Origin of the sequence: Coprococcus sp. OM04-5BH (assembly GCF_003482105.1) — a bacterium.
Lineage (GTDB): Bacteria > Bacillota > Clostridia > Lachnospirales > Lachnospiraceae > Coprococcus.
The window spans coordinates 1,153,430-1,211,100 of the sequence record NZ_QULM01000001.1 but is presented as its reverse complement, the minus strand read 5'-3'; the positions used below and the strand labels follow the sequence as shown (position 1 = coordinate 1,211,100).

The window sequence follows — 57,671 nt, the reverse complement described above, 5'->3', positions numbered from 1 at the left end:
TCTCATCTGGTTATTGAGTACAAATGAGCCCATGATGAAGGGTGCTCCAAGAAATATTATGCTCATGTAGCTCCTTGTAAATGGAAGCATTGTATCCGTTGATCCAAGAAACTTAGCCAGAGGATTCACAAAAACGAAACCAAGCGCGGCAATAAGTATTCCCACCGCCAGGGATGAGAAGAAGCCTGTGGCTGCCATCTTCCTGGCATTATCCGTCTCTCCCGCCCCTAATTTCCTTGAAATATAGTTTCCGGAGCCATGTCCTAAGAGAAAGCCGAAGGCCTGCATTATCGCCATTACAGAAAAGGTTATTCCTACTGCTCCTGTGGACTGATTGTCAAGCTTTCCCACAAAAAGCGTATCAATCAGATTATAAAAAGTAGTTACCAGCATACTTATTATAGTAGGCACTGCCATCCTCGTGACAAGTCCCGGTATAGCTGCTGTGGTAAGATAATTAACCTTGTCCTCAGGGTTCACCTTTCCCTTTGATGTTTTTTTCATTTTTATCTGTCACCTCTTAGTCTGTCTGTTCATTAGTATATCCATTATAAATATATTTACTTATCTTACGATCTTCTTTATGTACTTATTGTACCTGTTTGTACTCGTTTAAGGTTTTTATGGCAATATCGATCCTCTTGATCTCTCCGGCACAGGTCTCTGCCCTCTGTCTGCTCTCAGAATAAACATCAGAGGCATTACGGCGTTTTCTGTCCATTTCCTGATATTCATTTCTAAGCTTTCTAAGCTCATCCACTTTCTTATTCCACATGTCAAGGAGCACTCTGGCATTCTCTATCTCCTGATTAAGCGGAGACTTTCCTGTCTGCTTCTTACGTCTCACATCCCGGTATCTGGATATTCCATAGCCTATGGCAAAGCAAAGTGCCGATATCATAAAGCCCACAAAAGGAATCACACCGGCGGCACCGGACACGGCTCCCTTTGTCATCCTCATATATGCAACCGGCATGTAGATAATACAGACAACACACACTATTATAAGTGGGATAAGAGCTGTTCTCACCCCTACCCTGATCCACTTTCTCTTATGATCCTTCTCTATCTGTTCCACGGCATGAGCCGCAGTCTTATATGCCAGCACCGCCTTACGCTCCTCAGTCCAGGCATTGTTCAGCTTATCAAGCACATCAGGATTTACCCTGTAATCCTCCTCAGCAGCCTTGTAATCCTTCATTACATGGCTGTTCTCAAGGTTGTCCTTCCTTGCCATAAGTCTGGCTCTCACCATATTATTTGAATCATCATACTGACGGTCCGACATCCTGGCATTGTGGTTGTAATTTATACCGCTTTCCTCTATCACCATATCAACAGCCAGCTTCACCCCATCGCTCTCAAGGGGATTTGCTGAGTTCATGGCCTCAAGCAACCTGCCGAAACCATTATATGTGTTGGCCTTCATATACCGGTCGTAATCGGTTCTTACAAATGCCTCCCCCTCAATACGGAGTATATTGAAATCCCTAAGTGCCTCCGAAAGCTCATAATTCTCCTCACAGCCGTCAAGACGCACGAGCCTTATGGTGTATATATTGCCGCTGCCTTCCTTTGAAAGCATACGTTTCAGGTCATCCTTTACCTCATCATTAGTACTGAAACGATGAACAGGATATTCTATGGTCTTATACTCCCTGTCTGAAAATGACACAAACTCTGTCCCTGTCCTGCCATTCTCTATATATCCAAGAACAAAACCATGTCTTCCGGTAGCGGACTCATCAAGAGGCTCCGGAGATCCGGGGTAAATGATCTTGTCACGGCATATAACATCATATCTGTGCCGCATGCCAAGGGCGATATAATCAAAGTCTGACTTCTTAAGGGCAGCAAAATCCAAAGGACGGTTTTTGCCGGAGCCTCCGTATGCCAGCAGCACATTTGTCCTGTTCCTGTTCCAGACCTTTATGTCTTCAAGCGGATCAACATTTGCAGTTTTCTTAAAACAGCTTACGCCGTACACATCAAGATCGTATTCGGGAAAATAAAGACAGTCTGTGTTGATATCTGCATAGTCCTGTCTTACACAGGAAAAAGTCCCCCTCTTATCAACAGGGCTTCCCAGTACATGAACATCAGCCTTAAACTCATAGCTGTTTAACGCCGAAGACTGATCCATGTAGTCAGAGCTTCCCGCTATATAGAGAACGCAGGTGTGATGAAGCTTCATAAACAGTTCATCCACCGATTCAAGCCTGTCCATATCAGGCCTGCCGTCAAAGAGATCCCCGGAAATGAATATAAAATCTATCTTATGGGTATTCGCATATTCGATTATTCTTAACAGGCAATGTTCTATTTCTTCTTTTCTGGCACCGCTCCAGGACATGCCATAGTCCGGCTCCATGCCCAGATGAACATCCGAAATGTGTATAAATCTCACGTCTTATCCTCATTTACCAGCTTAATTTTTTTAACATTTTAACACATTTTTCTTTCATAATCATCCTTTAATTATTGTCCTCTACAATTCATTGACTTTTAAAAATCACTATTCTATAATGGACAATGTTTTTTAATGGGTAAATATATAGTAATACAGGAGGAATTAGTCATGCCAGTTAAGTATGTATTTGTTACTGGTGGAGTTGTGTCAGGCTTGGGAAAAGGCATAACAGCAGCTTCATTGGGACGTCTTTTAAAGATGAGAGGCTACAAGGTTACAAGCCAGAAGTTTGATCCTTATATAAATATCGATCCGGGAACCATGAATCCTATCCAGCATGGTGAGGTATTCGTCACCGATGACGGAGCTGAAACAGACCTTGATCTGGGTCACTACGAGCGTTTCATAGATGAAAGTCTTAATAAAAATTCTAATGTCACCACCGGTAAGGTTTACTGGAGCATCCTCCAGAAGGAAAGACATGGTGACTTTGGCGGACACACCGTTCAGGTTGTTCCTCATATAACTAACGAAATAAAGTCAAGATTCTACAGAAACCCAAATGCTACAGAAACTGAAATTGCAATAATCGAGATCGGCGGTACCGTAGGCGATATCGAAAGCCAGCCGTTCCTTGAGGCTATAAGACAGTTCCAGCATGAGGTTGGCTCTGAGAACTGCATTATGATCCATGTTACTCTCATCCCTTACCTTAAGGCATCAGGCGAGCTTAAGACAAAGCCTACACAGGCCAGTGTTAAGAGTCTCCAGGGAATGGGTATCCAGCCTGATATACTGGTATGCCGTTCAGACCTTCCTCTTGATCAGGATATAAAGGACAAGATTGCACTATTCTGTAATGTGCCAAGTGAGAATGTAATCCAGAACCTTGACGTTGAGGTTCTCTACGAAGTACCTCTTGCCATGGAGAAGGAGAAGTTAGCTGATGTGGTATGCAAGTGCATGAACCTTCCATGTGTTCCACCTGAGGAGTCAGCTTGGCTTGAATGGACAAATATGATAAATAAATGGAAGAACGCCCACAAAAAGGTACGTGTTGCCTTAGTCGGCAAGTATGTATCTCTTCACGATGCATATATCTCAGTGGTTGAAGCATTAAAGCATGCCAGTGCTGCAAATGACGCCGTTGTTGATATTAAATGGGTGGATTCCGAAACCATAAATGATGAAAATGTAAAAGACGAGCTTGCCGACGTTGACGGTATCATAGTTCCGGGCGGCTTCGGTGACAGGGGTATTGAGGGCATGATCTCCGCAATACACTATGCAAGAACAAACAAAGTTCCATACCTTGGTCTCTGTCTTGGTATGCAGCTTACTATTGTGGAATTTGCAAGAAATGTACTTGGTTACAACGACGCCCACAGCTCAGAGTTCAATCCTGACTCATTCCATCAGGTGATCCATATCATGCCTGACCAGCATGCAGTTACTGATCTTGGAGGAACCTTAAGACTTGGTTCATACCCATGTAAGCTTGATCCTGAATCAAAGTCATATAAATTATATGGCAAGGAACTTATCCATGAGCGTCACAGACACAGATATGAGGTAAATAATGATTACAGATCAGCCCTCACGTCAAATGGTATGAAGCTTGCCGGTCTATCTCCTGACGGGCATATCGTTGAGATGATCGAGATACCTGATCATCCTTGGTTCATCGGAACCCAGGCACATCCTGAGTTCAAGTCAAGACCAAACAAGCCACATCCACTGTTTAGGGGATTTATCTCTGCCTCATTAAAGCATGCGGAAGAAAGATAAAGTAAAATTAGACGTGGTAATGACACGGAAGTAAAATAATTCAAAAGATTTTAAAATGATTTAGAATTAATCAAAATGATTAAAAAAAGAGCAGGCTGCAATACATTTTGTATCGCGGTCTGCTCTTTTTTTATTTAACTATGTCCAGAAGCTCCGTTATGGAATTAATGCTGGCATCCATTCTGTCTGCTGTACCAAAGCCGTATGCAGCATGGATAAATCTTATGCCTGCATAATAGGTACTGTCGCAGTCACCCTGGGTATCTCCCACATAAGCCGCTCTTGCGGCGTCTATATCATTCTTATACATAAGTATCCTTATGGTGTCACCCTTTGGCTTCTTGGTATCACCCCAACAGAGTATATCGGTGAAATATTTCCCAAAACCGTAATGCTTAAGGAAAGCCTCTATATAACCGCTCTGGCAGTTACTTACGATAAACAGCCTGTGCCCCTCCGACAGCTTCTTAAGAGTGTCCTCAAGTCCGTCAAAAAGCTTTCCGCCGTGAAGCTCCAGGTATTCATTTTCATAGTTGCCGCACTCGTCAAGAAGTGCCATTCTGCGCTCCTTCGAAAAATCTCCGAAGAACTTGTCTGCTATGGCGTCCATAGGCATCCCCATGACGCCGTATATGTCTGCCTCGGTAACTCTGAACTTTACATCATCATATTTATCCAGAATAACATTCCAGGAATCAGCAACATTCTTTGCACTGTCCCAGAGAGTTCCATCCATATCAAATATTAAAGATTCTATCTGCATATAAGTCTCCTAAAATTATTGTATTATTGTGCTTCCTCATAACAGGTATCGCCCCTCACATTACGGGTAACGCCCCCTCATTCAAGTATATGTTCCAGGCCCTGGTGCATGATGGTCAGCACATGGGCGTCCGAAAGGGAATAAAATATATTCTTCCCTGCTCTTCTGTTTTTTATCAGCTTTGCCTGTTTTAATATCCTTAGCTGGTGGGATATAGCAGATCCATTCATATCAAGCTTCTCTGCTATATCGCTTACACTGAGCTCCTCCTTCATGAGGACATGCATTATCTGTATCCTTGTGGAATCGGCAAATACCTTAAACAATTCTGCCAGTTCTATAAGGTCATCTACATTTGCATTTTCCATCTGCTCACTGTTTATATGTTCGTGGGCACAATTACAATGTTCTGCCATCTCTATCCTCCTTTATAAGGTTCCTGTCACAGGTGTCACATTTCGCCACATGATAATTTCATCACATAATAAATTCGTCAAAAATGCACTTGGCTATGCACAGTACTATAACGATAATAAGCATCGGGCTTATTATGCGGGGTGAAGCTTCAACACCACATACACTGCTGCCAAATGTATCGTCATCAACCGCACCACCTGTGAACGCACCGCCATCAACCGGATTTTTTTCTGATCTGCGGGATCTTCCCCTGAATATATTCTTAAGGTTATCCTTGCGGTTGTTTATGGCTGCAATGGCATATACCAACAGCCCTACAAATACCAGAGCCACCACTGCCACCTTGCCGTACACTCTTATAACCTGCCACAGGTACTCATCTGTTATGGCACTTTCACTTTCCTGAAGGTAGCCCTGACTTCCCGGCAGATTGTAAAATAGCTGGAGCAGGTAGGAAAGGCTTACGGATAAACCATTTATGAGAAAATGCATTTCCATTGTGGCAATTATACTGCCTGACGCCTCCACTACTATTCCAAATATTATACCAAGGATCACTGCATATGCCATCTGGTTAAAGTTCACATGCATAAGCCCAAACAGAAAGCCTGACATTAATATACCGCCAAGAGTATCCGTTCTTCTGTAATTACCAAGGATCACACCTCTGTATGCCAATTCCTCAACTATAGCCGGCGTAAGTGCCATAAGTCCCATTGCCGTAAGATAGCTGTATCCTGTCACAACCTGGGTGGCCGCGGCGGATATATAATTCTTAACAAACAGCATGGAGATGGCATTTACCACAGTCATTACGGGCTCTATGCACAACACAAGAAGCGGAATGATAAAGTAAGTTCCCACATGCATTTTATTAAGCCTTACGGTCTCCCTGAAATTCTGCTTTGTTATAACAAAGAACAGGATCGTAGGTATGAATATTATACCCTGGCTTATAAGGATGTTCTGAAGCATGGTTATATGCTCCAGCCATCCCGTATACACCGCTATCAGTTCCACTGCAATATATAGCACCATGAGACACGCAAAGAATATGGTGGCACTGTTTATCCTTTTATGCTTACCTGTTTCCTTACTCAACTGCTGCCACTGCCTCTATCTCTATAAGAACGTCCTTAGGGAGTCTTGCAACCTCAACACATGAACGTGCAGGGAAGTTTGTCTTAAAGAACTCCTTGTATATCTCATTTACCTTACCGAAATCATTCATATCCTTGATAAATACTGTAGTCTTAACTACCTTGTCACAGGATGAGCCTGACGCCTCAAGAAGATTTGCAAGGTTGCCGATGGCACGTCTTGCCTGAACCTCAATGTTGCCCTCTACAAGAGTATTTGTCTCAGGATCAATAGGAACCATTCCTGATGTAAATATAAATCCCCCTGCCTTAACTGCCTGTGAATATGGTCCGATTGCTGCCGGTGCCTTTTCTGTGCTGATTATTTCTGCCATTTTCTTATCCTCCTACTGATTTATTATTTTATTATGATAGACTTATCTGTTATCTCTATGAGTCCTTCCTTGAGAAGGTGTCCCACAGCCCTCTTAAAGGCATTTTTACTGAGACCGAATTCTCTCTCTATGGTCTCCTTCGGAGCCTTGTCATTGAAAGGAAGTACTCCGTTGTAGCTCTTGATTATATCATATACCATATCACTGTCTTCATTTATCTGAAGCTTGATATTCTTTGATATGGTAATGTCCAGCTTGCCGTCCTCTCTGACCTTTGCCACACGGCCGGACACAGTGTCTCCCACATTTATTCTGCTGTGTATCTCCTTTAACGGAATAAGTCCGTAGTACTTATTCTCCACAGCCACAAATGCTCCCATCTTAGGGTTAAACTCTATTACTGTTCCTGTTATCTCATCGCCTGCATTAAGATCCGCCGCAGTCTCAAGGCTGTCATACACCTTCATGCTGACGCAGAGCCTGTCTGATCTGTCCTTGTACATCTTGACCAGGTATGATCTTCCCTGGGTAACCTTGGTTGTCTGCTCCTTAAAAGGAAGCAGTATGTCCTTCTCCAGGCCCCAGTCCATAAATGCACCGATCTTGGTCTCACCTACACACTTTAATACTTTAAGCTCTCCAAGAGTGATATATGGTTCGTTGACAGTTGCTATGATCCTGTCCGACGAGTCCCTGTATACGAATACTCTCAGGGTATCTCCGGGCTTTGTACCCTCCGGAACCTGCTTCGCCGGAAGCAATACCTCTGTCTCCTTAAAGACCGACGATGTATCTCCCCTGCCATTCCACAGGGAAGCCCTCTCGGTCGCCTTCTCTCCAAGATATATTCCAAAATCCTTCTGCCTGAGCACTGTAAGCTCATTCCACATTCCTATATTTATCATTTTCGTCTCCTAATTTATATGTAAATAAACATTACCACACAGCTTATATCGTCATTTTCATCGGTAAATATTATCTGTAACCTGCCATCAGAGGATACCTGTCTGACCTTTACCACGTCATTCTTCATAAGCTGCTTCTTATACTCTGCCCGGATCTCCTTTATGTCCTTAAGGTTATCCGCATACTCCTCTGCCATGGCAATGTAAGCCTCATTATTCATGTGTCCGTTGGAGTCGATCTGGTATGCCATTACTCTTCTTTCATCAAGTAATACGCCCTCGCCTGTAAGAGCGATCTTCCTTGGTGCATATTCCATATCTATGGCAGGCTCCATCGGGTATGCCGCAGACACCTCCGGCTCTATACGCACAGGCTTCATCACCGCCGTATCCATATAGCTCCAGATTGATGCCCCATATACGATACGGTTTCCTGCTTCATCCAGGATATCTATGTTCCTGTATCCGAGAAAGCCCTTGAAGTCATATGCCCAGGTTCTCACCTTAAGCTTCTCCATGAGCACCGGATACCTGTCTACAACTATCTGCCAGGAAAGCAGGAACCACGCCCTCTGCTTCTCCTTCAAGTATTTAATTCCTATGCCCACCTCCTCAGACTGGAGTATGGCACAATCCTGAAAATAATTTGCAATGGTAGACGGACGCGCCGTCATGCTGCAGCCCAGTTCAGTGTACCTGGCAATAGCGTCGTAACTGTACACCTTAAACAACCTCTTTCTTTATGTATATGTATCATCTGCAAATATTTATATATACTATATCCATACTTGTTATTTGTATGTATAAACCCTGCTTTTTGAAGTATACATTTCATTCAGGTTGTTTGTCAAATTTATTCAGTTTGTTATTTTAATTTTTTTTCAAAAAAAAGCTTGCATTTTATTTTCTTTTTGGTATAATATCATTTGTTGACAGCACAGAGTACAAAAAGCTGTGACAAAAAAATAATATTGGGCTATCGCCAAATGGTAAGGCACTGGACTCTGACTCCAGCATTTTCAAGGTTCGAATCCTTGTAGCCCAGCTAAAACCTGAATCAATATGATTCAGGTTTTTTTGTTATTACAATATGCCTGTATGTTTGCGTTTGATGACTGTTGATCACCGGCCAAAACCTGCAAAACATGTTTTATCACTGTGTCACATATAATAAAGGGCAGAAGCCGTGCCACTACATCACGCACATCCTTCTGCCCTTTACCATTCATATTATTCGGTCTGCTATAGAACTATTTATCTTTTAACTTTTTTATAATTTCTATCATGTCCCTTACGCAATAGTCTATGAACTCCATTATAACCTCATAGGAGAATACCCTGGTATCCCTATCCATATCCGTGCAGTTAAAACAGTAGGCAGCCAGTGCCTCATCTATCATAGCTCCGGTAACCTTATCATAGCCCGGTATATGTATGTAATCACTGACATATATGTCACCCTTCGGTATCTCAGGCTGCACGTTCTTTATTATGGATGGATTTAACACATCATAGTCTCCGTAAAAATATTCTTCTGAGAAGAAGGTATTTAAAGGCACCCGGCCGCCACTTTTCATATCCACATAGGAAATGTCATCCCACACCTTTGTCTCACGTCCACTCGTGTCCCTGAATGTGAAATATTCCGGCCACAGCCGCTCCACATAGAGCTGATCCATCCGGAGGTGGGTGATTATCCCCATATCCTCCGGTGTAAGCTGCTTTCCTTCATACGCCTTTAAGACCAGATCTATATCCGGATACTTAGTTATAAGGTTCTTCTGCCACTCCGGTCTGAAGTGGGTCTTTTCCTTGTCATCGGTAATATCCGGCAGAATACAGCCAAGAGCAAAACGTTCATATAGCTCATATAATCCATCTTCTCCGTATTCAGTTTTCATAACATCAACTATACGTCTTGCCTCTGCAAGATGAATTATAAATCCAGGCATATTACTTCACTGTTACAGCCTTGGCTGCTGAATATGCACTGTATATCTTGGTTCCGTTGTAATTAACATATGCACGTACCTTTATGTAATATTTCCTTCCTGTTGTAAGGTTCTTGCAGGTATATGATCTTGATGATGAATTGCCTTTTGCAAGAGTTCTGTAGGTTCCGTTTGCAGTTGATGATACATAAACCTCATAGCCCGATGCTGATGTAACACCTGTCCACTTAACTGTGAACTGCTTTGAAGCACTGCTTACCGATACGGCAGGTGTAGCAGGATTGGTAATATCCTTAACCTGTGTTGCCCCTGAATATACATAGGTTCCGTAGTAGTTCCTGTAAGCATATACCTTGTAGTAACAGATTGTTCCTGCCGTAAGCTTCTTGCTTATGTAATATGTAGTGTTGGCATTCTTTATATCCGCTGTTCTCACATATGCCTTCTTTGCTCTGTCATATGTGTATACGACATAGCCTGTAGCTCCCGCTGACTTATTCCATGTAAGCTTAAGGCTTGATGCACCACGAAGTGAAACCTTGAGGCCTGTAACATTTGCAGGTCTTGTAGTTGTTGTATATGAAGTGTACTCACCAAGGACTCTCTTTCCTCCGATGGTTCTGTATGCTCTCACAGCGAATTTATATGTTGTACCCGGCTTCATATTGATATCTGTATGGGTTGTTGTGCTGCCTGATACAAGAGTCTTTCTCTGTACATACTTCTTTGTGGTTGTGTCATATCTGTAGAACAGATATCCTGTTGCATTCTCAACCTCATCCCATGAAAGTGTGATGGTGCTGTTGGTATTTGCTGTGCTTGTAAGTCCTGTAAGCTTGGCTGGTGCCGTTCCGTAATCCGCTGCCACAGGTTCTCCTGCGTAGGTTCTGCCATCCACATCTGCAAATGCCGCAACTCCAACCTTATAATCCTTGCCTGTCTCCAGTCCGGTAAATGTGTATGTTGTAGTTTCTCCGCCTACTGTTGCAGTCTGTGCAAGCTCTTCACCTGAAACGTCACTGATGTAGAGTCTGTAGCCGCCTGCACCATTCTGTGCTGTCCAGCTTACTGTAATGCTGTCAACTGTTGCTGTGTCAAATGAAGCTGTAATGTCAGCAGGAACGATCACGAAATAATATGTCTTGCTTCCACTGTAGCTGTTTATACCTGTTACCGTAACACTTGCCTTACCGATATTCGTGTTTCTTGAATATGTAAGGGTGTAGTCCTTATCCTTAACCAGTGTGCTGTCCATAACCGGTACAGGACATATCTGTGAGCCTGTATATACTGCTGTCTCGGCAGGCTCGCCCTCGATATAAGCTGATATGTCATTGCTTGACATATTCTTGATCTCGAAGTACTTAACCACTGATCCACTGTAATTGCCCATTGCTGTTATTGTCACTGAAGCCTTTGAGCTTGCAGTTGTGATATTTCTGTTACCTGCATAGGTGATGGTGTAATCTGTGTTCTCCTTAAGGACTATGCCGTTAAGGGTTACCTTTATACCGTCAAATACAATGTCCCTTCCTGTATAGGCTACATCATGAACACCTGTAACCACTGCAGAAGCAATGGACTTCTTATTGATAGTGAACTGTACACTCTTGTTTCCTGTGTAATTGCCTGAAGCATTAATATATACTGTTGCTGTCCCTGCATTTGTATTGTTGCTGTAGCTTACTGTATACTCAGTACCCTTTACCAGAGTATAGTCACCGAACTTCACAACAGGCTCCGGTACTATAGGTGATCCTGTGTATTCTACGTTGTTTATTCCTGTTATGGTAAGGTCTGATATATTTCTCTTTGCTATGGTGTATACTGCGTTCTTTGTTCCTGTGTAGTTACCCGCACCTGTTATGACCACATTATAGCTTCCTGCATTTGTAACGGCTGATGTGCCACTTACTGTATAATCCGTTCCTGCCTTAAGTGTCACACCACCAAGTGTTACTGACTTAACCGCAGGTGTATGCGCTGTCCTGTCATAGGTAACAGAGGTCTCCGCAAGTGTAACTGCTGCAGCGCTTATATTCTGCTTGTTGATGGTGAAGTTGAGGTTCTTGGTTCCTGTGAAGTTGCCCTTACACTTTATAACTGCTGAAGCAGTTCCTGCATTTATATTATTGCTGTATGCCACATCATAATCTGTTCCTGCCACGAGAGCAGCTCCGAGATATGTAGCTGATATGGCAGGCTTTATCTCTGAGCCTGTATATGTAACCGGCTGAAGATTGGCAATAGACACCTCTGAAATATTTCTTGGCTCAATTACAAAGCTTGCAGTTGCCTGATCCATGTAATTTCTTATTCCCGATACAGTAACTGTATATGTTCCTGCATCTGTTGCTGTTACACCTGTAACCTTATAATCTGTGCCTTCCTTAAGCGTCACTCCGCCGAGAGTAACTGACTTCACAACCGGTGTATGAGATTTTCTGTCATAGGTTACTTTGCTGCTGTCTAACGTCACAACTGCGTTCTTGATACTTGTTCCACATATAGTGAACAGGCGACTGTTTGATCCGGTATAGTTTCCTGTACCATATACATAAGCAGTAGCTCTGCCTGCGTCTGTGTTGCTGCCGTAGCCCATTGTGTAATCTGTTCCCTGAACCAGTGTGTATGTTCCGTGCTTAACCGTAACCGCAGGTGTAACAGGTAAACCTGTATATGGCTGATCCGGTATATCTGCAATCGAAAGCTCACTGATGTTCTTCTTGCTTATTGTGTATCCTGCCTTTGCTGTTCCTGTGTAATTTCCTGCTCCAGTTACAGTAACTGTATATGAGCCCGCGTTTGTTGCAGTCACTGTAGAAAACGTGTAATCTGTACCTGCTGTAAGTGTTTTTTTGCCTAACACCACCGATGTAACTTTAGGTGTATGAGCGGCTCTGTCATAGGTACAGGATGATGAATCAAGAGTTACTGTACTGCCGCTTATGGACGCCCTGTTGATGGTGAACTTCTTTGTTATGGTTCCATAGTAGGTGCCTTTTCCTGTAATGGTTACTGTACCTGCGTCTGTACCTGCATTTATATTCTGTCCGTATGAAACAGTGTAATCTGTGTTCTTGGTAAGTGTTGTTCCGTTATATGTAACGGTTACATCCGGTTTAAGCTGTGAGCCTGTATAGGTCATGGCACTTATGCCTGAAACAGCTGCACTGCTTAAATCTGTCTTTCCCGAAACTATTGTAAATGTAATGTAACATACTCCTGTGTAGTTACCTTCACCTGTAAAGTAAAGACTTCCTGTCTCGCCGATCTCCTTGGCTGATGTTCTTCTTACAGTATAATCTGTACCCTCTACAAGAGTGTAATCACCGAACTTTACCTGGACATCCGGCATTATTGTCTCACCGGTGTATTCGTAGGTCTGATTTCTTCTTTCAATCCCCACATATGTAAGGCTGTCCATCTGCTTTGAATATATGGTGAATTCGCATACCTTCTGACCTGTATATGTCTTATTTGTTCCTGTAACAGTTATCGTACCCTTACCGGATCTTACATTCTCTCCGTATGAAACAGTATAATCTGTTCCCTCCACAAGAGCTGTTCCATTGTACTCAAGGGATATGGCAGGTGTATATCTCTCACCTGAATATGTAAATGTCTTGGTATAGGTAGCTGTACAATCCTCAATGTCGATCATCGAAGAGGTAATCTTAAATCCACACTGGGCTGTTCCAGTAAAGTTTCCCTTAAATGTAACTATTACTGTGGCTGTTCCCGGATTGGTATTGTTCTTATACACCAATGAATAGGAGTCTGCAGAAATTGTCTTTCCTGACAGAGTAACTGTAACGGCAGGAGTCTTAGCCTGTCCGTCATATTCACAATCTGAAGCTGATACTGAAGCTGACTGTGCATTTATAGGATTAATCTTGAAGGTCTTTGTTGCTGTACCTGCATAATAGGTTCCGATACCCTCAATAACAAGGGACGCTGTTCCTGCTTGTGTATTATTTGCAATGGACTTGATCCGGAAGTCCTTGTTTATTGACAATGTCTTTGATGTTGAACCCAAGTTATTGGTCATGCTTACTGCCGGTGTTATAGGATTACCCCAGTTATAGGTGTAATCATCTATGCTGCAGTCAACATTTGCAATAGGACACTTATCAATGGTAAACTGATAATTCTCTATACTTCCCTCATAGCTGCTGCCGCAGGCATTTATGGTAAGTTTACCTGTACCCGGCTCAACATTGTTGCTGTAAGTTACAGTATAGTCTGTTCCCGGGACAAGGGTCTTTCCGCCTACAACCAATGTACACGCAGGCTTCTGAGGAAGACCTGTGTAATAGCAGGAAGTAACCTTGATACTGTCATACTTTGATATATCTGTCTTACTTGAACCACTTCCTGTAATAGTAAATGGTATCTTTTTCTCTCCGGTATAATTATTTATTCCTTTAATAACTGCATAAGCAGTTCCGGCATTAGTGTTACTTTCATAAGAAAGTGTATAATCTGTCCCACTAACCAGTGCCACATTTGTTGTGCTGTCCTTAACTGTTACAGTTGGGGTACAGGCACTTCCTGTATATGTATATGTGTACTTTGAAAGTGTGATATCCTGGCTTGCTATGTCTGCTGCAACAATATTAAAATACATAGTCTTGCTGCTGCTGAAATTTCCTCCGTCAAGGGCTGATACCTTAACATACGGGCAGTTCTCCCTATCTGATCCCACATAAGACTTAACTCCCATGTTGTTGTTGTACTCACCCATTGAGAAATCATAGCTCTTCTGAAGGTTGTACACATCATTATATACAGCAGTTACTGTAGGATGTACAACACTCTTGGTATATGGAATATTCGGCTTTGATGATGAAGAATATTCTACACCGTTTATATACCACTTAGCCTTTGAAAGAGATACCTTTCCGATGGAAAACTCTGCCTCACAGCTTCCTGTATATCCCTTCTCGGGAATACCTGTGGCTATAACCTTTCCTGTACCTACATAAATGTTATTCTCGTAGGAAAGTGTATAGCAGTCCGCTGATATGGCAGTGGCTGTTATATCTTCTGCTCCCCTTAGCTTAACTGTTGGATATATCTCACTACCGGTAAACGTGTATTTACTACCGATAATGTCCAACGCGCATTCCTTCTCAATGTCAACAATGGAAGCCGCTTCAACCTTGCCTGCCTTATAGAAGACAAAGTCACCTTGAAGCACCACTGTAAGTGCCATGAGCACTGACATGAGGAATGCCAAAATCCTCTTACCTGTCTTGCTGTTCATAAATCTTCCCCTTTCTGTTGAACATCAGCCAGCCTAAATCTCAGGCTGCTCGTTCGTTTTAGGCTGTGACCTTTCATCACATAATGCCCACTCATCTTAAATTTTAACAAATCAAGGGGGAATATTCAACAGCAACCTATACAATATTGACAATACTTTGCTAAATCTAAAAGAAAAAAATCACACAAAAAAAGCCATGAGAAAACCTCACAGCTCTTCTTTGTATAAATATTTTGTGAAAAAAACAAGTTGAAGCGTAAGGACTATTAGCAGCTTCAAATCCTGTAACAAAAATGTAACATATTTTTAAATGTATTGCAATCCCAAATCATCAAAAAACAAAAGTTTTTTTGCGTTTTCTCCCAAGATCATGTTTTTTTCGTCATTTGTAAGCCCTATATTTTGTATCATTCTAACTGAGTATTCCTGATCGGCCCACGGGCTGTCAGTTCCGAATAACACATGTTCCGCACCATGCCTTTTTACAAGCCTTACGAATTTTCCAGGATCAAGCAGTCTCCAGTCTCCGGTCCTGCCCTCTACCCAATCAATATCTCCCACTGAAAATGCCGTGTCAAAGAACACATCCCTGCCACACAGCTTCTCATAAACCTCGTCCCACATATTCCAGCCCCCCATGTGGGCAAGTATAAGCTTGTCAGGCTTAACATCATCCAGCACATTACATACCATATCAGGTGTACAATGCACCACCTGGGGCAGTCCTATATCTGTACCTGCATGTACCACGACCGCCAGACCCAGTTCAGTAGCGTAGCTTATGATCCGTTTACACTTTATGTCGTCAAAGAACACATTCTGATAATCCGGATGGAGCTTTATGCCCTTAAGCCCTTCTCTACTTACAAAATTAAGGATTTCCTTGTAATTATCATTTTCCGGGTGAATACCTCCAAAGGAGAATATTCCCCTTCCGTTAAATTGGGCACTTACAGCAGCTGCCACATCATTGATATGTTCCGTCTGCTTAGGTGACGTCACCACCGGAAGTACAACAGATATGTCAATACCTGCATTTGCCGTTGATAACTTAAGTCCCCCAAGGGTACCATCTGTATGAGCCTTTGCACCGGAGCGTCCCACCAGAAGTTCAACAGCCTTCCCCGCAATTTTCTCAGGATAGGTATGTGTGTGTATGTCAATAATCATTTTCAGTCTTCATCTCCGTTGTTATATACGCCGTAATATTTGCCATAGTATTTCCCGTAATACTTACCGTAATAACCCTTCTTGCCTGACTCAACCTTATTAATTATGACACCAAGAATCCTGCAATTGCTCTGCTCAAGCTGTTCCTTAACCTTCTGGGCGAACTTGTAGCTTATCTTATTGTTCTCCATAACAAGGGCAACGCCGTCAAGCTGCTTCGCCACTATGGCACTGTCGATAACTGAGCCAAGAGGTGGTGTATCTATTATAATGTAATCAAAGTCTCTTCTGCAGTTCACCATCAGCTCTGCAAATTGCTCTGAGCCAAGAAGCTCTGCCGGATTCGGAGGAACAGGTCCTGCGTCAATGAAATAAAGATTTTCTATATTTGTCTCGCACAGACATTCCTCGTAAAGGCACTGTCCCGAAAGGTAATGGCTGAGCCCGTTCTCAATGTTCTTTATGTGATACCTTCCTGCCATAACAGACTTTCTCATGTCTGCATTTATGAACACAACCTTTTTGCCTATATCTGCAAATGCTCTGGCAAGATTAATTGATACTGAGGTCTTGCCCTCACCGGGTATACATGAGGTAAGTCCTATGGCCTTTATCTTGCTTCCTGAAAACAATATGTTGGTTCGGAGAATTTTATAAGCTTCGTTGCTACGGAAATCCATTTTGTCCAGTTTATCGAAAGTTATCTTATTCATTGTCTTCTCCTCCTTCCGCATATTCTGTTTCCTTTTTATTATGCTCTTTCTTGTCGTGGTTCTTCTTGCCCGGCTTTTTCTTCTTGGACTTTTTATCCTTTACAGGTTTATCTTCTTTATCTTCCTTATCTTCTTTATTTTCTTTTTCAGACTTATCGGCCTTCTTTTCCTTATCCTTGTCCTTGGATTTCTTTTTTGAGTTGTCTGATTTTTTCTTCTTCGCAGGCTTAACATCCTCTTCTGAAACTACGGTTTCAGGCTTGGCTGCCTCTTCTGAAACTACGGTCTCTGGCTTGGCTGCCTCTTCTGAAACTACGGTTTCAGGCTTGGCTGCCTCTTCCTGAACTGTTGTCTCTGCCTCCGCATCTTCATAAGCTTCATCGCTCACATCCTCAAGCTCTGCATATGAAACAGTTTCTGTATCCCCTTCCATCATTTTATCGTGTTCCACCGAAAGTCCCGGTACAAATACAGGGATTTCATCCTGTTTCTCGTCGGCATCTGCCACGGCAGGAACAGCCGCTACAGGCTCCTGCTCATTTTCATCCTCGTCGTCATCTTCGTCATCAACATCATGCTTTTTATGTCTCTGCTTCCTCTTTGTATTTCCCGAGTTTTCAAGTACCGGAATCTGTCCCAGAGTGTTAAGTCCCAGGTAACGCTTCACATCTTCCGGAGTTCTGATACGATCATTTAAAAGATAGAACACAACTATAAGAAGCAATGATACGAATACACCGGCGGCTCCGCCCAAAAGTACATTCTTCTTAAGGTTAGGGCTGCTCTCTTCAAGTGGGAGATTTGCTTCCTCTGCCACATTCACCTTCTCAAGATCCATAACCTCTTTTACCACATCGGATGACACCTTGGCAACACATGAGGCTATCTGCTGGGCAACCACCGGATCCTTATCACTTACCGATATAACTATAAACCTTGAATTCTCAGGGTTGCTTACTGTAATCCTTGAAGCAAGCTCATCCTCTGTATCTGTAAGATTCAGCTCACTGATAACCTGGGATAGTACTTTGGTTCCCTTTACCTGAATAATATAGTCATTGGTCAAAAGATTACCGGTCTGGAGATCTGTGTAAGTAATATTATTATCGGAATTCTGCTTGTTTATAACATACAGCTTGGTTGTTGATGTGTACATCGGTGTAATAAACACCTTGGTGATTATACCCACCAGCAGTGCACATGCAATTCCCACAGATATTACTATCCATATCCTGTCGAGAATAGCTATGGCTATCTCCTTCAGATCTATTTCATATTCCTGTTCATTATCTGTTCCCATTTTATTTCTCCTTTGATCATATTAGCTTATCGTTCAGGATACGCTTTGGATTTCTGTTGAAAAGCTCCTCCACTTTGCCTTTCCCATATTTTTTCTCTATGTACCTTAATCCACCGGATACAATCGGCGGTCTTACATTTACCCCATGGGCATCTGTCCCGAATACATGTATCATGTCAGCCTTCAGCAGTTTTCTGCAAAAGCCTGTTACCTGATCCGTAATCCCCCCCTCAAGAGATGAGATATTCACCTGGATCAATGCTCCCATATCTATCAATTCCCCGATATATCCCATATGCTTTGTAAGCTTCATATACCGCTCCACGTGAGCAATTACGGGGATGTATCCGGCCGTAGTAAATTCTCTTACGGCAGCACATATATTTTCATATTCTGTTTCCACTAGAAACTCAATAAGCACGTATCTTGTGCCATTGATGGTCAGCGCATTCCCCTTCTTAACCTGTTCAAGAAGACCGCTGTCATAAAGCAGTTCGTTTCCCAGAAATATATTGAAATCCGGGGCTATAGCATTTGCCTCCTGTCTGACCTTGAGAAATATCTTCACCAGTTCCGGCACAGGGGTGTTATCCTCACCCATCATAAAATGGGGAGTTGCCACCATATTTCTTATTCCCTGTTCATATGCTCTGGCAAGCATTTTTCTTGTGGTGTCCATATCCCTTGAACCATCGTCTACTCCCGGAAGGATGTGGCAATGCATATCAAATAAATTAACCATAAGTGATCTCCTACCTCTTGTGAGATGCTCTCTGCTTAAGCGTATTGATAGCTCCAAGGCTCAATCCGAACAGCACAAAGGCTGCACAGGAAAGATACATTAACATGTTAAGGTTGCTCTCGATAACTGCAACCACAAGATTATACAACCTGAGAGGTGTTACATTGAGTCTCTCATATGCCCCTGATATTCTGATAACTGCCGGTGCCAGAAATCCCATGATACCGGAGGATAACAGAGCATAGCTTATATATCTTATACCTCTGTGTGCCCAGTGCTGCATGGATACAAGCACAAAACAGATGATGATACACAATATCACCAGCACTGCACACAGTGGAGCGAATACCTTATTATACATATTCATGTATTTAACATACTGTGCCGCAAAAGGGAACTTCAACGCCGACTCATAATCCTTAATGATCTCCCCGGTAATATCACTTATTCCCCTGTCTGTTTCTTTTGTGGTTTCTATATTGTTCTTCTTAATATAGGAAGAAATATTGTCTTTTATTTTATTCTCTATGACTGTGGTATTCACAGTGTAATCCTGCTGCTTTATCTGGGCTTCTATATAATTCTTGGACTCCATATATACCACATTCTTATCAAATACTCCATCAAGAACCTCCTCAGGAAGTCCCGACGGCCTGAGGGTATTGCACGCCTTCTCATATACAGAATCCCATACACTGTAGTAATAATTTGTCTTATTAAACTCACCTATGACAGATGACGCATTGAAGAAGGACATCTTAAATGCAGTTAAGACTATAATGGCAGTAATACATAACGCAAGAATAAACGATAACACAAGACTTACTACAGTCCTTATGTTTTTTACCTTTTTACTTTTTTTCCGTACTTTTCCGGACTCAGTTTTTTTCTCCAATTACTCTCACCCCTACTCTTCAGATATTACAGGTCCTGCGATCTTCTCCGCACATACATAGAAACGCTGATCCTTTATTCCGATAAGTGCACCGAATGGGTAACAGGTATATAATATAAGCTGCTCCTTATCACTGTTATCAAAGAACACCTCCGAATCCTTTGCATCTGCGATCTTGGTCTCAGTTACTCTATACTGAAATTCACCGTAATTAGTCCTAAGAACAAATACATCTCCGTTCTTTACATCCTGTAACGGTTCAAAATATAAGGAGTCATGGGCTCCCAGAAGCACCATATGTCCAAATCCCGGAAGAAAACTTCCTATGTATTGTCCTGCTCCCTCCTTGAATACCCGGTCCGTATCTCCCCAGAACACCTTTACATCCATGTTCAGCCGGTCGCAGAACAGTTCTCCGTACCGGACCTCATATCCGGGAAATACTATATCACTCTTTTTAATGATTCCGTCCTTTTGCACCTTTGCATTCTCATCATATACGCTTTCAAGCTCACTGCTAAAATTAGGCATGGTCTTCGAAAGCACCATGTTAAAAACATTTGATGCAAGATTTATGACCGGTCTTGCTGCCACGAATATAATTCCGTACCCCAGCACAGCCATTATAACCGGAATAAATATATATGATATTATCCTTTTTTTTCTTTTACTGATTTTCATATAAAGCCTCTATTCATCGTCTTTTTTGAACAATCCAAACTTGACCGCCACAGCAACCGAAACTGCAAAAACCGCAAGAATTGCAATTCCTGTATATACCAGTGAGTTTAATCTGAAGCCTGTGTTCTTCACTGCAGCTTTAGTTGATACAACAACATTTCCCGAATCATCAACAATAGAGAAATCATTGTCATCAGAGTCGAAGCTTATGTTCATACCAAGCTCCTTAGCAAGCTCTGCCGCTTCCTTTGCCATCTCTTCCTTGGTCTTGTCCGCCTTGGCATCCTTCCCCACATCTACAATCTTCTTATCTGCTCCTATGTCCTTATCCGGTGCTTTGTCCTGTGGTTTCTTATCATCCTCCGGTACTTTGTCATCATTTCCCTTCGGGTCATCAACAGCATCCTCCTTCTTTTCATCCTCTACCTTGTAGAGATATCCCGAGGCAATTCCCGACGCCACATTATTGTATATATAATCTATGCAGGCATCTGCCTGAGCCGCCGTAAGATCATAACTGGAATCCAACATGTTTATAAGCTGGTTTATATATGCCTGCTTCACCCGATAATATGCTCCCTGATAATAGAATGTGCTACTGGCAACACCTATAAGCCTGGACTCATTGCCATTTATATCCGCATAGCTGTCCAGATGTCCGTAGCCCAGGGTGAACAGTACACATACAAGTGCCACGGCACTGTAAACAATCCCTTTCTTTATACTATTCATATTTCTATTCTCCTTATAAAAAAAGCTTTTTTATGTGCATTCCCAAGTGCTGCCTTTATAAGCACACACTCCACTAGATGATAGCAAAGTTAAAGCAAAAAAGCAAACAAAAAAGAGAGAGACGTTAAAATCTCTCCCTTTTATGACAAAACATTCAGTGTTTCAAATGTTACTGCTTAACACCCTTAACTACCTTGTATGTCTTTCCGTTATACTTAACAGTACCTGTGTACTTGAAGTCTACCTTGCCCTTTGATACATAGTACCACTTTTTGTTGTACTTAACCAGAGTTGGTGTTCCGTTCACACACTTCTTACCACCTGATACATAGTACCAGTTGCTGCCGTACTTAACAATTGTTGTGTCCTTGCAGATCTTACCATTCTTTACATAGTACCAGCTGTTGCTGTACTTAACAAGTGTTACGTCCTTGCACATCTTACCGCCCTTAACGTAATACCAGTTGCCGTTATACTTAACAAGTGTTGTGTCCTTAGCAAGCTTACCACCATTTACGTGATACCATGTGCTGCCATACTTAACAAGAGTATTGTCGTTGCACTGCTTACCATTCTTTATGTAGTACCAAACACCATTGTCAGCCTTAGCAAGAGTTGTAACTGAAGTATCAAGAACTCCGTCTGTTACATAGTAAGCTGAACCTGTAACAACTACACCAGTCTTCTCATCGAGAACACCTTCTTTAAGTAAGTACCACTTACCTGCAGGTGTCTTCTTGAAACCTGTTGATGTAGCAACAAGACCATCCTCTGCATTGATGAAATACTTACCTTCTTCTAATGCATATACATCTGTAACCTCAGGTGTCTTTCCTTCAACGATACCATATCTGTTACCGCTTATTGAAACAACCTTTGACGCTGTGTAAAGGGTTCCGTCATAGAACTGGATCTGATTAACTGTACCAGCCTCTGTGAACTGTACAAATGCAGCACACTCTGCAGCCTTCTTACCCTCACCTGCAAATGAGATTACATCTCCACCTACAAGCCGAGCAGCTTCCTTAGCATAACCAACAAGCTCCATCTGGTTATCTGTTGTATTGTTAGCCTCATCTTCTGTCATTACAACATAAAGCTCATGAGCCGCATCTATCTTTGCATTGATATTCTCTGCATCCGTTGCTGATATATCTCCTACAGTGTATTCAAACTGAGACTCGGCGAGTCCATAAAATCCTCTCGCTTCTGCGTTAGCATACTCCTTAATGTGCTCAAGAACACTCTGCTCATTTGGACCGACTGTTGAATCTGCTGATACAACCATGCCTGTTCCAAGCATAGCCACGATAGCCGCTGTTGCAACTAATCCTTTTCTTAACTTAAACATTTTTATCCCTCCTAATCCTATTGAGTTTTCTTCTAAATTAACATATAGAGTTTACAGCAATATTCCCCCTGTGTCAATAAGGTTTTCTCCTTTCAGCCGTCGGATTCAGACCAAAAGCACTCCAATTATGCCATGTGAAAGTTTTTTAGGATTTATAGAGATTTTTATATATCTCCTCTTCCTCATACTCTGCCTGTTTTATAACCTCATCATGACCCGATAAAGCTGCAAATGGTGCAAACTGTGCAGCCCTGTCTCTCATTGACATTGGCCTGTGATTCTTAGATACAGGTCGCGAAAGATTTATTATGTCATCATAACCACTCATGCCTTGTGACCTCCTATCTGTCCGTTTCTCTCTATGGTGGTGGCTCCCTCTTCGAGGTTCATTCCCTTAAGGACCGCATTCTTTCCATACTTCTTCTTAAGACCAATAATTGCCTCTTGAAGTTTATGTTCCCTGTCAAGCTGTTCGTGCTGCTGTTTATATTCTTCCCGTACCTCATCCATATCCGAGAAGAGATCATACTGTACATACTCCTCCCCCTTATCTCTTTCTTCTATATAAATGCTATATGGTGTCACTTTGGCTGCCACCACATACACTCTCCTTATAAGAAGCTTTGGATCAACTATCTGTTCATAGAGCCTCGCCATGGCGTCGCATATGATTCTTGAGGAAGAAGTCTTCTCCTTAAGATTCCAGGTTCCGTGAGCATGCTTCGGTATCCGTCTTCCGTATCTGTCCTTTACTATCTCGCCCTTGTACTGGTTTCTAATGGAAGTGTTGGTGAGATTATCTATATCATAGCCTACCGTCAATACTAGCTGGTCGGTTACATATCCCTTTTCCACAAGGCTTAGGCTTAGCAGTTCTGTCATTTCCTTAACTATCAACAACCCATGTTCATAGTCATAGGGCTCCTTTAACACCTGTCCATTACTTATACTGTTTGTCTCCGGCACATAGGACTTGACCTCCTTTATAGTACACGGCTCATATCCCCAGGCATGATCTATAAGCAGTTCTGCGTTGACTCCAAACAGCCTGTATAGCAATTCTTCATTGTAGTAGTCCTCCGGTCTCCCCAGAGAACATCTCGCCACATCCCCCATGGTCATAAGCCCAACTTCTTTAAGCTTTCTGGCATAACCTGTACCCACTCTCCAGAAATCCGTTATAGGCGTATGTGACCACAGCTTCTCCCTGTAACCCATCTCATCAAGAACCGCAATACGACTTCCATCTTCGTCTGCCTCCACATGCTTCGCTACTATATCCATTGCCACCTTGCAGAGATACATATTTGTCCCTATGCCAGCTGTGGCAGTGATTCCCGTCTCTTTAAGAACTTCCTTTATCATCTTCTTCGCCAGCTCATAAGCTGTCAACCCATAAGTATTAAGATAAGATGTCACATCCATGAACACCTCGTCAACTGAATATACATGTATGTCCTCAGGTGCTACATATCTGAGATATATTCCATATATCCTGGAGCTGTATTCCATGTAAAGACTCATTCTCGGCGGTGCCGCTATAAATGATATCTTGCATTTCTCATCTCGTGCTATCTCAGCCGAGAGATACGACTCCCTTTCAAACTCTCCTCCTCCAAGCCTCCGTTTTCTTATGCTGTTAAGCTCGTCCACCTTCGCCACAGCCTGATACAGCCTGGCTCTTCCGGATATCCCATATGCCTTAAGGGATGGGGACACCGCAAGACATATAGTCTTATCTGTCCTGGTTCTGTCTGCCACCACCAGATTGGTGGTCAGGGGATCCAGATCCCTCTCCACACATTCCACCGAAGCATAGAAGGATTTCAGATCTATTGCTATATACTGCCTCTCTCCTGCAGAAACTTTATTCTGTTTATTAATATCTGAGTCATCTTTTCTTTCCATGTCTATTACCCTTTTCACAGTCATTGTCAACTCTTCATACATTTATTTTATACCAATATACATATTTTAGGCAAACGCCCACAAAAAAATCATTAATTAAATTGTAACGGTTCAGAGCCGGGCGAAATTATAAAATAAAACATGAAATGCCTGCAGTTCTAAGGCTGATTCATGAATTTTATCTGGTGGATACGCCACACCGATGAAATGCGAAGCATTTTTGAGGTTGACTCTGAATAGCCACATTAATTTTTTATTAGTTTTTCTCTTTCCGGTTGCGGCGTTGTTTCATTTTTGTTATCATAGCTCATGAATGATAAAACATACGAAAACATTAAGAAACAAGAGATGAAAAATATGAGTACAACAGGAAAAAAACGTCCTACCGTGAAGCAGCTTCAGGTGGTGGTAAGGAGACTATGGATTGCATGTATATGTTTGTTTGTAATATGTGCCTCCCTGCTTGCCGTCGTTATAAAAAACAGAAGCAATATAAAGTTGTTTGGTCCAGATAAGAAAAGCAGCAATACCGTCGAGGATGTACCGGCAGTCACCGCTGACAGCAGCGACTATGTAGTGTGCCTGGATCCCGGACACGGCGGCAGATTCACCGGAACCCAGGGACTTGACGGCACCTACGAAAAGGATGATACCTTAAAGATAGCTCTGGAAGTTAAAAAGGCATTGGAGAACAGAGGAGTAAAGGTCGTTATGACCCGTACAGACGACAGTGACATAGAGCTTGATGAACGTGCCGCCATTGCAAATGATGCCAATGCAGATCTGTTCCTTTCTCTCCACAGGAACTACACGGCAGGAGATAAATCCGCCAAGGGCTTTGAGGTATGGATACACAGTACAAATTCCGATACCAGCCGTGCAATCGCCTCAGCAATACTTGAAGGACTCGATAAAGTCGGAATATCTGAAGACCGCGGTGTTAAGGTTGGAACCCAGGGGGATTCGGAACATAATTATGCAGTTATCCGTGACACTAATATGACCAGTGTTATTGCAGAACTGGGATTCATGAGCAATCAGGAGGATCTGGATCTGTTCAATGAGCATCACGAGGAATATGCCATTGCCATTGCAGAGGCAGTTGTGGACTGGCTCAATACATATTGTAAAAAATAAAACGGTGACAAGCGATTATCTGTCGCTTATCACCGTTTTATTTCTTCCTGTTTCTTTTGCTTTATAGAGAGCTTCATCCGTTCTGTTGAACCAGTCTTCTCCCTTCTCATTGTTTCTGTACCGGGCAATTCCGCAACTTACCGTAAGCCCATCTTTACGCATAAACTGAAAGTAATAGCATCTGAACTCAGTTCTTATATCCTCTACGATACTAAGTACCTTTTCCTCATCTATACCCGTAAACAATACTGCAAATTCCTCGCCACCGTACCTGAATCCCAGTCCATAATCTGATATTTTTTTCTTTATTATACTACACAAAACCTTGATAACTGTATCTCCGTTACTGTGTCCATAGGTGTCATTTACATTTTTAAAATGATCAATATCAAACATGGCAAGAACCGCTACAGCACCCACATCATTACAATTTCTCACTTGCGCCTGAAGACTTTCATCAAAGGTCTTTCTGTTATAAAGACCTGTCAGAGGTTCCTTCTTCAATTCGGACAAAAGGTTCAACTGCTTAACGTGTATATCATTTATAGCCTGTATAAGTTCATTGGTATGCCTGTTACACATGCTGGTCATAACGTACACACCAACGGCAACAACCAGGGACAGCATTATATTCGCCCCGAACCGCTTTATCTTCCATTCAGCGAGATTGTAAAGCAACAACTGTGAAATACAGGAAAACACCAATGCCAGCAGTGAGCTCACGCCGGTCAACGTATTATCTGCAAATACCGTTGTACCAATAACCGCAACAAAGGGCAGCAACGCTATAAACGGCATTCCATAATGTACCAATGCTACACATCCAAACATGGCCACATACATGATACACATGCCCCACGTATTCCTGGATACTTCATCAGGCTTCTTCTTCAGCCTGTACCCCGTGATCACAAGTATAAGTACACTGACCACAGCAATTGCGATTATATCTCCAACAATGCATCCAAACAAGCCTTTCTCGACGGTGCCCTTCCAGAATATCCGGGAACCCATTTCAATTACTAATACACATAAATAGGTAATCAGCATACATTTCCACAATATATGCTGCCATTTCCTGTCTAATTCTACTCTGGTGGAATTCATACCCTTTCCTTTCCGGGGATTTGTTTCTATGACACAATATATAGTGCCACATGGTGTGTATTTTACTACAAATACTGCAAAATTACCATAGTTTTTATTAAAATTCGGTGACATTACAGGCAACTAAAAATGGTTGCTGCAGCGTAACGCCACCTTCGGTGACATTACAGATTAAATCCAACCTCGAAGGCCTTCGTGTTTATATCTACGGTCTTTGGCGGTACTGTGTCCTTTATTACCTGAAGCCATTTTTCATGATCAAAGTCCATGTGTCTGGCAGCAACACCGATTATTATTGAGTTGAACACTTTAGGATTGCCAAGCTTCTTAGCCTCGCCCATGGCATCAACAGAGATAACCTTGTACCTGCTCTTTAATGTCTCGATTATCCCATCAGGATATTCCGCCATACCTGTAACAACAGTTATAGGATCTATCCTCTGGTCGTTTATTATGATAACGCCGTCCTTCTTAAGGAAGTGTGCATATCTAAGAGCCTCAAGTCTCTCAAATGCAATAAGTACGTCTGCCTGACCTTCCTCTACGATCGGCTCATCTACCTTCTCACCATATCTTACATAAGTAACAACGCTTCCGCCTCTCTGGCTCATTCCGTGAACCTCTGAAAGCTTAACGTCATAACCTGCCATTGTTGTGATTCCACCAAGTATACGGCTTGTAAGCAGAGTTCCCTGTCCACCTACACCTACAATGATAATATTCTTAGTAGCCATGTTACAGTTCCTCCCTTGCTATAGCGTCAAAATGACAACGCTTCATACATAATCCGCAGCCATTACACTGATTTTCATCTATTGTTATTGTTCCGTCCTCATTTCGTATTACAGCAGGACATCCCGGCTTTAAGCACATTCCGCACTTCTTACACTTCTCAGGTATAGCCTTGCATACGTGGGTTCTCTTAGTTGTCTTAAGGAGCACACATGGTGCCTTTGTGATGATGACTGATATCTCATCCTTGGCGACCTCAGACGCAATAAGCTTTTCAAGCCCTTCAACATCGTATGCGTCAATCTCATTTACATTCTTAATTCCTATTGCTTTACAGAGATTATAGATATCTATTGCATATGTAGGATCTCCCATAAGGGTCTTACCTGTGGCTGCATGATCCTGATGACCTGTCATACCTGTTGTAGAGTTGTCAAGGATAATGACTGTTCCTGTTGCCTGGTTATATACCATGTTCATAAGGGAATTAATACCTGTGTGAAGGAATGTTGAATCTCCGATAACTGCAACCCAGTTCTTAATGTAATCCTTGCCCTTAGCCTTCTCCATACCATGTAAGGTTGAGATTGAAGATCCCATACATACAGTTGTATCTATTACTGAAAGCGGAGCAACTGCACCTAATGTGTAGCAGCCTATATCTCCGGCAGCATGTATCTTCATCTTATTTAATACTGAGAATACACTTCTGTGAGGACATCCTGGACAGAGAATAGGTGGTCTTGCAGGAACCTTTGCAGGCTCTGTTGTCTCGATCTTCTCACCAAGAATACGCTCTCTTATCATGTTGGCCGAGTACTCACCCTGAACTGTCATAAGCTCTTTACCAACTGCATTGATACCCCAGCTTCTTACCTGTGTCTCAATATGTGGCTCAAGCTCTTCTATTACATAGAGCTTATCTACCTTTGAAGCAAATTCTTCTATCATCTTTCTTGGAAGTGGATTGACCATACCAAGCTTAAGCACCGACGCATCCGGCATAGCCTCTCTTACATACTGATATGGGATACCGCTGGTTATGACACCTACAGATGTATCTCTCATCTCAACTCTGTTTATAGGCATGTCTGCACCGTCATCGCTCATCCGGTTGAGTCTCTGCTCAACAAATACATGACGTGGAATAGCATTTCCCGGCATCATAACATACTTCTTTATATTTCTCTCATAAACCTTGTCAGGCACCTCTTCTCTGTCGAAGAGCTCAACAACGCCCTGGGAGTGTGCAAGTCTTGTGGTTGTACGGATCATTACAGGAGTATCATACTTCTCACTTGCCTCAAATGCATACTTTGTGAACTCCTTTGCCTCCATACTGTCTGACGGCTCAAATACAGGTATCATTGCAGTTCTGCCTACAAGTCTTGAATCCTGCTCATTCTGTGATGAGTACATTCCCGGATCATCTGCAGCAACCAGCACCATACCACCGTTCACACCTGTGTAAGCAGCAGTAAAAAGAGGGTCTGACGCAACATTGACACCTACGTGCTTCATAGATACTATAGATCTTACACCGGCGAAGCTGGCACCAATGGCAACCTCAGTTGCAACCTTCTCGTTAGGTGACCACTCTGAATAGATCACATCCTTATACTGTACCATATTCTCACTGATCTCTGTACTTGGTGTACCAGGGTATGCAGCAGATACCTTTACTCCTGCTTCATATGCGCCTCTGGCAATAGCCGCATTACCGAGCATAATCTTCTTCTCGCTCATATTCACTATTCCTTCCAAATCATATTATTCTATCGTAAAATAATTACCTCATGACATTTTCACCGTTGACAGACCACCCTTTGCAGGTGTAGTATCACCTGTCACCACGAGCTCTCTCAATATAAAAACTGATACAAGCCATCTAAAATGTCACTACAATCTGCTATTATACAATAATTATCAACATAATTAAAGTTTTTTATCATTTATCTGCATATTATCTCTTTATTGTGCAGAATATACTATCTTTCCGCCGCAGATAGTATGATGTACCCTGCCCGGAAGCTCCCAGCCTGCAAATGGTGTGTTCACAGCCTTTGAGGCGAATTTATCTGCGACCCAGATATCATCCTCACCGAATATCACCAGATCTGCAGGTGAACCGGCAGCAACCGTTCCCGGTTCAAGTCTGTAGAATTTCGCCGGATTAGTGCTCATAAGCTCAATAAGCTTCATAAGAGTTATGTGCCCCGGCTTCACAAGTGACCTTATTCCCAGTGCCAGGGAGGTCTCAAGGCCTGTTATTCCCGATGGTGCCTTGGCAAGAGGCTTCGCCTTCTCCTCCACACTGTGAGGTGCATGGTCTGTAACTATCATATCTATGGTTCCGTCAATTATACCTTCTATTATCTTCTTTCTGTCAGCCTCAGTTCTTAAAGGTGGGTTCATCCTGGCATTTGTACCATATTCAAGAACAGCCTCCTCAGTCAGGGTAAAATGATGTGGTGTCGCCTCTGCATGGATGTCAGCTCCAAGGCTCTTAAACAGCCTTACAATATCCACGGAATTGCCTGAGCTTATATGCTGTATGCATACCGACGCTCCTGTGTGCAATGCAAGCACAGAATCCCTTGCAACCATTATGTCCTCCGCAGTCCTTGAGGCTCCGCCGTATGAAAGCTTTTCCGAAACCTCTCCCATATTAACTCCCGGCTGCTTTATAAACAGCGGATCTTCCTCGTGAAGACTTATCGGAAGGTCAAGCTCCTTAGCCCTGTTCATGGCTTCAAGGAGAACCTTCTCGTCCATTATAGGTATTCCGTCATCTGTGAAGCCTGCTGCCCCGGAAGCTGCAAGTTGTTCCATATCCACAAGCTCCGTACCCTTAAGTCCCTTTGTGACCGTTGCGGTCTGGAGTACGTTTATACCTGTCTTCTCTCCCTTTTTCTGGATGTAATCCAGAGTCTCGATGTTATCAACGGCTGGTTTTGTATTCGCCATACATACCACCATAGTGAATCCACCCTTTGCGGCAGCCCTGGCTCCTGTCTCAATATCTTCTTTATATGTGAAGCCCGGATCCCTGAAATGCACATGGGTATCCACCAGTCCCGGTGCCACCACCAGCCCTGCTGCGTCTATAACCTGTGCTCCTGAAGCTTCTATATGTTCTGAAACCTCTGCTATCTTATTGTCCTTTATAAGGACATCCATTATTTTGTCTGTATTTGTTACCGGATCAACAACCCGGCCGTTCTTTATAAGTATCATATGTTGCTGCCCCATTTTCCGATTGGTATTAACCAATTCTATATTGCTTCCAATGCCTGCTTAAGGTCTGCTATAAGATCGTTCTTGTCCTCAAGACCACAGGAGATCCTTATAAGTCCTGCAGGAACTCCGGCTGCCTTAAGCTGCTCATCGTTCATCTGTCTGTGGGTTGATGTTGCAGGATTTAAACAACATGTCCTTGCATCGGCTACATGGGTCTCTATTGCTGCAAGCTTAAGGTTCTTCATGAACTTCTCTGCTGCCTCACGTCCGCCCTTTATCTCAAAGGATACTACTCCGCAGCCGCCATTTGGCATATATTTCTTAGCTACATCATAGTACTTGTATGATGGAAGTCCCGGATAATTAACGTAGAGAACCTTGTCATTTGCCTCAAGGAACTCGGCAACAGCCTGTCCATTCTCCACATGTCTAGGCATACGCACATGTAATGACTCAAGGCCGAGATTAAGTATAAATGCATGCTGTGGAGACTGTATACATCCAAAATCTCTCATAAGCTGTGCTGTGCATTTTGTAATAAATGCCCCTTCCTTGCCGAACTTCTCTGCGTATGTGATACCATGATAGGAATCATCCGGTGTACACAGTCCAGGGAATTTGTCTGCATGTGCCATCCAGTCAAACTTACCGCTGTCTACAATAGCTCCGCCTACTGCTGCGCCGTGCCCATCCATATACTTTGTGGTGGAATGGGTAACTATATCTGCTCCCCACTCAATAGGACGGAGGTTCACAGGTGTAGGGAATGTATTGTCTACTATAAGCGGCACGCCGTGGGCATGGGCTGCCTTAGCGAACTTTTCTATATCAAGAACTGTAAGTGCAGGATTGGCAATGGACTCTCCAAACACCGCCCTTGTGTTCTCCTTAAATGCTGCGTTAAGTTCCTCCTCTGTACAGTCAGGCTCAACAAATGTCACGTCAATGCCCATCTTTTTCATTGTTACCTCAATAAGATTGAAGGTTCCGCCGTAGATAGAGGCCGATGATACTATATGGCTTCCGTTCTCACAGATGTTGAAAAGTGCGAAGAAGTTAGCCGCCTGTCCTGATGATGTGAGCATTGCTGCTGTACCGCCCTCAAGCTCAGCGATCTTAGCTGCCACATAATCATTTGTAGGATTTGCAAGTCTGGTATAGAAGTATCCGTCTGCCTCAAGATCAAAAAGCTTGCCCATATCCTCACTGGTGTCATATTTGAAGGTTGTTGACTGATATATAGGTATCTGCCTTGGCTCACCATTTCCCGGTGTATAACCTCCCTGTACGCATTTTGTGTTGATTGAATAGTTGTTTTCCATTTTGATGATGTTCCTTTCTCATATAGTATTTATATATCTTTTTATTTATCTAGTTATCCAGGTCGTCTACGATGCACACACGGTTCTTGCCATGAGTCTTGCCATAATACAGAAGCTTGTCGGCACGCCCCAGAAGTTCATCATAGGTCATCTCTGTATCAGCCTTGACTATACCGAAAGTCATTGTTACATTAAACTTTGTTCCATAATTTTCTCCGTTGTATATCCCATAAAATATGTCACGCTACACCTTTAAAGTATACCATACATATCCGAAAAATACCATTTATACGACGCTTTCACTGGTTTTTTCGTCAATTTTATTACAGGTTCACTTCATATCCGCCATTGTTTTTCCTCCACTCATTGTCACTGTGGGCTGTTAAATGATATCTCCTCATATTCGGTTATTCCTTTTCCGGTATTCGGGTGTTTAAACGAGTAACAGCAGTCTGAAAAAAATGCCGCCAGGAGCACCACACATATCACTGTTGCAAGTCTTCTGTCTATGCGCTTAAAAAACGCATCAAGCAGCGGTGCTATCAGATACACGACTGTACAGCCACCAACGGCAAATACCAGCAATCCTTCCGCGCATATCCTTCCATCAAGATTCAAAAAATAGCCGGAGTAGTCCCACCATTTCTCACCATTTACAGTTTCGAGAAGCCATGCCGTAAAGTACTCAATAAATCCACAGAGTACAAATGCCACAAGAAATTCAAGCACAGGTCTGTCCCTGAATCTCTTTAAAAGCGTAATTATTATGACCCCGCCCACTCCGTATATCGGAAGCCACGGTCCATGGGTAAAGCCCCTGTTTATTATCTGTCCATCGTAATAGATATGGAGCAGTACCTCCCACACCCATCCGGTAATACAGAAGGAGAAAAACAACAATATTATGGATGTAACACTGTAGAGTTTCATATAGTTTATCTGAGTAACCTTGAAGTTTTTCTGTTTCTCAGGAATAGGATGAAGTCTTGTGGGATAAGCCATCTGTTCCATCTCTGCCCTGTACCGGTCTACCCTTACTTTATTTATCCTGTAATCTGCGTAGGCATCATTCTCAGCCTGACTGGCAAGGGATATACCGAACCACTTAGCCATAAAGCCCTTAACGCCATGGGTGAACACCTCCGGCATATGACCGGTACGTTCCTTAAGCCTGCCGATAGCGGCATACTCTCTGTTTAACTCCTCCACAGTTGCCTTTTCAAACAGATATTTATCATTCAGATACTCTGAGCCCTCAAACTCCCGTTCCTTTGCATACTGTCTGAGATTCTTATAGCACTCCGCAAAATACGCGATTCTATATGCATTTGTAAATACTATCCTGGACATACCAAAAGTTACTACGTCAAGGACAAACCAGCCCCAGAAGGTAATATCATTCCAGAAGTACTGCAGCTTATGTCCATTCATCATTTTTCTGGACAGATTTATTGCAGTTTTAGACGGTATCTTGGGATTTTCTGCAACAATATACGGAACCATAAGATATGAGTAGTGCTTTATGGCTACGCCTATAATCGTAATTGACCATAAGAACTTATACATCGCCAGTACAAACATGGTTATAGCTATATCCAGCACACATTTTATACGGAATACATAAAGGAATCTCTGATGGGGAACCTTATCATAGCTTACGCCCTCAAGAAATATCCTTCGCATTGCAACTCTGTAGACATTCTTGATAAATGCCCAGAAGAAAAACAATAATATGGCAACCCCACAGATGAATATTCCTGCCGCTATGCTCTTTGACCCTGTAACATTCCTTATAGCCACCAGTATTGTCGCAAAAAACGATCCGGAAGAAACTCCATTTACCATAGTGGCAAGGACTCCGTTCCTCCTGTCAAGGATCTTATTCACCGGGCTGTCAGGATCTCTATTGGCAATGCTTTCATCATAGTTCTGCGCCCGTTCCTGATAATCATCTATCATAATATCATAAAAATTCTGATTGTTTATGATGGCACCATTATAGCTTATCTGAATAATACTGATATCCTCGCTGGACTGCCTGAACAACTGCAGGGAGCCTGCGAATTCTGTACCTATGATAGCTGCAAAGAAGCAGGCGATTATATATATCAGATGGTGCTTTTTTATGGCGCCTCTGGCATTCTTTTTCATCTGTTTTCTTGTTTCCATATTTTTCCTGACCCCAATAATATATTTACGGCAGACAGCCTTAAACTATATCCCTCATACCGGTGCAGTAGCCTTCCTAAGCCACTCCCTCTCATCATCCTCAAGGTATGGTGACAGCATAAGATAAACCCTGCGGTGATAGTCGTTAAGAAGGCAGCGTTCATCTTCGTTGAGCTTTTCTGTCAGTATTGCCGATACGTCGTAGGGAACCAGTGTGAGAGTCTCAAAGTCATAGAACTCTCCCATATCTGTCTCCATTGCTTTCCTACACAATATCATATTCTCTGTTCTTATTCCATACTCACCGGCAATATAAACTCCCGGCTCATTGGAGGTGATCATGCCCGGAACAAATGCTGTGCCTGAGCTGTTCTTCTCTCTCGGTCTTATGGCATTAGGTCCCTCATGGACATTCAAAAGATATCCCACTCCATGTCCCGTACCATGGTTATAATCAAGTCCCAGCCTGTGAAGCGGAGCCCTGGCAAGATGATCCAGATTCACCCCTGTGGTCCCTGCTTTGAACTTAGCTGCGCCTAAGGCAAGATGTCCCCTCAATACTGCCGTATAATTAAGCTTCTGTTCGTAAGTAAGCTCACCAAGCGCCACGGTTCTGGTCACATCCGTGGTTCCGTAGAGATACTGTCCTCCGGTATCCATAAGGACAAAATTATCCCTGCACAAAGGTATATCGGTTTCCTCCGTTGCCTCATAGTGGACAATGGCCCCATGGGCACCGGAAGCTATGATAGGTGCGAAGCTTTCTTCTATAAAGCCCTCACCCTTCTTCCTGTAATCAAGAAGCTTCTCCGCCACGGACATTTCGGTGATCTCACCTCTGTCAAACTCATCAGACCCATAATTCTTCTTGAGCCAGTATATAAGTTTAGTAAGAGCAATACCATCAAAAAGATGTGCTTTTCTCTCATTATCTGTCTCTGTAGGATTTTTAACTGCCTTAAGGAGCTTTGAAGGATTGTCATGATATACAATGTGGGTATTTTTATTTATAGCTGATATAAGAGCCACGTTGATTGTTGCCTTATCCACAAGAATCACACTGTCGTCATGAAGCTCCTTTAAGTCGCTGTAGACCTGATCGTAATCCCTTAATTCCACGTTATCATCTGCCAGCACCGCAGCCACTTCTGTATCAACTATGTTCCTGTTGATATAAAGAACTGCCTTATCCTCATAAATTACAGTATATGCCAGTGCCACAGGATTATAGCTTATATCTCCTCCGCGGATATTGTATATCCAGGCGATATCATCAAGGGAAGCTATCAGATGGACATCAGCCCCAGCCTCCTTCATGGCCAGCCTTACGGCTGCCAGCTTGTCTGCCGTCTTCATGCCTGAGTACTTCTCAGGAAGAAGCCATAGCTTCTCGGCACTCATGGCAGGTCGGTCATCCCATATCATCCCAACAAGATCTATGTCATCTATTATATTTACATGTCTGTCCTTAAAGGCTGCCATGATCATATCACGAAAACCTACACTTACAGTCCTTCCGTCATAAGCTATAAAACCGCCGTACCCTACATGCTCTGACAGATATGCAGGTATATCGGGAACCCCTGCAACTCCCTGTCTGTACAGTTCAATCCCGGTACCTTTAAGCTGTTCCTCAGCCTGTAAGAAATACCTTCCGTCAGTCCAGAGCACAGCTTCATCTGCCGTTATGACAACACTTCCTGCGGAGCCGTCAAAGCCGGTCACATACCGGCGGCACTTGAAATAATCTCCCACATACTCAGAGCCATGAAAATCATCCGACCTGATAATGTATGCGTCTATGCCACGCTCCTTCATGAGCTGTCTTATACTATCCACACGCTGTCTGTTTTTATTACCAGCTTTTTCCACCATAATAATTATACTCTCCTGTATCCTCTTCACGGCTTCTGTTATGTTCCTTTGTGCCGTCTCTTATTATATCCTCTATCTGCTTCTCAGAAGGATCCTGCTCAGTGGTGGCCTCACCTTCACCCGACCGGGTATCCTCCTCGGTCTCGTCACCGGTGTTGTCCTGATCTTCGTCACTGTCCGATCCACCCTGGCTCTGCTCCTGCTGCTCCTTAAGCTTCTCAAGAATCTGTTCCAGCTCATCCTTAAGCTCCTGGGCTGTACTGTCATGACCGTTCTCATCATTTTTGTGGGCACAGCCATCCTCGCAGAGAAGGTCTATGCAGTCACCTAGCAGATCTATGGTGTCGCTTAAATCCGCCTCCGGCACATTATCGAAATTCACCGGTGCTATCTTCGCCAACACAAGATTAACCTTTATGGCACACTCCTCACCATCAGGCACCGGATATGACAGAGCCTTGTTGTACTCAGCTGCGGCATCACTGTATTTATAGCTGTCATAGTACTCATTTCCCTTGTTATAGTGATATTTGTATAACTGAAGGAATATGCTCACCGCAGCTATGGCAAGCACCAGCACAACCGCCACGCCTATCAGTATCCATTTTCTTATTCGTTTTTTTCTCTTAAGCTGTCTGTCTTCTTTTATATTACTCATATCTTTTATAGTCACCTTAGTGTCTCCGCTTATTTATGATGGCAATTATCACCTCTGTAAGCAACATGGCTGCAAGGGCAAATGCGAAGAAATAGTATATGTCAACGGAGCCCTCTATGGTCTCCTCAACTGTCCTTACGGCGTTCTTGTCTGTGGCACTGTCCTTCTTCACTGCCTCAAGAACACTGTCAATACTCTTAGAGCTGTCCATGTGCACATAGTCTATGCCAAGATCGCCTGAGAGCTGCTTGAGATTTCCCTCGTCAAGCTTAGAAATAGCATTCTTGTAAGGATAATCACTCTTATCCTGCACATATTCATAGGTATCATCGTAGGTGTTCTTTATCTTCATGGCAGCACCTTCTGTGGTTCCGTATCCCAGAACCGCTCCGCCACCTACATAATCCTTAAGATCACTGTAGGAACTAAGGATACTGTCGTCTGTGATCTCACCGTCGCTTATAAAGAACACGATGGTCTTCCTGCCGTATTTGCTCTCTGCGGAGGAAAGTATCTCCTTCATCATCTCCTTAGGAGTATTAAGGGAGCTTCCCCTTGCATAGAAATCCTCTATAGGATACAACGCCTCGATACAGTTCTTTATATGTCCCGAATCACTGGTAAACGGGGAGCTGATTATAGGAGTGTTGTTAAAGGAAAGCACTGAATAATTTGCATCTCCCAGACTGTCTATTATATAGCTGCAGTCCTTCTTCACATCCTCAAGCCTTGCCTCACCGTCCCTGCCATCCAGCGCCAGCATACTTATGGTGTCATCCACCACAAACAGCACGTTCACGTCCCTCACCTGTCTTCCGGTCTTATAGGTCTTTCCCGGAAGCATAGGTCTTAAATTTATGGCAAATACCAGTATTACTATTATTATCTGTCTTACAAATGCCCATCTGCCCCTGCGTTTCATGATCAGCATGACAACACACAGGATAGCCATGAGCCATATAGGTATAATCGGATTAATTATCATTGTCTGTTATTCCCTGATGGAGCATCAGTCCATCCATAATTTATTTTCTTAATATCCTTGAAGTGCCAAAATACAGCATAAGCACCACCACAAGCAATACAAAGGCTGCAAATGGCTTGTCTGTGTCCACCACATAGGAATCTCCATCCAGCATGTTCACACTTCTATTGTGTATGTCCTGAACGATCTGCTCAAAGGTTCCCGATTCCTCTTCAAGATAAAATCTTCCTCCGGTGCTCTCCACCGCCGATTTCATCTCTGCCTTATCTGCACTCTCCATGAACTTTGTGCCTATTCCGAATACCACCACGTTTCTCTTCTTACAGAGCTGCGCTGCATCGGTAAGGGGTACTATCTCATCACCGTACACATCATTGTCTGTGGTGTATATAACTAATTTCTCTCTGTCTGAGTCAGCCTGGGAATCAGAGAAGCTGTAGACCGCGCCTGCCAGTCCGTCTCCAACCAATGAACTTCCTCTCTCTTCATTTCCGATAAGTGTACCATCAGAGATGAAGCTCAGCCAGTAGTAGGAATCTGATTCCCATGGTGTTATCCAGGTTTCGGCATATTTTTTCCTTACCTCCAGCCCCTGCTTAATACCCTCAAGCTGTTCTATGATAAATTCATAATCATCTGTAAGGGGAGACACCAGTACCGGTGAGGTATTGAATATCACTATGCCAAACCTCTCGCCCTTAAGATTTCTTACTGTGTTTATAAGCTCATCTATAAGGCTGTTATTAAGGTCGTCAACGGAGGTTGATATATCAAGGCACAGTATGATATCTCTGGCATACTGTTTCTCATTCACCTCGGTCTCCGTATGGGGTCTTGACGCCAGTACCATACAACTTAAGAAGGCCAGCACCAGAGTTACAAATACTCCCGTACTTATAGCCTTATATAATCTCTTTCTCTTTTTCAGATACTCATTGTCCTTTATAAATGCCATTCCATAGCTTCTGAGTCCGCCGTTATACTTTTCCTTCTTACGCCTGCTCAGCACGAACACAACTATGGCTGCCACGGAAATAACTATTCCGGCCATCAGGACAAATAAATATTTTATATCCATTTCTGTATCACCCATTTAGTTTCTTTTACTGTCCTGTCCACATCCCCGACACTCTGTATCGGGAATTCTACCTGATAGTAATTTTCTATAAGTTCTGCCAACGGCACCATATTCTTCATCCGTTTAAGATCAGACAGGGTACATCTGATGACAGGAACACCTGTATAGGCTGTCACAAAGCCTCTGACACATAAGCTCAGCTTCTGATAACACTTTCTTATGCTTAACCTGCCGTTCCTGTACTCACTGTATATGCTGTCGACCCTGCCCAGATACTCCCCTCTTAAGGACTCCTTCTCAGCGGGAGAAAGGAGCTTTCTCACAGTACCTGCCCCGGCCTTTTTCTTTTCTATCAACTTTCTTACTGTCAGGAAGATAATGGGGCAGATCACTATAAGCCCCACTGCTATGTAAGGCCATATCCAATATGCCATATTCTCCTGTAATGTAACTGTTACGTCCATATCTGTTCCTCGTTGTTCTGTTCAGCTTCCGCGTCACTGTCCATGATACCCCTTGCTCATGATGGCCACGGCTTTAGTTTTGTCATCCGCCAAGGCGGTGACGTTCCAGCAGCTCACCTACTGTCGCTCCAAGCCCTGATACACTGTGGACTATAGTGTTGGTTATTCCAAGTCTGTTAAGCTTTCTGCCATTTACAGCTTCAAGCTCAGCCCGCTTCTCCTTAAGGAGCTTATTAAGCTTCTTGTCCTTAAGGAAGAAATCATCCATATAGGAATCCTGTAGCATGTCATACAGCTTATCCCCCTCAAGGGACACATCGCTGACAGTGATAAACATTACGTCACAGGCTGCCTTAAGCCGTTTCAGATTCTGCTCCGAGATCTCATAAGCTCCCTCAAGGTCGGTTATTATCACCACGATCATCCTCTTCTTAAGATTTCTGACCATGTAATCTATGGTGTCGTTCATGCTTGAACGATTGTCCTCCTTAACGGCATGATCGTAGCCCTCAAGGATACGCTCCACATTTGCCATGCCTGTCTTTAAGGGCATGTAGGATACGCTTCCGCCTCCGGAATAAAGGGCACCTATATAATCATTATTATGATTTACAAAATATGCCATTGTTCCGGCACACATGAGAGCCACGTCCTTCTTCTCCTCAAGAGCAGAGCTTGCCGCAAGCATGCGCCTGTTGGTGTCTAATACGAACAATACATTGTGCTTCTTCTCAGCTATATACTGTCTCACAAGAAGCCTTCTGCTGCGGCTTGATGCCTTCCAATCAATATCATTCACCTCGTCGCCCATGACATATTCCCTAAGCTCATCAAACTCCATGCTCTTGCCCTTAAAAAGGGACTCGTATGTGCCCTCTAAGACATTTCCGCTTTTATAGTCTGTTTTTATTACTTCTCTTCTGGTAAGATTCGCCTGGACTCTTGCCATGTAACTCATTTTCATGGTGTCTGCACTGCTCCTACGATCGCGTCTACTATCTTCTCTTCCTCTATGCCGTCTGCTATGGCTGCATAGTTAAGGGTTATCCTGTGTCCGAGGACCTCATGCCTGAACAGTTTCACATCATCCGGTGTACAGTAATTCCTGCCGTTTATAAGGGCACTTGCCTTTGCCGCCTCCATAAATGCTATGGCTGCTCTGGTACTGGCACCCATTGATACATACTGGGCAAGATTAGCCGGGAGTACCTTGTTCACCTGTCTTGTGGCCTGAACTATGTTAATTATATATTTCTTGATGGAATCATCCATATACACGCGCTTCCTGAGCTGCTGCATGTACTGTATCTCCTCTATACTGGCAACCGCCTGCGGCTTGTCAAATACATCCGCCTCGATCCTGTTAAGTATCTCCAGCTCACTCATGGCGTCCGGATAATCTATCTTACACTTAAGTAAAAATCTATCCTGCTGGGCCTCGGAAAGCACATATGTACCCTCCTGCTCAATAGGGTTCTGGGTAGCCATGACCACGAATACCTCCGGCAGCTCATATCTTGTACCGCCTATGGTTATCTCTCTTTCCTGCATTGCCTCAAGCATGGCACTCTGGGTCTTGGCACTGGATCTGTTGATCTCATCCAGCAATACGAAGTTGGCGTATACAGGGCCAAGCTTATTCTCAAAGCTGTTGGTGGTCATGTTAAAGATCTGTGTTCCTATGATATCGCTTGGCAGCAGGTCAGGTGTACACTGCACTCTTGAAAAGCTTCCGTTCACAGCCTCGGTCATAACCCTGGCTGCTGTGGTCTTGGCAAGTCCCGGAACGGACTCCATAAGCACATGTCCGTTTGATATCATGGCAGCAAGTAAGCTTATACCTATCTTCGGCTGGTTGACCACCTTGCTGTTATAGTAGCTCATTATCTTCTTGATTATGGTTCTGGCATTTTCAAGATCCGCGTCTGTTATGCTCTGAAAACCATTTTCATTATTTTCCATTATGTTCTGTCTCCTTATATTTTCCTCTACATCTGATATAATTTACCCGGATCAGATAACATTTACCTGGCAGCTTCTCATGGTATCAAGTGCCGCCCTGTGTCTTTCAGGGGTAACACCTGCACAGCATGATGAATCCACGGTAACATTTATCTCCGGATAGATAGCCTTGATCAGCAATGCGTTTGAAACCACACATATATCAGTGCAGAGTCCCACAAGCTCCACATCTTCAAGATCAAAGTCACCCCAGCCGGTATACCCGAAGGAGTTCTTGTTGATGTATGTGGCGTTCTCCACCTCAAGTCCTTCCCTGATCTCCCAGCCCTTTGTTCCCTCTATACAATGGGGAACAGGAAGATACTTTCCTTCATTTGTCTCAAGGTAATCATCGTAATGGGTGTCTCTGGTGAATATTACCTCGCCACCGTTCTCACTGTACTCCTTGATCTTCTTCTTAACATTCTCCACAATGGATGCCGCCTCGGAAGTTCCCAGGGCACCATCTATGAAATCATTCTGCATATCCACAACTATCAAAGTTTTTCTCATAATTTTATATAGCCGGATGACTCCACCCGGCCTGCCTTTCCTTTTATTTACTATTCTATTATCACATAAATTCTTTTCCATTATATCATCAAATTGTAAAAAATTCTGCTGATATTTCCTTAAGTTTTCCGTAATTCTCTACAGCTATGATATCCGCGGCTTCCACGGAATTTCTGTCTGCAAGGGATAGATACCACACCGGAAGTATCCCCGCATTCTTCGCTCCAAGAACATCCTTCCTGTAGCTGTCCCCAATATACACAACCTCCTCAGGCGGCAGCCCGAGCTTGTTTAATGCCATGTTGAATATCCTTATGTCAGGCTTCTCAACTCCTGCCTCCTCGCTGGTAGTCATATAGTCTATATAACCGCTTATGCCAAGTCGCTCAAGCTTACGAAACTGTATGTGGGCTGTCATGTCTGTACATATCTCTGTCTTTATGCCCAGATCTTTAAGGTGCTTAAGAAAGTCCAAGGCTCCGGGGAACAGTTCTATCCTGTTAAGGAAGTCGTTCCAGAAATAGTTATATATGTCTATGGCATACTTAAATGGGGATACCCCAAGTATCTCGAGCATTTTCTGTATATACAGTACCCTGTTATGCTGGGCAGCCATATCCCAGGATGAAAGCTGCTCCTTTATGGTCTCCCTGCCCTTGTAAAATGCGTTCCTTACCACCTGCCTGTCCATGTGCAGAAGTTCATTTGCCACATACTCCGCCGTAGCATCTATGGATTTATGGTCATTGTGGAGACAATCATACAGTGTATCATCAAGATCAAATATTACTGCTTTTATCATTCCGGTTCTCTGCTCCTTAATTCTCTGTGATCCTATTCTCTGTCATAATCTTGTTCCCAGTCTCAAGCTTCATCCCTGCCCTGAGCTTCTTCAAATAATTCTTTCCGTCGGCAACACCCACGTTGTACAGTGCCTGAAGCTTGGCAGGATCAGTCTCCGTCTTCTTTATCTTAACCTTCCTTGAAGGTCTTAAAACTGTGGCAACTCCTGCCTTCTCAAGCCTGTTAAGCCTATCCATCTCATCGTTATACATTATGTGCCTGTCTGCAACCGCCCGGGCAAATGCAGGGAATCTTCTTCTGTACTTAAGTGCCGCCAGGAGCTTGTTGATAGGCTTCTTCACATAGCCCGGATCCTTGGTGAGCACCACAACCAATCTGTCGTATCCCAGCTTTAACATATGCTCATAAGGTATACTGTCTGCTATGGCACCATCAAGGTAAAGATTATCTCCGATCTTCACCGGCAGTGATACAAATGGCATTGAGCCTGAGGCACGAAGCACATCCATCTGCTTAAATACATCCTTTACCCGGATATATTCCGCCCTACCTGTCTCCACATTGGTAACAACCGCATAAAAAGGCACCTTTGACTTCTTATAGGTTACATTATCAAAGGGATCCAGCTTTCTCGGAACCCGCTCATAGGCATACTTTGTATCTATGATGTTTCCGGTCTTTAACAGCGGGAGAAGTCCCATATAGTTCCTGTCCCTGTTAAATCTTTTGTTGTATCTTATAACCCGTCCCGGCTGCTTTGAAAGGTAATTCACACCAAACAGCGCACCTGCCGAAACGCCTATTATTCCGTCAAACTCCAGTCCTGCCTTTTCAAATACATCAAGGATCCCGGCGGTATACATGCCTCTCATGGCACCGCCCTCAAGAACCAGAGCCGTCTTTAATTTCTCCAAATCAACACCCCTTTTTTTAACATCAACATGCTTTAAATTCCAATTTTTCTCTTATAAAACATAAGAGGAACAGACTGCCTCCTGCTCCTCCCGTGTATGAAATTCCATATTTATTTGTCATAATATGTACCCTGCTCAGGATACACCATATATTCTGCCGTAGTTGTGGTTCCGGCATATATCTCCACCACATTGTTCTCAGGATACACTACTATACTGAAGGTATCACCCTTAAGATCTCCGTAGCTTACACTGTAATTCTTGTAATCATAATCCTTAAGATTTGCCTTAACTGTACGGGCAAATTCCGTATCAGAGTCAAGCATCTCCTTCCATGTGGTCTCGTACTTGCTCTGTGCACCGGATACCTGCTTGAAGCCGGCATTTCCCGATTCACTCTGGAACACCTTGTAAAGTGCCTGTGCAATGTGGGTTGTGTTATCTATGTCCTCTGTTCTCCTGCCAGCACTTGTACTGCCACCGCCACTGAGCTTAAAAATGACCAATACCACCAATGCAAGAACAACAACAGTAGAGAAAGCCAGTATGATACGTTTTCTCCGAATGGCTTTACGTCTTGCAGCAAGTCCTGCCGCCCTGCCACGGGTTGATGTGCTTCCCGCTCTGTTATCCCTGCTCTGCTCATTCATAGGTCTTTTTACATCTTTTCTCCCCTCTGCCATGACCATTCCTCCTAGCTTCTTCTTCTGCCGTTACCCTGAACGATAAGCACAAGTCTTAAGAGCTGTAAGATCGATGTGAACAGTGCAGCCACATATGTCATTGCTGCCGCTGAGAGAACCTTCTTTGCTCCTGTAAGCTCCTCACCGCCTAATATTCCGTTGCCGTCAAGGATCTTTATGGCTCTCTTTGAAGCATCAAACTCCACAGGGAGCGTGATAAGCTGGAACAAAACAACACCTATGAACAGGATTATACCTAACTCTGCCAGGGGCATTCTTCCTAATATTATTCCAAGTAATATAAGAGGCCATGAAAGCCATGAACCAAAACGTGCCACAGGAACTGAAATGGACCTTAGGGTAAGCGGGCCGTAATCCACCTGGTGCTGGATGGCGTGTCCGCACTCATGAGCTGCAACTCCAAGAGCCGCAACGGATGTGGCATTATACACGCTGTCAGAGAGTCTAAGTACCTTCTCGTTGGGAGAATAGTGGTCTGTAAGATTACCGCTTATCCTCTCTATGGTCACGTCGTAAATACCTGCACTCTGGAGTATCATCTCTGCCGCCTGTCTACCGGTTATATTTCTGCTGTTCCTTACCTTGCTGTACTTTTTAAATGTACTGTTTACATTCCATGACGCAATAGCACTTATTATTGCACCGATTATAACAAGAATGTATGTGGAATCGTAAAACAAACTATGATAAAACATGTTCATTCCTCCTTTTCTCCGCAAATATCATCTATTGGTTACCGTCTCTCTTCCCTGATCTTTTTATCAAATGTCATTTCATTACAGATATGATCATCACTTCAAAAATCCGTTGATGATCTGCTCCTCAGCCTCAGCTTCTGTAAGTCCCAGGGTCATAAGCTTTGTAAGCTGCTCTCCTGCGATCTTGCCTATGGCTGCCTCATGTATAAGGGCTGCGTCGATATTATTTGCCTGGAGCTGTGGAACAGCCAGTATCTTTGCATTGTCCATAATGATAGCGTCACATTCCGAGTGACCTGAGCAGGCCGCATTTCCATCTATCTTGGCATCAAACTTCTGATATGAATTATCCCTTGCAACCGAACGTGAAACCACGTCTGCACTGGAGCCCTCGCCATTTAATTGTACCTTGTATATACTGACTGCCGACTGGTCACCGTGAGTCATAAGACGCTCTCTTACCACCAGTGACGCCCCGGCTGCAAGCTCTGCCTTGGTATCCCTTACCGTTGAGTCAACCCCTTTTATCTGAACCATCTCCATCTCCATGGATGATCCCTCTTCCATGTAAACCTCGGTTCCCGGATTAAGTATCCTCTTTCCCGTACCGTCACCCTCGCCGTAATGCTTCTCAACATACTTGACGTGGGCATTCTTTCCTACGTAGAAGCGGTGTACACCATCATGCTGTGAGTCCTGGTTGCCGCAGTTGTGTATGCCACAGCCTGCAACAATGACCACATCTGAATCTTCCCCGATGAAGAAATCATTGTATACCACTTCCTTTATTCCTGTCTTGCTTATAACAACAGGGATATGGACACTTTCATTCTTTGTTCCCGGCTTGATCTTTACATCTATACCTGAACCGTCTTCCTTTGAAACAATGTCAATATTTGCTGTTGTATTTCTTGCTGCCATCTTACTGTTGGCACGGATGTTGTAAGCTCCTATGGGAACCTCATGGAGGTCTGCTACTTCTTCAAGAATTCTCTTCTGAATTTCGTCTATCATTACCGATTACCTCCCTTGTCAAATACTGAGCAGCTGACCGTTGCTGCCGATGTTCCGAGGATCGTCGGAAGTATCTCATCCTTTGTGCCATGCTTCACGATCTTTCCATCTGCCAGGACCACGATCTCATCTGCAATATCAAGGATCCTCTCCTGATGGGAGATGATGATTATAGAGCCATTTATGGTCTCTCTCATATGTTCAAATACACTTATGAGATTTTTGAAGCTCCACAGATCTATTCCTGCCTCCGGCTCATCAAAAAGTGATAACTGTGTACCTCTTGCAAGGACTGTTGCAATCTCTATCCTCTTAAGCTCACCGCCCGAAAGGCTGGCATTGACCTCACGCTCAATATAATCCCTGGCACAAAGTCCCACCTCTGAAAGGTACTTGCAAGCCTCAGCCACCGAAAGTCTGGTCTTGGCTGCAATCCTTAAAAGGTCTATTACCCTTATTCCCTTAAAACGAACAGGCTGCTGGAATGCGTAGCTTATTCCCGCATTTGCTCTGTCAGTGATGGACATATGGGTTATGTCCTTGCCATTAAACAATATCTGTCCCGATGTAGGCGTCTCTATTCCTGCAATGATCTTGGCAAGTGTAGATTTGCCGCCTCCGTTTGGTCCTGTCACCACAACAAACTTACCATCGTCTATCTTAAGACTCAGGTCCCTGATTATCTCCTTCTGTCCCTTATCGTCATCCACATTGAATGACACGTTTCTTAGTTCAAGCATTTAAAAGTCTCTCCCTATCTGTTATTTATCGAATTATCTGACTAGTATATTATACCCAAATATAGCAGATTAACAAGTTTCCTGTATACATTTATATCTAAAATTATTATAAAAAAGAACCAACCTGACAGTTATAGGACAGTCAGTCCACTTTATTCTTAATATAACAACGCAAGAAAACCTGCGGCTGCCATAAGGCAGCCACAGGTTTTTCTAAAATTCCACCTTCATTGTGGTCCCCACTCCTACTGCACTGTCCAGGGAGATCTGGGCGTCGTGGAGCTCCACAATATGCTTTACAATGGCAAGTCCAAGGCCCGTGCCTCCTGTTGCCTTTGATCTGCTCTTGTCAACTCTGTAAAATCTTTCAAATACTCTGTCCTGCTCGGATACCGGTATTCCTATTCCGTCATCCTTCACAAGCAGAGTAGGCCGTTCTCTGTTTAAGACCATTATGGTCACATGACCACCGGGGTTGTTATATCTGATGGCGTTCTGGGCAAGGTTCTCTATAAGCTCCCTGATCATGTCACTGTTACCGTGGATGTTACAATGCTCACCGGTAAGCTTGATGTTCACCTTTCTCCGCTCTGCACTCACCGACAGGTTGTCCATGCACTCCTCCGCCACATCATAGAGATCTATGCTCTCGTACTTCGGCTGTTTCTCGCTTCTGTCAAGCTCCGACAGCCTTATGATATCACTTATAAGGGCCAGAAGCCTGTCGGAATTCTTTCTGATCTCCTGATAGAAATGCTTCTCCTGTTCCTTTCCTACCATGCCGTTTTCAAGCAGCTCTGCGTAGCCTGATATGGCAGTAAGGGGAGTCTTTAGCTCATGGGATACATTTGCTGTGAAATCCTGTCTCGCCTTAGCCGCCGACAGGATATCCGCGTGCTGCTTTCTTATGGTATCCACAAATGGCTTAAGCTCCTTATATGGCGTTCCTGTGCTTACATCCTCTATATTCTCCGCCATCTCCTCAATAGGACTGATAAGCTGTTTTGTAAGCATATGTGACAAAGCAATACAGATGGCAATTATGACCAGTATGATGATCAATATAAGTGGAACTGTTGTAGTGGACACAGCCCACATGCTCTCAGCGTCGGTTGCCACCCTGAGTACCGTTCCGTTATCAAGAAGCGTAGCATAGTAGAAGGTATTCTTCTTCATGGTATCAGACTGTCTCACTGTCTCCCCAATTCCTGTCTCAAAGGCTTCCTTTATCTCCGGTCTGTCACCGTGATTACCGAGATTCTCCGCTCCTGCGTCATTGTCATACAATACTGTTCCATCTGCCGCCACCCAGGTAACACGGAGTTCATTTATATCTGTTGACAGATCTATATCATCCGTGTCTATATTTACTGACTCAAAATACTTCGTATCCTTAAGCAGCTTGGCACTGACAGACAGATCATGCCTTATCTGCTTCTTGAACAGACCATAATATACAACTGTAATTCCTATCATGGTGGTAAGTATCGCAAGTATGGCGATGACCACCAGCCTTAGATTTATCTTTTTCTTCATCCTGTCCCTTACCCTGCCTAATCACATACTTAGTTCCATGGTATTCATGGAATAAAATCACCAGGTAACATATCACTCTATAACGTATCCAACATTTCTTATGGTCCTTATCCTGCTGCCGTAATCACCAAGCTTCTGCCTAAGGGTCTTAATATGCATATCCAGAGTTCTTGACTCACCCTCATATGCCATCCCCCAGATATGATCCATTATGGTATCACGGGCAAGAACGATTCCTTTATTTATAAGAAGATACTGGAGCAGCTCATATTCCTTAAAGGTAAGCTCCACAGTATTATCTGCAATGGTAACCTCGTGCTTATTATTGTTAAGTACCAGTTCATCTAAGGTAAGAACCTTAACCTCCTCCGGCTCGGTTCTTCTAAGCAGCGCTTTAACTCTTGATATAAGCTCCATAACCGAGAACGGCTTCTTGATGTAATCATCCGCTCCATCCTCTATACCCTTTACCAGATCAAGCTCCGTGGTCTTGGCTGTAACCATGATGACCGGTATCCTCTTGGTATCCCCGTTCTTTCTAAGCTTCCTTACTATCTCATTTCCGCTTTCATCAGGAAGCATTATATCTAAAAGGCAGAGATCCGGTACTATATCATCAAGCTTCTTAAAGAAGCTCCTGGCATCAGGGAATCCCAGAACCTTATGTCCTGCATTCTTAAGGGCAAATTCCTCTATTTCCCTGATACTTTCATCATCTTCTACAATATATATAAGTGCCATAGCTTCCTCCTTTTTTAAGTTTCAAATATGGCTTTCATTGCTTGAACCTGCTATGCCATAATATTACCATCATTCTTCTTAAATTGATACTTATTTATAAGTTCCTGATACTCCTCATCAAATGCCTTCCTCTCGCTGTCAGAGAAATTCTTAAAGTACTCATGGGTATTATAGGCATTATCATATATGGTTATCATCTCAACTGCTATGTTTGAGCAATGATCTGATACTCTCTCAAGTCCTGTCAGCACATCCTCTAAGATAAAGCCCATCTCAATGGTACATTTGCCCTTCTGGAGACGCTTGATATGACGTTTCTTAATACGCTTTAACAGGCTGTCAATGGTTTCCTCAAGAGGTTCAACATGGGTTGCCAGCTCCACATCCTCCTTACAGAAGCACTCAGTGGTAAGGGCACATATATCTCCCACAGCCCGGCTCAGTACATCTACCTCGTCCTTGGCATTCTTTGAAAATGACAGTCCCTTGGTATGTATCTCTTCTGCGGATTTCACGATATCCAGTGCATGATCCGATATCCTTTCCAGGTCGCTTATACTATGGAGTATGATGGACAGGCTCTGGCTGTCTCTGGTGGAAATATTCTTGCTGGACAGCTTAACAAGATACGAACCAAGCACGTCCTCGTAGTTGTCTACCAGGCTCTCTATATTAATTACCCGCTTCACCTTTTCCGTATCATATTCGTTCAACACTTCAAGGGCAACGGTGATACCTTCCTTTGTAACCTCTGCCATGTCGCGTACCTTCTGTCTGCATAATTCCATTGCAAATGCCGGGCGCTCAAGAAATCTTTCATCTATTGTAACTACAGGTATCTCAGTCTCCTTAACCTCATCCTTGTGCTTGCCATCAGGGATCGTAAGCTCTGCAAGTCTTACTAATTTGTCAGCAAAAGGGTAGAATACAATAGTTGCACCTATATTGAACAAACTATGTATTACTGCGATTCCTGCTGCATTTGCCGCTGCTCCGAGGAAAGCAAAATGTACAAATGCATTAATGCTATAGAACACTGTCATAAATATGATCGTTCCTATAAGGTTGAAATAAAGATGTATCATAGCTGCTCTCTTGGCATTCTTTGTGGCACCTATGGAGGATATTATTGAAGTAACACAGGTTCCTATATTCTGTCCCATAATTATAGGAAGTGCCACCGCATAAGGTACGGTTCCTGTAATACATAACGCCTGAAGTATACCAACCGATGCTGATGAACTCTGTATTATGGCTGTAAGGATGGCACCTGCTGCCATTCCAAGTACAGGATTTGAGAATGCTGTAAGAAAGCTTGTGAAGGCTGCGTTGTCAGACAATCCTGAAACAGAGCCGCTCATCATCTCCATTCCGAACATCAGTACAGCAAATCCGATAAGGATTGTTCCAACATCCTTCTTTCTGGAGCCCTCCTTTGTTACCATGATAAGTATGATGGCTACAATGGCTATAACCGGCGAAAAGGATGAAGGTTTAAGAAGCTTAAGCCATATGGCGTCTCCCTGTATTCCTGTCAGGGAAAGGATCCATGAGGTAATTGTTGTACCAATGTTAGCACCCATGATTATACCTACCGCCTGTCTCAGGTTCATGATACCTGAATTAACAAATCCTACAACCATAACCGTTGTGGCTGATGAGGACTGTATAACACCGGTAACACCTGCACCTAACAGCACCGCTGCCAGTCTCTTTGATGTAAGTCTCTGGAGTATACTCTCCATCTTACCGCCTGCCATCTTGGACAATCCGTCTCCCAGTGTACTCATTCCGTAAAGGAACAGTGCCAGGCCTCCTAATAAATTCAACACACTAAAAATATCCATACCTTTCTTCTCCTATAAAATAGAATTTTCTTTCTCATTTATCATGACCCATGATAATGATGTGAAGTAAAAAGTATGGATGTCTTTGTGTAAAATCTGTGTAAATAATTTTACATTGAATTTATTTATTTTTTAATTTGTGAGAAAAATCTTTAGATCAAATATTTTGTCAATATATATTTTTTACAAAACCTTATTACCATTAACAATCAGCTTGAACGCAGCCCCAAGTATCTCTGATGCCTTACGGCACATAACCATTCTCCCAAGGAAAATATCAAAGTATTCATACATGCTGCATATCTTCTCATCCACAGTAAGCCGCAGGGATATCTCTCTCTTCTCACTGTTTATCTTTAACTTGGAGTTTGTCACGGCAAAGTTCACTCTGTCGTGCACATCGAAGCTCGCCTTAGGCTTCTCCCTTACACGGTCTCGCCTTACGTCAGTCTTGTCCGCTATTATAAGTGCAGCAGAAATCACATCCGTTGCTCCACCTGTAGATTCGTCATGATGCCCTATAGCTGATACAATAAGGAGTCTGTCTGTTATAGACATATCTGTTTTCTTCAATATATCATTTGCCAGAATTGCCCCAAGCTCTGCGTGGTGATTACGGTTTATGGCATTTCCTATATCATGCATATATCCGGCGATCCTGACAAGCTCTGTCTGTTTCTTATCATACCCGAATGTCTCCAATATATATGCCGCCCTTTCAGCTACAAGCCCCGCATGGATCTGTGAATGATCTGTATAACCAATTGCTCCAAGGTTGTAATCTGCCCTTATTATAAGCTCGTCTATCTCTTTGTTTCTCTTTATCTCGCTATATTTCAATATCCATCACCCGAAATCCCGTTACTGCTATCACCGGCTGCTTTTGTATGTCTCATCAAAGCTGTTCATCTACTGTCTGCAATGAATATATAACCCACTCAGCTATATTGGTAGCGTGATCTCCAATTCTTTCAAAGTACTTGGCAACCATAAGAAGATCTGCCGCCTCTTCGCCTGCATTAGGATTACTGCGAATATGAGCGATAATATCATTCTTTACCTGATTAAATAGCTCATCAACCACATCATCATGCTCAATGACTTTTCTTGCTTTCTCTCTATCTCTTTCAACATAAGCCTCAATGCTGTGATTAAGCATCATAACTGTTTCAGTTGCCATCTTGCCTATGTGATCGAAGTTTACCTTTATATTGTTCTTGGCAAGAAATACTGTTATCTCTGATATGTCTGCCGCATGGTCTCCAATCCTTTCCATATCGGTAACCATCTTAAGTGCTGCAGTGATCGTCCTTAGATCTTTGGCTACCGGCTGCTGCTCAACTATAAGATTAAAGCATATGTTCTCTATCTTCTTCTGAGCACGGTCAACCTGCTCGTCTCCTTCCATGATCTTCCCGGCAAGTTCTATGTCACCATTATTCAAAGCTTCTACTGTCTTGGAAATAGACTTTTCTATCATTATGCCCATGCTTATCATCTCGTTGTTAAGTTCAACAAGCTGCTCATTAAATTTATTTCGCATGAATTTTCCTCCTCGTACTATTTATATATACCCTGTCAAATTCATATTCACTTTAACCGAATCTACCGGTGATATAATCTTCTGTTCTCTTGTCATGTGGGAACTTGAATATGGCATTTGTCTCGCCATACTCGACCATCTCACCGACAAGGAAAAATGCAGTGTAATCTGACACTCTTGCAGCCTGCTGCATGTTATGGGTAACCACCACAACAGTATATTTCTTCTTAAGCTCTTCCATAAGATCCTCAATCTTTGTGGTAGAAATAGGGTCAAGGGCAGATGTAGGCTCATCCATCAATAACACCTCCGGCTCTACTGCAAGCGCTCTTGCAATGCAAATCCTCTGTTGCTGGCCTCCTGACAAGCCCAACGCTGATTTCTTCAGTCTGTCCTTAACTTCATCCCAGATAGCAGCACCTCGTAAGCTATCCTCCACAATCCTATCAAGGCTCTTCTTATCCTTAATTCCGTGGACACGGGGACCATAAGCTATATTGTCATATATACTCATTGGGAATGGGTTCGGCTGCTGGAATACCATGCCTACCTTTTTCCTTAAAATAGTGGTATCAATATTTTTTCCATATATATCTTCGCCATCAAGCTTTACAGTTCCTGTGATTCTTACATTATCCACAAGATCGTTCATTCTGTTTAAGGTCTTTAAGAAGGTGGATTTACCACATCCTGAAGGTCCGATAAACGCTGTGATGGCATTTTCCTTTATATCCATATTTACGCCCTTTAACGCATGGTTTTCGCCGTAATACAGATGAAGATCCTCCACAAGTATCTTTGTCTTATTCATAAAATTAATCCTTTCTGCTGACATCAAAATGTCTTGTAAGTGCCTTAGTACCTATATTTATAAGTAATACTATCACCAGAAGCACCACAGCAATTCCGAATGCTGTATCAAAGTCTCCCTCACTGGTAGCCGAGAGATACATCTGTATTGTAAGTGTACCACCTGACTGTGTAGGTTTTTTTAAAAGCTGTTCAAAAGTCTGCGGAAGAAGCTTGGCACTTCCTGCTGTAAGCAGCAACGCTGCGGACTCTCCGACGATCCTTCCTATGGCAAGGATCACACCGGTAATAATGCCGGGCATTGCACTAGGTATCAGTATGGTACGTATCATGTGCCACTTGCCGGATCCAAGTCCTATGGCTCCGCTTCTGTAGCTTGCAGGCACAGTCTTTAATGCCTCCTGGGTATTTCTTGTAATAAGCGGCAGTATCATAAGTATAAGAGTAAATGAGCCTGCTAAAAGAGAATATCCGAGCTTTAACTTCTCTACAAAAAACATCATGCCAAAGAGACCGAATATGATTGATGGTATACCTGCCAGGGTCTCTGTGGCATACTCGATTATGCTTACTAACTTTCCTGGCTTTGCATACTCGTTAAGATATATGGCGGAACCGATTCCTATAGGAGTAGCTATCACCATGGTTATCAATATTATGATAAGGGTATTTACTATATTTCCCGCTATTCCCTTTGTTCCCTTAAGAACGCTGGTTACTGATGTAAGGAAGGACCAGTCAACGGTCTTTATTCCCTTGGCAAATACATACAATATGATACCCACCAGCAGGATAACCGAAAATCCCGCACAAATGTATATCAGGGCATACATGAAATAATCCTTTATCTTTCTGGATCTGTTATTGTTATTCATCCATGCACCCCTTTCTTCTGGCTTTAAGCAACAGATAATTTACTATCATTATAAATATGTAAAGTACAAGTCCTACTGTGAACAATACCTGTCTGTGAAGACCTGATGAATATCCCATCTCACTTACGATCTGAGTTGTAAGGGTTCTTACCGAGTTGAATGGCAACGGAAGATTTACTGCTCCACCGGCAACCATATTTATTGCCATTGCCTCACCAAGTGCTCTTCCTATTCCGAGAACCACACCGGTAAGTATTCCCGACTTGGCTGATGGGATGACTACCTTGAATATTGTCTGTATCTTAGTTGCTCCCAGAGCAAGAGACGCAGATCTTAAACTGCCATTTACCGCCTTAAGTGATGAAGTACTGATACTTATTACTGTAGGAAGTATCATTATGGCAAGTACTATTATCGCCGACATAAGATTGGAGCCACCGGTGAACTGATGGCTGCTGTCACCGGCAAATATGCTTTTCTCCAGCTTATACATGAATGGATTAAGCACCATCATACCGATGAGACCATATATAACTGATGGTATAGCTGCAAGAAGTTCAACTGTGCTTCCGACTATATTTCCCACCTTCTTACCTGCCATCTCAGATAAGAACACTGCTGTCAGTAGTCCTATAGGAACTCCGATCAGTACTGATACAGCAGTTGCCACTATAGATGATAAGATTATGTATAATATTCCATAGGATGGATCCTTTGCCGTAGGCTGCCATTTATTACTGAATAATAAATCAGAAACCCCAACCTTTTTCAGTGCTGGGGCTCCCTTTATAAACATGTATACTGTAATGGAGCACACTGCAAATATAGCTATTACCGCACATACCAGGAATATTATTCTGGCTGTTTTCTCTATAATTGCTTTCTTCTTCATAAGTTGCTCCTATTCCGGAATGATAAGTCCTACCGCCTTTATAACTTCCTTACCTTCATCTGACTTGATATAATCAAACCATGCCTTAACAAGGTCGTTCTGTTCACTGATCTCACCCTTTGTAGCCATTACAAATGGTCTTGATAACTTGTATTTTCCTGCAAGAATCTGCTCTTCTGTTGGCTCTACACCGTCAACCGATACTGCATTTACTGTGTCATCAACAACATCCAGTGAAACATAACCAATAGCACCTGTTGTTGAACCAACCTTGGCAAGTACTGCGCCTGTTGAATCAAGCTCCTGGGCATATGTACAGCTATCCTTTACATCAAGAAGCTCTTCGAATGCATCTCTGGTACCTGAGCCTGCTTCTCTTCCAAGTACAACGATCGCTTCGTCATTTCCGCCTAAATCCTTCCAGTTTGTTATCTCACCTGTATAGATCTTAGCAAGATCCTCTGATGAAAGATCAGCAACTGTGTTGCTCTTATCTGTGATAACCGCAATACCATCAAGTGCTACAACATTCTCTACTGAACCTGATGCTGTCTCATCATCTTTAAGATGACGTGAAGCATCTCCTATGTCAACGCTGCCTGCTGCCAGTGATTCAAGGCCGGCACCTGAACCTGTATACTCTACTGTAACTGTCACTCCGGGATACTTAGCCATGAAGCTCTCTGACATTGCCTCACAAAGCTTTTCCATTGATGTTGATCCTGCAAGGCTGATGGTTCCGCTTAAATCCGCTGACGCCTGGCTGCTTGCTGTTGTTCCTTTAGCAGCTGAATCTCCTGTAGTTCCATTGTCATTATTTGTTGTTTTCTTTGAGCCGCAGCCTGTAAGTGCCACTGCCATCATTCCTGCTGCAATAACTGCTGTTAAAAAACCTTTTTTCATTTTTGTTTTCCTCGATTCTTCTTTTCTTTTTCTTTTTTTATCACTAAGCGCTTTCGTTTACAAAACACATCTTATTGACCTCATGTAAAAACAACAATCAACCGAATGTAAATTAAGCGTAAAGCTTATGAAAACTTATTTTTGATAAATGTACAGTATACCGCCGAAAAAGCCTATGAATATGCCCGGATATCCTATGAAGCATATAAGCCATGGAAGCCCGGAAAAAATAAACCTGCCTACAGCAAGCCAGGTCAACGCTCCCACAACCGCGCAAAAAAGCATGTAGCAGACCAGAAAGATTTTTTCCTTGCGTGGCTTGTCACATGCATTTTTATCAAGTAAATTCCATATTTTATTTTTCATAGCACACACCTACCTTTGCCCCACTGCCAATATAATATATCGGCTATCTTTCCTATATATGATAAAGATAGGCGTCCAATGTAAAATACATTACCAGAGCCAGGTAAATTACATGTAAAAAAATCCTGGAGGCTTATCCTCCGGGATTTTTTGTCCGTTCATGTCCTTAGCTACAGTATCCTTGTGCTCCACAGTACCGATTATCCCCGTGATCTTATGATGGCAACCACTGCCAGCACCGCATTGATGATACACCATACCGACCAGATCACCAGATCTGAATAACTGCCGTAGTTCATAAGTCCCACAACTGCAGCCAGTCCAAATAAAACTATAAGGGCAACATTGCCACCCTTCTTCTCTGACTTTCTTGTGGCGATGGATACTATTCCACCTGCCAGCATAAGTATTGCCACCATAACTCCTGCGGTGCCTGACACCTCACCATTTTCAGAAAGGGTATTGGCAACTCCTGCCGCACATGACTGGAAGGTTACAAATACAAACAGAACAATAGATAAAATTCCTGATACCAGCTTCCATACCTTCATAAACTTAATTCCTCCTACCTTATGTTTATTAATGAAACCAGTAAGATTCTAGCATAATTCGAAGGTAATGTTTCTCCCCGCCACAGGGGGAATTTATCATTCTTATATTGTTTTTTATTGTATCTATCCTCAGTACAGTTATTCTTATCTTTTATAGCGCTTATTCCTGGTGACCACTGGCTCTCAAAGGCTCCATATTGTTTTTTATCAAGACTTCATTTACCGTTTCTATATCTCCGGGTCTCTCATTAAACGCGATCATAATCAGAGCATCTCTGGGTATCTTGGCATATAGCTCTGACATTCCATACTTCTTAAGTGCCCTCTGGGTCTCAGGGAGAGTAAATTCCGCACTGTAGCATATCCTTAATATTACATCCCTCTGCTTTGTCCGCCGCTCCCCAGACAGTAATTTGTACCCATACCGCTCCGGGATATCCGCCCGCATAAATACAAGATGCTGGGTAATTTCTTTCTCTGCCATCAGCTCCCTTACGTATGTATAAAATGCCCTTGAATCTGTATCAAGGCTGTCCATATTATCCCTGCAAAATTTATTAAATCCTGACAAATGTGTGTTTTTCAGAACATTTGACAGTTCCTTTGTACTTTTTTCTTCCATTTACGTCAATTCTCTCCTATAATGTAACATATATATGTTATTTTTTGTCGGTCAGATTACAGTCTGCCGTTTAATCCATGCAGTATATTACAATTGAATTTTTATACCTGCCTTGAAAGGAGGCACCCTTGTGGATATAGAAAAAAGACTCTCCATATCTTATTACCAAAACCTTGCCGGCATCGGTGATTCTGATCATGTATATCTGGTCAGGCACCGGGAAACCGGCAAAATATATGTCAAAAAGATATTATCAATTTATAACAGTGATGTCTACAAACAACTGAAAAATAATCCCATAAATGGCGTACCAAATGTCATAGATTATTATGAGGAAGATAACAAACTTACCCTGATAGA

Annotated in this window: 56 protein-coding genes and 1 tRNA gene (2 of these 57 running past the window's edge); 4 read left to right on the top strand and 53 right to left on the bottom strand. The window is 43.0% G+C overall.

What is annotated here, in order from left to right:
- Nucleotides 1–504: the beginning of an MATE family efflux transporter gene (locus DXB54_RS05405; RefSeq protein ID WP_118694456.1), read on the bottom strand. It extends 885 nt beyond the left edge of the window; 504 of the gene's 1,389 nt are visible here — the first part of the coding sequence; the start codon lies at nt 502–504; its stop codon lies beyond the left edge, outside the window.
- Nucleotides 505–589: 85 nt separating this feature from the next.
- Nucleotides 590–2,407, bottom strand: coding sequence for a metallophosphoesterase family protein (locus DXB54_RS05400; protein ID WP_118694455.1), 1,818 nt, complete (start codon nt 2,405–2,407; stop codon nt 590–592).
- Between the two features lie 171 nt (nt 2,408–2,578).
- Between DXB54_RS05400 and DXB54_RS05395 the strand changes: the two genes are divergently transcribed.
- The gene (locus DXB54_RS05395; protein ID WP_021937786.1) at nt 2,579–4,198 is read left to right on the top strand and encodes a CTP synthase; all 1,620 of its coding nucleotides are present in this window, start codon (nt 2,579–2,581) and stop codon (nt 4,196–4,198) included.
- 130 nt (nt 4,199–4,328) lie between these two features.
- On the opposite strand, the gene DXB54_RS05390 is transcribed toward DXB54_RS05395, so the two are convergent.
- The 6 genes from DXB54_RS05390 to DXB54_RS05365 all read right to left on the bottom strand — a co-directional run bounded on the left by DXB54_RS05390 (nt 4,329) and on the right by DXB54_RS05365 (nt 8,479).
- Nucleotides 4,329–4,961, bottom strand: coding sequence for an HAD family hydrolase (locus tag DXB54_RS05390; RefSeq protein WP_118694454.1), 633 nt, complete (start codon nt 4,959–4,961; stop codon nt 4,329–4,331).
- 77 nt (nt 4,962–5,038) lie between these two features.
- Nucleotides 5,039–5,377 (bottom strand): ArsR/SmtB family transcription factor, encoded by a 339-nt coding sequence (locus tag DXB54_RS05385; protein WP_021937788.1) that lies wholly within the window; start codon nt 5,375–5,377, stop codon nt 5,039–5,041.
- Nucleotides 5,378–5,438: 61 nt separating this feature from the next.
- On the bottom strand, nt 5,439–6,479 hold the full coding sequence (locus DXB54_RS05380; protein ID WP_118694453.1) for a CPBP family intramembrane glutamic endopeptidase: 1,041 nt from the start codon (nt 6,477–6,479) through the stop codon (nt 5,439–5,441).
- On the bottom strand, nt 6,472–6,852 hold the full coding sequence (locus DXB54_RS05375) for a RidA family protein (RefSeq protein ID WP_021937790.1): 381 nt from the start codon (nt 6,850–6,852) through the stop codon (nt 6,472–6,474). Before DXB54_RS05375 ends, DXB54_RS05380 begins: the two co-directional genes overlap by 8 nt.
- A 23-nt stretch (nt 6,853–6,875) precedes the next feature.
- Nucleotides 6,876–7,757 carry a CvfB family protein gene (locus DXB54_RS05370; RefSeq protein WP_118694452.1) on the bottom strand — a complete coding sequence of 294 codons (882 nt, stop codon included), beginning with the start codon at nt 7,755–7,757 and terminating at the stop codon, nt 6,876–6,878.
- Nucleotides 7,758–7,771: 14 nt separating this feature from the next.
- Complete coding sequence (locus DXB54_RS05365; RefSeq protein ID WP_118694451.1) at nt 7,772–8,479, bottom strand: acyl-[acyl-carrier-protein] thioesterase; 708 nt, start codon at nt 8,477–8,479, stop codon at nt 7,772–7,774.
- A 250-nt stretch (nt 8,480–8,729) separates the two neighbouring features.
- On the opposite strand from DXB54_RS05365, the gene DXB54_RS05360 reads away from it, so the two are divergent.
- Nucleotides 8,730–8,802, top strand: a tRNA-Gln gene (locus tag DXB54_RS05360).
- Nucleotides 8,803–9,007: 205 nt separating this feature from the next.
- Here the strand turns inward: DXB54_RS05360 and DXB54_RS05355 are convergent.
- From DXB54_RS05355 to DXB54_RS05300, 12 genes are all read right to left on the bottom strand, one after another.
- Nucleotides 9,008–9,709, bottom strand: a complete 702-nt coding sequence (locus tag DXB54_RS05355) for a hypothetical protein (RefSeq protein WP_021937793.1) — start codon at nt 9,707–9,709, stop codon at nt 9,008–9,010.
- A gap of 1 nt (nt 9,710) precedes the next feature.
- Nucleotides 9,711–14,978, bottom strand: coding sequence for a fibronectin type III domain-containing protein (locus DXB54_RS05350; RefSeq protein WP_118694450.1), 5,268 nt, complete (start codon nt 14,976–14,978; stop codon nt 9,711–9,713).
- Nucleotides 14,979–15,284: 306 nt separating this feature from the next.
- On the bottom strand, nt 15,285–16,148 hold the full coding sequence (locus DXB54_RS05345) for an amidohydrolase family protein (protein WP_118694449.1): 864 nt from the start codon (nt 16,146–16,148) through the stop codon (nt 15,285–15,287).
- Between the two features lie 2 nt (nt 16,149–16,150).
- A complete protein-coding gene (locus DXB54_RS05340; RefSeq protein WP_021937796.1) occupies nt 16,151–16,861 on the bottom strand; it encodes a CpsD/CapB family tyrosine-protein kinase in 711 nt (236 codons plus the stop codon).
- Nucleotides 16,854–18,161: a YveK family protein gene (locus DXB54_RS05335; RefSeq protein WP_118694448.1), complete on the bottom strand. Its 1,308-nt coding sequence runs from the start codon at nt 18,159–18,161 to the stop codon at nt 16,854–16,856. Before DXB54_RS05335 ends, DXB54_RS05340 begins: the two co-directional genes overlap by 8 nt.
- A 16-nt stretch (nt 18,162–18,177) precedes the next feature.
- On the bottom strand, nt 18,178–18,903 hold the full coding sequence (locus DXB54_RS05330) for a CpsB/CapC family capsule biosynthesis tyrosine phosphatase (RefSeq protein ID WP_021937798.1): 726 nt from the start codon (nt 18,901–18,903) through the stop codon (nt 18,178–18,180).
- Nucleotides 18,904–18,913: 10 nt separating this feature from the next.
- Nucleotides 18,914–19,798, bottom strand: a complete 885-nt coding sequence (locus tag DXB54_RS05325; RefSeq protein ID WP_021937799.1) for a hypothetical protein — start codon at nt 19,796–19,798, stop codon at nt 18,914–18,916.
- Nucleotides 19,799–19,810: 12 nt separating this feature from the next.
- On the bottom strand, nt 19,811–20,479 hold the full coding sequence (locus DXB54_RS05320) for a class D sortase (RefSeq protein ID WP_021937800.1): 669 nt from the start codon (nt 20,477–20,479) through the stop codon (nt 19,811–19,813).
- 9 nt (nt 20,480–20,488) lie between these two features.
- Entirely contained in the window at nt 20,489–21,211 is a 723-nt protein-coding gene (locus tag DXB54_RS05315; RefSeq protein ID WP_118694447.1) for a hypothetical protein, read from the bottom strand.
- A 169-nt stretch (nt 21,212–21,380) separates the two neighbouring features.
- Nucleotides 21,381–22,562 (bottom strand): gDSL-like protein, encoded by a 1,182-nt coding sequence (locus DXB54_RS05310; protein ID WP_021937802.1) that lies wholly within the window; start codon nt 22,560–22,562, stop codon nt 21,381–21,383.
- A 145-nt stretch (nt 22,563–22,707) separates the two neighbouring features.
- Nucleotides 22,708–22,890: a hypothetical protein gene (locus DXB54_RS05305; protein ID WP_021937803.1), complete on the bottom strand. Its 183-nt coding sequence runs from the start codon at nt 22,888–22,890 to the stop codon at nt 22,708–22,710.
- Nucleotides 22,887–24,470 carry a Y-family DNA polymerase gene (locus DXB54_RS05300; protein ID WP_118694512.1) on the bottom strand — a complete coding sequence of 528 codons (1,584 nt, stop codon included), beginning with the start codon at nt 24,468–24,470 and terminating at the stop codon, nt 22,887–22,889. Before DXB54_RS05300 ends, DXB54_RS05305 begins: the two co-directional genes overlap by 4 nt.
- Before the next feature lie 357 nt (nt 24,471–24,827).
- Here DXB54_RS05300 and DXB54_RS05295 point away from each other — a divergent pair, with 357 nt between their 5' ends.
- On the top strand, nt 24,828–25,607 hold the full coding sequence (locus DXB54_RS05295) for an N-acetylmuramoyl-L-alanine amidase (RefSeq protein ID WP_243104742.1): 780 nt from the start codon (nt 24,828–24,830) through the stop codon (nt 25,605–25,607).
- Between the two features lie 15 nt (nt 25,608–25,622).
- Here the strand turns inward: DXB54_RS05295 and DXB54_RS05290 are convergent, their stop codons facing one another.
- The 33 genes from DXB54_RS05290 to DXB54_RS05130 all read right to left on the bottom strand — a co-directional run bounded on the left by DXB54_RS05290 (nt 25,623) and on the right by DXB54_RS05130 (nt 57,311).
- A complete protein-coding gene (locus tag DXB54_RS05290) occupies nt 25,623–26,714 on the bottom strand; it encodes a GGDEF domain-containing protein (protein WP_199708729.1) in 1,092 nt (363 codons plus the stop codon).
- Nucleotides 26,715–26,878: 164 nt separating this feature from the next.
- Nucleotides 26,879–27,448, bottom strand: coding sequence for an indolepyruvate oxidoreductase subunit beta (locus DXB54_RS05285; protein ID WP_118694444.1), 570 nt, complete (start codon nt 27,446–27,448; stop codon nt 26,879–26,881).
- Between the two features lies 1 nt (nt 27,449).
- Nucleotides 27,450–29,192, bottom strand: a complete 1,743-nt coding sequence (gene iorA, locus DXB54_RS05280; protein WP_118694443.1) for an indolepyruvate ferredoxin oxidoreductase subunit alpha — start codon at nt 29,190–29,192, stop codon at nt 27,450–27,452.
- A gap of 225 nt (nt 29,193–29,417) precedes the next feature.
- Nucleotides 29,418–30,683 (bottom strand): dihydroorotase, encoded by a 1,266-nt coding sequence (locus DXB54_RS05275; protein ID WP_021937809.1) that lies wholly within the window; start codon nt 30,681–30,683, stop codon nt 29,418–29,420.
- Between the two features lie 38 nt (nt 30,684–30,721).
- A complete protein-coding gene (locus DXB54_RS05270; protein WP_118694442.1) occupies nt 30,722–32,008 on the bottom strand; it encodes an O-acetylhomoserine aminocarboxypropyltransferase/cysteine synthase family protein in 1,287 nt (428 codons plus the stop codon).
- Between the two features lie 49 nt (nt 32,009–32,057).
- Nucleotides 32,058–32,192, bottom strand: a complete 135-nt coding sequence (locus DXB54_RS12170) for a hypothetical protein (protein ID WP_118694441.1) — start codon at nt 32,190–32,192, stop codon at nt 32,058–32,060.
- Between the two features lie 185 nt (nt 32,193–32,377).
- Nucleotides 32,378–34,177: a DUF975 family protein gene (locus tag DXB54_RS05260; RefSeq protein ID WP_021937811.1), complete on the bottom strand. Its 1,800-nt coding sequence runs from the start codon at nt 34,175–34,177 to the stop codon at nt 32,378–32,380.
- Nucleotides 34,178–34,231: 54 nt separating this feature from the next.
- On the bottom strand, nt 34,232–36,052 hold the full coding sequence (locus DXB54_RS05255) for an aminopeptidase P family protein (protein ID WP_021937812.1): 1,821 nt from the start codon (nt 36,050–36,052) through the stop codon (nt 34,232–34,234).
- The gene (locus DXB54_RS05250; protein WP_147361011.1) at nt 36,033–36,710 is read right to left on the bottom strand and encodes a hypothetical protein; all 678 of its coding nucleotides are present in this window, start codon (nt 36,708–36,710) and stop codon (nt 36,033–36,035) included. The genes DXB54_RS05255 and DXB54_RS05250 overlap by 20 nt, the downstream gene beginning before the upstream one ends.
- Before the next feature lie 16 nt (nt 36,711–36,726).
- Complete coding sequence (locus tag DXB54_RS05245) at nt 36,727–37,695, bottom strand: vWA domain-containing protein (RefSeq protein ID WP_021937814.1); 969 nt, start codon at nt 37,693–37,695, stop codon at nt 36,727–36,729.
- 40 nt (nt 37,696–37,735) lie between these two features.
- Complete coding sequence (locus DXB54_RS05240; RefSeq protein WP_199708728.1) at nt 37,736–38,773, bottom strand: hypothetical protein; 1,038 nt, start codon at nt 38,771–38,773, stop codon at nt 37,736–37,738.
- On the bottom strand, nt 38,764–39,237 hold the full coding sequence (locus tag DXB54_RS05235) for a hypothetical protein (protein ID WP_118694439.1): 474 nt from the start codon (nt 39,235–39,237) through the stop codon (nt 38,764–38,766). Before DXB54_RS05235 ends, DXB54_RS05240 begins: the two co-directional genes overlap by 10 nt.
- A gap of 82 nt (nt 39,238–39,319) precedes the next feature.
- Nucleotides 39,320–40,201 carry a DUF58 domain-containing protein gene (locus DXB54_RS05230; protein WP_021937817.1) on the bottom strand — a complete coding sequence of 294 codons (882 nt, stop codon included), beginning with the start codon at nt 40,199–40,201 and terminating at the stop codon, nt 39,320–39,322.
- The gene (locus DXB54_RS05225) at nt 40,198–41,199 is read right to left on the bottom strand and encodes an AAA family ATPase (protein WP_118694438.1); all 1,002 of its coding nucleotides are present in this window, start codon (nt 41,197–41,199) and stop codon (nt 40,198–40,200) included. The genes DXB54_RS05230 and DXB54_RS05225 overlap by 4 nt, the downstream gene beginning before the upstream one ends.
- A gap of 51 nt (nt 41,200–41,250) precedes the next feature.
- Nucleotides 41,251–41,751 carry a cysteine hydrolase family protein gene (locus DXB54_RS05220; RefSeq protein WP_118694511.1) on the bottom strand — a complete coding sequence of 167 codons (501 nt, stop codon included), beginning with the start codon at nt 41,749–41,751 and terminating at the stop codon, nt 41,251–41,253.
- A gap of 88 nt (nt 41,752–41,839) precedes the next feature.
- Nucleotides 41,840–42,553: an HAD family hydrolase gene (locus tag DXB54_RS05215; RefSeq protein ID WP_118694437.1), complete on the bottom strand. Its 714-nt coding sequence runs from the start codon at nt 42,551–42,553 to the stop codon at nt 41,840–41,842.
- Between the two features lie 16 nt (nt 42,554–42,569).
- Nucleotides 42,570–43,469, bottom strand: a complete 900-nt coding sequence (locus DXB54_RS05210) for a patatin-like phospholipase family protein (RefSeq protein WP_021937821.1) — start codon at nt 43,467–43,469, stop codon at nt 42,570–42,572.
- Nucleotides 43,470–43,579: 110 nt separating this feature from the next.
- Complete coding sequence (locus DXB54_RS05205) at nt 43,580–44,152, bottom strand: hypothetical protein (RefSeq protein WP_118694436.1); 573 nt, start codon at nt 44,150–44,152, stop codon at nt 43,580–43,582.
- Nucleotides 44,153–44,163: 11 nt separating this feature from the next.
- Nucleotides 44,164–44,868, bottom strand: coding sequence for a zinc metallopeptidase (locus DXB54_RS05200; RefSeq protein ID WP_118694435.1), 705 nt, complete (start codon nt 44,866–44,868; stop codon nt 44,164–44,166).
- A gap of 96 nt (nt 44,869–44,964) precedes the next feature.
- Nucleotides 44,965–45,885 (bottom strand): SufB/SufD family protein, encoded by a 921-nt coding sequence (locus tag DXB54_RS05195; RefSeq protein WP_118694434.1) that lies wholly within the window; start codon nt 45,883–45,885, stop codon nt 44,965–44,967.
- The gene (locus tag DXB54_RS05190) at nt 45,885–46,625 is read right to left on the bottom strand and encodes an ABC transporter ATP-binding protein (RefSeq protein WP_118694433.1); all 741 of its coding nucleotides are present in this window, start codon (nt 46,623–46,625) and stop codon (nt 45,885–45,887) included. The genes DXB54_RS05195 and DXB54_RS05190 overlap by 1 nt, the downstream gene beginning before the upstream one ends.
- A gap of 213 nt (nt 46,626–46,838) precedes the next feature.
- Nucleotides 46,839–48,161 (bottom strand): sensor histidine kinase, encoded by a 1,323-nt coding sequence (locus DXB54_RS05185; RefSeq protein ID WP_118694432.1) that lies wholly within the window; start codon nt 48,159–48,161, stop codon nt 46,839–46,841.
- 72 nt (nt 48,162–48,233) lie between these two features.
- Nucleotides 48,234–48,902 (bottom strand): response regulator transcription factor, encoded by a 669-nt coding sequence (locus DXB54_RS05180; protein ID WP_021937827.1) that lies wholly within the window; start codon nt 48,900–48,902, stop codon nt 48,234–48,236.
- Nucleotides 48,903–48,952: 50 nt separating this feature from the next.
- On the bottom strand, nt 48,953–50,749 hold the full coding sequence (locus DXB54_RS05175) for a Na/Pi cotransporter family protein (protein ID WP_118694431.1): 1,797 nt from the start codon (nt 50,747–50,749) through the stop codon (nt 48,953–48,955).
- A 183-nt stretch (nt 50,750–50,932) separates the two neighbouring features.
- Nucleotides 50,933–51,589, bottom strand: a complete 657-nt coding sequence (locus tag DXB54_RS05170; protein WP_021937829.1) for an HD domain-containing protein — start codon at nt 51,587–51,589, stop codon at nt 50,933–50,935.
- A 55-nt stretch (nt 51,590–51,644) separates the two neighbouring features.
- The gene (gene phoU / locus DXB54_RS05165) at nt 51,645–52,292 is read right to left on the bottom strand and encodes a phosphate signaling complex protein PhoU (RefSeq protein WP_021937830.1); all 648 of its coding nucleotides are present in this window, start codon (nt 52,290–52,292) and stop codon (nt 51,645–51,647) included.
- A 52-nt stretch (nt 52,293–52,344) separates the two neighbouring features.
- On the bottom strand, nt 52,345–53,103 hold the full coding sequence (gene pstB / locus DXB54_RS05160) for a phosphate ABC transporter ATP-binding protein PstB (RefSeq protein ID WP_021937831.1): 759 nt from the start codon (nt 53,101–53,103) through the stop codon (nt 52,345–52,347).
- 4 nt (nt 53,104–53,107) lie between these two features.
- Nucleotides 53,108–53,977, bottom strand: a complete 870-nt coding sequence (gene pstA, locus DXB54_RS05155) for a phosphate ABC transporter permease PstA (RefSeq protein ID WP_021937832.1) — start codon at nt 53,975–53,977, stop codon at nt 53,108–53,110.
- The gene (pstC, locus tag DXB54_RS05150) at nt 53,970–54,869 is read right to left on the bottom strand and encodes a phosphate ABC transporter permease subunit PstC (RefSeq protein ID WP_118694429.1); all 900 of its coding nucleotides are present in this window, start codon (nt 54,867–54,869) and stop codon (nt 53,970–53,972) included. The genes pstA and pstC overlap by 8 nt, the downstream gene beginning before the upstream one ends.
- A gap of 9 nt (nt 54,870–54,878) precedes the next feature.
- A complete protein-coding gene (locus DXB54_RS05145; protein WP_021937834.1) occupies nt 54,879–55,772 on the bottom strand; it encodes a phosphate ABC transporter substrate-binding protein in 894 nt (297 codons plus the stop codon).
- A 135-nt stretch (nt 55,773–55,907) separates the two neighbouring features.
- Nucleotides 55,908–56,138: a hypothetical protein gene (locus DXB54_RS05140; protein WP_118694428.1), complete on the bottom strand. Its 231-nt coding sequence runs from the start codon at nt 56,136–56,138 to the stop codon at nt 55,908–55,910.
- A 200-nt stretch (nt 56,139–56,338) separates the two neighbouring features.
- On the bottom strand, nt 56,339–56,689 hold the full coding sequence (locus tag DXB54_RS05135; protein ID WP_118694427.1) for a hypothetical protein: 351 nt from the start codon (nt 56,687–56,689) through the stop codon (nt 56,339–56,341).
- 160 nt (nt 56,690–56,849) lie between these two features.
- Nucleotides 56,850–57,311, bottom strand: coding sequence for a hypothetical protein (locus DXB54_RS05130; protein WP_118694426.1), 462 nt, complete (start codon nt 57,309–57,311; stop codon nt 56,850–56,852).
- 130 nt (nt 57,312–57,441) lie between these two features.
- On the opposite strand from DXB54_RS05130, the gene DXB54_RS05125 reads away from it, so the two are divergent.
- On the top strand, nt 57,442–57,671 hold the beginning of the coding sequence (locus DXB54_RS05125; RefSeq protein ID WP_158578181.1) for a serine/threonine protein kinase. Its footprint extends 844 nt past the window's final position; the window shows 230 of its 1,074 coding nt (coding positions 1–230); it begins with the start codon at nt 57,442–57,444; its stop codon lies beyond the right edge, outside the window.

Coding starts and splice junctions, on each gene's coding strand:
- DXB54_RS05395 (WP_021937786.1), top strand. CDS start 2,579: ATGCCAGTTAAGTATGTATTTGTTACTGGTGGAGTTGTGTCAGGCTTG.
- DXB54_RS05390 (WP_118694454.1), bottom strand. CDS start 4,961: ATGCAGATAGAATCTTTAATATTTGATATGGATGGAACTCTCTGGGAC.
- DXB54_RS05385 (WP_021937788.1), bottom strand. CDS start 5,377: ATGGCAGAACATTGTAATTGTGCCCACGAACATATAAACAGTGAGCAG.
- DXB54_RS05375 (WP_021937790.1), bottom strand. CDS start 6,852: ATGGCAGAAATAATCAGCACAGAAAAGGCACCGGCAGCAATCGGACCA.
- DXB54_RS05370 (WP_118694452.1), bottom strand. CDS start 7,757: ATGATAAATATAGGAATGTGGAATGAGCTTACAGTGCTCAGGCAGAAG.
- DXB54_RS05355 (WP_021937793.1), bottom strand. CDS start 9,709: ATGCCTGGATTTATAATTCATCTTGCAGAGGCAAGACGTATAGTTGAT.
- DXB54_RS05350 (WP_118694450.1), bottom strand. CDS start 14,978: ATGAACAGCAAGACAGGTAAGAGGATTTTGGCATTCCTCATGTCAGTG.
- DXB54_RS05345 (WP_118694449.1), bottom strand. CDS start 16,148: ATGATTATTGACATACACACACATACCTATCCTGAGAAAATTGCGGGG.
- DXB54_RS05340 (WP_021937796.1), bottom strand. CDS start 16,861: ATGAATAAGATAACTTTCGATAAACTGGACAAAATGGATTTCCGTAGC.
- DXB54_RS05335 (WP_118694448.1), bottom strand. CDS start 18,161: ATGGGAACAGATAATGAACAGGAATATGAAATAGATCTGAAGGAGATA.
- DXB54_RS05330 (WP_021937798.1), bottom strand. CDS start 18,903: ATGGTTAATTTATTTGATATGCATTGCCACATCCTTCCGGGAGTAGAC.
- DXB54_RS05320 (WP_021937800.1), bottom strand. CDS start 20,479: ATGAAAATCAGTAAAAGAAAAAAAAGGATAATATCATATATATTTATT.
- DXB54_RS05315 (WP_118694447.1), bottom strand. CDS start 21,211: ATGAATAGTATAAAGAAAGGGATTGTTTACAGTGCCGTGGCACTTGTA.
- DXB54_RS05310 (WP_021937802.1), bottom strand. CDS start 22,562: ATGTTTAAGTTAAGAAAAGGATTAGTTGCAACAGCGGCTATCGTGGCT.
- DXB54_RS05305 (WP_021937803.1), bottom strand. CDS start 22,890: ATGAGTGGTTATGATGACATAATAAATCTTTCGCGACCTGTATCTAAG.
- DXB54_RS05300 (WP_118694512.1), bottom strand. CDS start 24,470: ATGGAAAGAAAAGATGACTCAGATATTAATAAACAGAATAAAGTTTCT.
- DXB54_RS05295 (WP_243104742.1), top strand. CDS start 24,828: ATGAGTACAACAGGAAAAAAACGTCCTACCGTGAAGCAGCTTCAGGTG.
- DXB54_RS05290 (WP_199708729.1), bottom strand. CDS start 26,714: ATGAATTCCACCAGAGTAGAATTAGACAGGAAATGGCAGCATATATTG.
- DXB54_RS05285 (WP_118694444.1), bottom strand. CDS start 27,448: ATGGCTACTAAGAATATTATCATTGTAGGTGTAGGTGGACAGGGAACT.
- iorA (WP_118694443.1), bottom strand. CDS start 29,192: ATGAGCGAGAAGAAGATTATGCTCGGTAATGCGGCTATTGCCAGAGGC.
- DXB54_RS05275 (WP_021937809.1), bottom strand. CDS start 30,683: ATGATACTTATAAAGAACGGCCGGGTTGTTGATCCGGTAACAAATACA.
- DXB54_RS05270 (WP_118694442.1), bottom strand. CDS start 32,008: ATGGAAAACAACTATTCAATCAACACAAAATGCGTACAGGGAGGTTAT.
- DXB54_RS12170 (WP_118694441.1), bottom strand. CDS start 32,192: ATGACTTTCGGTATAGTCAAGGCTGATACAGAGATGACCTATGATGAA.
- DXB54_RS05260 (WP_021937811.1), bottom strand. CDS start 34,177: ATGGAAACAAGAAAACAGATGAAAAAGAATGCCAGAGGCGCCATAAAA.
- DXB54_RS05255 (WP_021937812.1), bottom strand. CDS start 36,052: ATGGTGGAAAAAGCTGGTAATAAAAACAGACAGCGTGTGGATAGTATA.
- DXB54_RS05250 (WP_147361011.1), bottom strand. CDS start 36,710: ATGAGTAATATAAAAGAAGACAGACAGCTTAAGAGAAAAAAACGAATA.
- DXB54_RS05245 (WP_021937814.1), bottom strand. CDS start 37,695: ATGATAATTAATCCGATTATACCTATATGGCTCATGGCTATCCTGTGT.
- DXB54_RS05240 (WP_199708728.1), bottom strand. CDS start 38,773: ATGGATATAAAATATTTATTTGTCCTGATGGCCGGAATAGTTATTTCC.
- DXB54_RS05235 (WP_118694439.1), bottom strand. CDS start 39,237: ATGGACGTAACAGTTACATTACAGGAGAATATGGCATATTGGATATGG.
- DXB54_RS05230 (WP_021937817.1), bottom strand. CDS start 40,201: ATGAAAATGAGTTACATGGCAAGAGTCCAGGCGAATCTTACCAGAAGA.
- DXB54_RS05225 (WP_118694438.1), bottom strand. CDS start 41,199: ATGGAAAATAATGAAAATGGTTTTCAGAGCATAACAGACGCGGATCTT.
- DXB54_RS05220 (WP_118694511.1), bottom strand. CDS start 41,751: ATGAGAAAAACTTTGATAGTTGTGGATATGCAGAATGATTTCATAGAT.
- DXB54_RS05215 (WP_118694437.1), bottom strand. CDS start 42,553: ATGATAAAAGCAGTAATATTTGATCTTGATGATACACTGTATGATTGT.
- DXB54_RS05205 (WP_118694436.1), bottom strand. CDS start 44,152: ATGGCAGAGGGGAGAAAAGATGTAAAAAGACCTATGAATGAGCAGAGC.
- DXB54_RS05200 (WP_118694435.1), bottom strand. CDS start 44,868: ATGTTTTATCATAGTTTGTTTTACGATTCCACATACATTCTTGTTATA.
- DXB54_RS05195 (WP_118694434.1), bottom strand. CDS start 45,885: ATGATAGACGAAATTCAGAAGAGAATTCTTGAAGAAGTAGCAGACCTC.
- DXB54_RS05190 (WP_118694433.1), bottom strand. CDS start 46,625: ATGCTTGAACTAAGAAACGTGTCATTCAATGTGGATGACGATAAGGGA.
- DXB54_RS05185 (WP_118694432.1), bottom strand. CDS start 48,161: ATGAAGAAAAAGATAAATCTAAGGCTGGTGGTCATCGCCATACTTGCG.
- DXB54_RS05180 (WP_021937827.1), bottom strand. CDS start 48,902: ATGGCACTTATATATATTGTAGAAGATGATGAAAGTATCAGGGAAATA.
- DXB54_RS05175 (WP_118694431.1), bottom strand. CDS start 50,749: ATGGATATTTTTAGTGTGTTGAATTTATTAGGAGGCCTGGCACTGTTC.
- phoU (WP_021937830.1), bottom strand. CDS start 52,292: ATGCGAAATAAATTTAATGAGCAGCTTGTTGAACTTAACAACGAGATG.
- pstB (WP_021937831.1), bottom strand. CDS start 53,103: ATGAATAAGACAAAGATACTTGTGGAGGATCTTCATCTGTATTACGGC.
- pstA (WP_021937832.1), bottom strand. CDS start 53,977: ATGAATAACAATAACAGATCCAGAAAGATAAAGGATTATTTCATGTAT.
- pstC (WP_118694429.1), bottom strand. CDS start 54,869: ATGAAGAAGAAAGCAATTATAGAGAAAACAGCCAGAATAATATTCCTG.
- DXB54_RS05145 (WP_021937834.1), bottom strand. CDS start 55,772: ATGAAAAAAGGTTTTTTAACAGCAGTTATTGCAGCAGGAATGATGGCA.
- DXB54_RS05140 (WP_118694428.1), bottom strand. CDS start 56,138: ATGAAAAATAAAATATGGAATTTACTTGATAAAAATGCATGTGACAAG.
- DXB54_RS05135 (WP_118694427.1), bottom strand. CDS start 56,689: ATGAAGGTATGGAAGCTGGTATCAGGAATTTTATCTATTGTTCTGTTT.
- DXB54_RS05130 (WP_118694426.1), bottom strand. CDS start 57,311: ATGGAAGAAAAAAGTACAAAGGAACTGTCAAATGTTCTGAAAAACACA.